The following is a 57,671-nucleotide window of genomic DNA, read 5'->3' as shown; positions in this document are numbered from 1 at the left end:
AATTCTGAATAGTGATCCCATAAATTTCTTATTCCCTCCTTTTGAAAATTTCTCGAAAAATATATCATTATTATAATTTAGAAAAAGTGAATTCCCTTTTTTAAAAAATTTAACTTTCTATACATAGCTTTTGAGAAGCGCTTTTCATTACATACTTCATAAAAAAAATAACCTCATAGTATTGAAAAACATCACCTCACTAACGTTGCGTAAGAACCATTCCTATTCTACGTTATACAAATGAGCTGGTAGAATCGTTCTGGGGAGCATTAAAGTTTGAGAGTTATTATCTGCATAAATTCGAGGACTTCAAAACCTCTGTCATACGATTCAGCAGTACATTCGATTCTACAACAAAGAGCATTACCAAGAACGACTAAACGGCTTGAGCCCATTAAAATTAAGGGTTCAAGCCGTTTAAAAGTTTTTTATTATTTTATCTGTCTACTTGATAGGAAGCAATTCACATTCTGGGCTTCGTTTCCCTATATACCGTACTATTACCAAGAAGTTTTTTCAACTTTCGTTCCGCAATATTTAAACAAGACACTTAATGGACAAGGATGTCGTTAGCCATTGACGTCAATGGTATCTTGCACGATGTAATAGAGAAAATCTGAGAACGATTTGAAAGCATCTTGATCATCGTAGTCTTCTTCCGGTACGTTCACTTCTCTATATACTACTTTAGGCTCACCGTTCCTGACATTTTTGAAATCAAGACACGCATAAAATTCCTCAAGGTCGTCAAAATAAAAAGCTACTAGATGTTTTGAAAGGGCATGCTCATATTCTGTTGGATGATACAATTCGAGATTCGTTTTTACTAATTCATCATTGAACATCGTAAAAAACTGGTTGTCTCCAAATATACCCCCTCCAAATTCTTTCAAGAAAGTCACGTAACTTTTAGGTAATGTTACTTTCAATTCTTTTTCAATTACCTCGACTTCAGCATCCGATATGCCTTCTCCAAACTCAGATAATTCCGGATGCGCATGGATCAACGCTTTTGCTTCAGAATAAACATCCTTGCGCTCCGTCTTGATCTCACTTACTTTTTCAATAGAAGGGGATGGAACGTTCTCTTTATCATCTAAATAAGATGACACGGCACTATCACATACCTCAAATAATACTTGTGTGAAGGAATCTGCATAATAAGGTTCATCACTCGGGTAAAAACACACTTTTGCATCTTGATCATTGTAAGTCATGGCATGTAAGTCTAGGCATACGAGCGACGAATTAAAGTCCTCTACTTGTATTCCGATTAAATGTGAAGGAATTTCACTTTGAGATGAGCTTCTTAACTCCTCGTTATATTTTTTATTTCTAAATACAATATCCAACTGATTATTGGATGGATTGATTCCCCAGATTTCCTCATCATGCGTGGCTAAATAACTAAATTTTCTTAGAAACTCTTTGTACATTGTAGGAAGTGTGATCCGAAGACGATTTTCGATTTCAAGAATTTCATTTTCAGTTGACCCTTTTCCAACTATGAAAGCTTGTGGATATTTTTCGATTAGTTTTAAGCACCGATTGAACTTGGCGTTAATATTCACCATATCTTATCTTCTCCCATATAAATTATTATATCGATTTTTCCAATAAGCTTTACGATACGTGTTAAATTTACTTCTATTAATACCAGATTTGGTTCTATTGTTGTTGATATGAATAACTCTTGAATTTTTAGAGTGGAAAGAAGAAGTCACTTCAGCTAATGAACTTCTATTTCGTTGAGTCATATGGTGAAGATTTATTCTTTTTCCATCATAACCATAAGGCGCTCTACCCCTCTTCATGAGTTTCATATTTCCTGAGTTAACTGGAAAAATATCATTACGTTGGTATACTCTATGACCTTTAAAATTTGTCACTCTAGTCCAGTACTTATTCCTTTTTGCAATTGGTGCTACTAAGCGATACGTTTTTCTACCTTTTCGAATTACCTTTGTCGACTTATATGCTTTATACATTCGACCTGCCCAGATCACACCACCAACAATAACAGGAACAGGCACATCACCATCCGGATCAATTTTTAAAATCGGAGCGTTTCCTACATAACTATATCCATTAGTTAACTCAATAGTTTCATCGGAGTCGAGTTCAGGATCAATTGAAAGGAACACTCCGTGTTTTGGATGATAGTAACGCGCCATCAAGTAATATAAAGATGTCTCTTTATCCCAATAGTATCCAGCGTAAAGAATTGGTTGATTGGCTACATCTGCATTATAAATATTCTCCGCAACTGGATTCCCCCAAGAATCATAATCATAAGTCGCAGCAGTGCTTCCATTCACATCTGTGAGCGCAACTACATCACCGCGATAGTTTTTATGATAGAAGAACCAATTTCCTTTCGTTTTGACAGCAAGAAGAAGACCATCATTAGTATATACATATTGACGGATTGGTGCACCTGTCGCATCTGTTTCAGCAAGTAATTGATTTGTATCGCCATCGTATTGGAAACGAATCGTTTCAGATCCAACTTTCTTTTCAATACGTCGATTGAATTCATCGTACATATAGCTGACCGTTGCACCATTGGATAATGTCACTTTACTGACACGACTTAATTCATCCCACTGGTATGTCAGCTTACCGTCTTTTAATCGGTTACCATTGTCATCGTATGAAATTACTTCGCTACCATAGTTCGTTAACCGATTATCAGAATCGAATGTTGCAGTCGTAGAACCATCTTTAGTTCGGTTTCCTTTAGCATCATATTCATATGACTTCGTTCCAAGTGGTGTTGTCTCAGATACTAATTGGTCTAATTTATCATACGTATACGTTGATTTTCCAAAAGAAGTATTACGTTCTGTAAGATTACCATACTTGTCATAGCTATATTTTTCAAACGCAACTTGACGTGTACCAGCACGTGATACCCAACTGGAAATGGCACCAGTATCTGAGTAATCGATTAGCGATTCTCCCGCCGTTATTCCTGGTAGACGGTTTTGAATCAAACGTCCTAATTCATCATGACGGAACGTCCATTTTAATCCATCAACAGTGACACCATCATTACGTTTTCCTGCATCATAGTTATATGCAGAGGTTAAATTTCCTGCCGTCATTTCAGATACGAGTTCTGTTTGAACTCCATTAGGCGCTGTTACGTATTTAAAGTTTTGCTTTTGTCCAAAATAATCCACGATATCTGTTAGACGACCAGTTCCTGTCTTAGTGGCTGTACCTTCAATTGTTGCACTCGTTCCGGCATCATACGAATAGGATTTCTTAGAACCAAGTCGTGAACTTACTACGGATGCTATATCTCCGTCTGCAGTATATGAATATTCATATTCGTTAATCGATGAAGATGCACCCTTCGCTTGCGTTTTGATTGCAGTTATTTGACCTTCTGCATTATACGCTGTATACATCGATGAACCACTAGGGAACGTAATTTGAGTTACTTTACCTGTCAAATTGTTATACGTGTATTTAGTGATTTTACCACCAGGAGTTGTACTAGAAATGATTCGGTTTTTTGAGTCATATTCGTAAATTGTTGGGCTATTTGTACCGACCTTTTTCGAAATGACATTTCCTTTTTTATCATACTCATAGAAAATTTCTGTTCCGTTAGCAGCAATACTCTTGACCATACGACCTTGGAAATCGTATTCATTCGTCTTAACTTTATCACCTTGGATTTCTTTAAGAACATCACCATACGCATTCACTTCATTCTTAATTCCGGTCTTTGTTAATCCTTGACTAGCGACAACATTATTTCCTTGAGCATCGTAGCTACTAGTCTCAACGGCACGACCTTCAGAAACGCGGACTGCATCTACATATGATACTCCTGCTGTATTCTTAAGACGAACTTTAACATTAGAAACTGATTTATCTGAAACGAATTGAGCAGTTTGACGTTGCCAGATTGCTGTATTCTGATCAACATCTTGGAATGCTACTTCTTGAGTGGAAGTAGTTCCATCTGTAAAGGTAGCAATTGCTTCAAGAGTCGTTTCAGGAGAAGCATTTTTAGCAAGTGCAGAAATGTAGAATGGTACGGCAGATTTTTGGGCAACGACTACAGTCTGCTCTGCTACTCCATTTGCATTGAGTTGAACTCCTGAAGTACTTTCGTAACCATTATCACTCTTAGCTGCATTAGTGAGCGTCCAGCTTGTTAACGAATCAAAACCGCCATTTTCGACAAAGTTAAAACTTGAAGCTGAGACTGCTTTGAACTCTTTTGCAGTATTCAATTGAACGGAGTCAAAGTAGACAGTATCTGCTCCAATGCCTTCTAGCTCAATTTTCGCTTTTGTTGCTGTACTTGGCGAGGTCATTTCTTCTGTTCCACGAACCCAGTCTGAAACGTCCCCTATCTCTTGAATTGTTTGTGTCTTTAATAATTTTCCAGTCGCATCATAAAATACAACTCGTGCTGTTGCTTTAGCAGCACCTGTCGTTTTGAAGTACGCGTTTAAGTTATAAGGATCACCACCAATAACAGAGACTTCTTGAGAAGCAATTGCCCCTTTAAGTGTCAAAGCACGTCCACTTTTGCCTGTAGAAATGTAGGTTCCACCTGTCCAGTTAGCCGTTTTTTCAAATCCACCATTTTGGATTAGGTTAACCGCTGGACCAATTGATGCACCTGTCCGTGTGACATTTCCGATAGAGTTGTACTCAGTGAACCCAATTTGCTGTTCAGGAGCATAGTGATCAACAATTTCTTCTCTATCGTCATTCAATCCGCTCTCCGACATCAATTTGAATTCATCGACTTCTTTGATTATATCATCATCATTTGAGGCATATTCATAAGTCGTAGAACTTGTAGCATCAAATTCCTTTTGTACCTGATCATCTAGTTCATCTTTTGTTGTTCCTGCTAATTTACGTTTTCCATACTCAGTGAGTTCTGTCTCACCATCCGGATAAACCGTCTCAGTAAGACGTTGATCCATCCACCTGTAGATTGTTTTTGAAGCTTTTCCGTCGGAAGTAGTATTTTCTTCTATAAGATTTCCTTCTGAGTTATAAAGGGTTGTACTATCTGCGCTGTTCGGAACCTTATTTCCAGAACCATCTACTAAGTCCTCAACAACTTTATAACTAGTAATTTTACTACCATCTACCTCTTTACCGAGTTTTGCTTGAGTACTGACACCTGTTTCATCGGTCTCTGTATATGCTTCTTCAAACTCAGTTGAATCTTCAAGAATAGTAGAATTAAAAGTCAGCTTGTTGGATACTGTTGCATCATGTCCAGGAAGAATCACTTCATTTATGCGCTGTGTACCAATAGCCGTGTCTGACTCTGCTGGAGTAGCGTATCCATATTTCGTTTCTTCTGACTTTCCACCATCTGATAAATCAGATTCAATGATTGATACTAGCTCTTGCTTATCGTTATATGAGTAAGCATATTTACGCTTTTTAATGCTATCATCTGAACTTGCAGTTAATATTACTTCTTCTACAAGGTTCGTTTCTGGTTTGTAGGAAACTGTTAATCGATTTTGGCGGTTTTCTGCTGCACCTTCACCAGCATCACTTGCACCAAGTAGCATCGTTGGACGCTTTTCACCACTATCTGTAATTGTATAGACAACCACAACTTTATTTTTCTTTCCTTCTTCTTTCGCATCATATTCGATGCGGACAAGGTACCCATCTTCGTCGTAGACTTCCGTTACACCGTCTGTCGATTGAACGTAATACTCTGTCTTATCACCAACAGCAACTGTCGTAATTTCATAATCAATACCAGTTGGCGGTAAAAACGTACCTGAACCGTCGTTGATAAAGTTATGACTTGTTCCGTCTGCTTCACGAAGGTTTATCATTTCAACCTTTCCAGCAATCTTAACTAGCGAGATACGTCGTTCTAGCGAACTGCTCCATCCGCGACCGAATAACCCTATTGTCTGATCAATCGAGTTGAAGGTTCGATCAATCGAAACATCCGGACCACGCCCTGGCAATGATGCATCACTTGCTTCGAATAGTTGGTTTCCATTCGATAAGTTGATTGAAGTATTGCCTACTTCATAGAGTGGGAAGAATTCTTCATTACCTAAGTTTGCTCCATTACCTTTTTGAATGGTTGCGGTTGAAATATCTGTATCCTTTAACTCACTTAATCCAATATAACGTGACGGATCATAAATATTTTCTACTGCACTATTGATAGCACGATAAGGACGAACGCGAACATAATACGCTTGTTTGTCAGGTATGTTTCCACCTGATAAATCATACGTACCACTCGGGTCAAATGGTAGCTCACGTCCTTCTCCATCAGTTCTTAATTTATATCCTTGACTTTCAAGTGGCCAGATTTTTTGATCACGACTTGTCCAAGAAAGTTCATTTGCTGATTTTAGAGCAACGATTTGCTCTTCTTTTCCGTTAGATAAAGAAACTGCGTAACCAAGTGCTTCAGGGTTCGCGTTCCATCTAGAAAATAAAAACCCACTTTCTTGATTTCGATTATCTTCATAACCAGTCGTTTCAGCTTTAATGTTTTTAACAGGGAAATAGATTCGAGTGAAAGCAGAGGCACTACTTTCGCCCTTGCTTGATTTTGCTATAACTTTTGCAAAATAGTTTGTCGAATTATTGTATCCTGTACCGGTTTTACGATATAGAACTCTTGGATCTGTTAAGAAATCGCGGCCATCTCCTGATTTACGAAAAACGTTGGTTTGTCCAACTGTTAAAGTTGCCGCCTGTTCTTCTGTCGGGAAAATTCGCTTCCCCTTACTAGTCCAGCTCGTTTCGTCCCCTACCGAAAAACGCTCATATTTATTTCCGTTGAAAAGTTCAATATCATATGAGGTTGCGCCTTCTACTCCATCCCATTCTAAATTAAAGTAACCTTTACTATCGGTTTCATTGGCATATGCAGAATATGTCGGTGCATTAGGTTTATCAGGAATGATCCCCTCTAAAGTCGGTTTCACAACAGTTGAAGGTGTACTTGTTCCAAGTGGATAATCAGCCACAATTCGGAATTGATATGCTTTTGATGTTGATGTACTTCCAGTACTTGCTGTATACATTGGAGACGGATCCATAGGTAACTCCATTCCATCTCCATTACGGAATGCAACGCCACCAGTCAAAGAATCTTTTGTTTCGTACTGAGTTGATGTTGGCCAAAAACGTTTTCCCTTAGTGCTATAGCTTAAATCTGTACCAGTATAAATTGTTCGCCATCCTTTACCGTTGTACAATTGTAAGCGATAGTTTGAAGCGTTTTTAGCAGCAGGCCACGATAAATCAATATAACCTGTCGTTGCCCCAGCACCTGTTGGGTATACGCTAGTTTTAAGCGAACCCATTTGTGGATAACTGTACGTTACGCTTAAGTTCGTTTTATTTTTATTATTTTCACCTGCAGTCAATTGTTTCCAGTACGTTTGACCGTTACCATTTGTATGGAATTTAAATCCATAATCGGTACGTGATCCGTCAGCAATGGTTTTCATCGCGGATAACACATTGAAAGTTGCCCATTGATCTCGTGAAACTGTTGTAGATGTAATGTTTGTTGAAGAAGGTTTTGTATTCCACGTTACTCCAGTTTCTGACCAGGTACTATTGACACGATCAACCCAAAGACCTGTCTTAGTTCCGGCATAATAGTTCCATTTCACGTATGTTTTCAATGATGCAGCTGAAATTTCTGCACCTTTTAATTCTGAAAGAGAAGGCATCTTTACAAAGGCATAGTTTGTTCCAGTCGCCGTATCATATTTTCCGACACGCAGCACATATTCTCCTAAAGAGGAGTTCCAGTACTTATTGTAAGATGTTGTCGGACTAGCACTCGAAACAAAGGTATCCAAAGAAGCATCTTTTGCAACGGAAGGATCAATATATAGTGGGAAGACACGATCTTCATCGGTAGTCCACTTTAAATCTGGAATCAACTTTAACTCATAACCATTTTCGATCGATTTTAATTCATATTTGATGTCATAACTTTCAGCAGAAAGTCCTGATTTCGAATCTTTATTGCTGTCACTCATCATTGGGACAGGCATAGTATAAACTACTTCGTCTTTGGTATTTTTAAACTCAATATGACCTTTTTTATCCAGTACAGCTTGAAGCGGTGTATTGATTTCATATATGAAAGCCTTTAGTCCAGGTACATTTTGCTTCAAGATGATGTCTTCTTTTACTTCTTTGTTTAAAACAATGTGACGAAGGTCTACACCATTTAAAATATTTGGATGTAGAATACTGTTTTCATCGACAGACGCTTGCGAAGACTGTATGGGTTGAATACCTTGATCAGTCTCTATTCCTTTGAGAACGTAAGCAATGCTCTCAGTTTTTTTTTCGCCTACTTTTAAAAGTGGAGTTTTATTGTCAATCTTCGAGTCAAACTTTACCTCTAAATCTGTAGCTATTGGTGTATAGTCAGCCTCAGAATTTTGTTTTAATTCCGTGTTTACTTTGACCCATTTCTTTTGATCATTTTTCACTTGAATTTCATCATCAAAAGTTGTGAGATTGTATGTACCCGGTTTAGGTCCTTGTTGAACTAATGTTTCCTCACTACTAAGTTCAGCTGGTGGTAACAATGCATCTGATAATGTGTTAGGAGCTGTAAATTCTACTGTTTTCGCATGTATAGATTTTTTGCCCTCTGCCTTTACTTCGATATCGCCCATTGGAAAACTTGAAATAACCAATGCCGATACGAGCGTTGCGTTAATACTTTTCTTGATTTTTTTGTGCAAGCGTCCTCATCCTTTCATATACTTACTTATACTTATCTTATTTTTGAATATCCTTTTACATTTATATTACAAAAGATAAAATAAATAAAGTCATTTTACACATTTTTTTACTTTTTACCACAAAAAAAAACAAAAATTCACACATATAAATAATATGTGGAAATTTTGTTTTTTTTTGATTATTTAACATTTAATTATTAGTATTATAGTCATTAAATGTAGCAATCATATCCTGTTGGGTTCCATCGCTACGATTAGTATTGAAAAACATGGTTCCGTTATCAAAATCTACGCCCTCAATCTCAAACAAACTATAGGCACTGCTGGTAACTCGGAAAGACAGATTGTCATTCGTATACAAAACTTTTGAGAATGGATCTGCTGTCGTATTTTTCTGCTCGCTAATTGTTTCAGCAATGTTTAATGGATAAGTCGTTACAACACTCGCATTTGAAGCATTACCATTTACATCCGGTTTCGCCATAGGAACGTATAAATTACCTTCATAATAAGAGATTCCTTGCTGAATGTAATCTGTTGTATCCAGTGTACTACCGTTTACAACGGCTCTTGTATGGTTCAATTTAAACGTTGCTTCGTAATCAAACTTTCCAGTATCTTCGTTGAAATTTCCAATGAAAAAGCGTTTTCCAGACTTCACAATGAATTTATCATATCCGACTGAATATGTGATGCCACCAATCGATAAATTCTCACCGCCATAACTCAATACATAACTCTTCGCGACACTATACGTTCCCGTCGATGTATTCACCGCAAGTTTAATGATTTTGTTTGCATATTTTACACCATCTTCCATTGGTGCTACATACACATCAGCTATTGTATCACCAGCTTCAGCTACAACCGCCAAATCATTTGCATGACCTAAGTCAGAACTTGTAGAGCCCGTTGTAGAATTCTTAAGTAACTTTGTTGTTCTGTTACTTTCTGTACTACTTAACTTAGTTAAAAAGAGCTGTGTTGTTCCGTTTGTCGCATTGAGCTTAGCTGTAAAAATATTATTATTGTATCGATCTACTGTTATTCCCTGCATTGAAGTATTATAACTCGAACTATTCATTGGTTCGTACACCGTATACGTATTAAAATAACCAGACTGTGCAAACACAGGAATTGCACTTAAAGAAAGAGTTGCTACCAATGCAGCAGAAAGAATTTTTTTATTTTTTAACATTTTAATCCACCTTTTGTTATATTTTAATATGTAGTGCTAGTTTACTTTACAAAATTAAAGAGTTAATTTCAATAGATTTTAACAAAAAGTAGACTTTTTATTAACTAGGAGGTTCAAAGTGGATCAACATAACGACAAAAAAAATCAAAAAAAATTAGTTTATTCAAAAATTGAAGTGATTCAATTACTTCAGTGGTTACACAAAAGACGTAAACACCCAATGAGCTCTTTACAATATCATAAGTTAACATTATTACTTCCATATCCGTCATTAAAGATAGTAGAATCATTATTCGGATCTTGGACGAATGCTCTAATGGAAGCAGAATTATTGTACACACCACCCACTCGTCGTAAATAAAAAATAGATAAAAAACGCAGAAAGAGGTAAGAACCATTGGCTCACTTCTTTCTACGTTACTCTTAAATCAGGTGTTGCTCAAAAATAGGTTTTAAGAATTCTTCTAATGTTGTTCCACCAAGAACAATCTGTTCTTCCATACTAATTAGCTGAATATTCTTTTCATTTATAAGAATAAGATTTCGCATTATTTCTTCACGACTATCACCTAAAATTTTTAGAGAAGCAATAACAAGCTCTTCATTATCGGCAATGGAACTGACAATAGTTGAAATTGATAGTACATTGTCTTTTCCTTCTGAATATGACTGATCAGACTTTAAAATCATCAAGCTGTATTTACGATTAATGGCGTTTTGTTGTTTCTTGCAGTCTAAATCATCACTTAAAGAACGTACAAAACCTATCATTTTTTGCCTCCTCTTCAACAAACAATATGTTACTGTAAATCATAAATGTCATTATTTATAATAATGGTCAATGATTCTTTCAGTGGCGTGGCCTGCTGACTCTTCGTACCATATCCGTTTAAATGTCTGCAGTACTTCACGATTCTCTTCTAATATCTGCTCAGAAGTCAACCAAGAGATTAACACGTCTATTTGGTCAGTTGCTGGAACAGGTAAAGGACTTGGATAAATTTCTAAAGCTCCTTGTTCTTTATCATACTTGTCGTAATCAGGAGTATATAAAAACGTGGGTATGTCTAGCAAGCAAGCTTCAAATGGAATTGAAGAATAGTCTGTCACTAAGGCATCCGTCACTAATAGATAATCATTTATTGAATACCGCTTATCTACAAAAATTAGTTTTTCTGAGTAACACTGATTGTTAGGGATTGTTACAGTCGGATGTAATTTTATCAGTACAGTCCATCCGATATGTGTAAGTGGTTGCAAAGCTTCTAGTGTTTGATCGATGTCCCACTGATACTCACGGTATGTAGGAGCATACAATAACACTTTATCGTGTTTTATATCTAACTCTTCTATCAGTTTCTGGCGAGTATGATCTGGTTTCGCAAACCAATAATCAGTACGCGGCATTCCAAAATATAAGAATCGATCCTCATCCAAATCCATAGCCCTTGCAAACAATTCTGCACATCCATTACCTGGAACAATAAAATCCCCATAATTTCGATACGTTTTCCGAAACCGCTCTTGTATATATAGAGGAAGTTTTCTTGATTTAGCAGCAGTGAGTGCAAATTCTTTCAATGTTCCAGCAGCATGCCAAACTTGTGCTCGTCTAGCTTCTTTTCGCACATCTGCTGCACTGAACTCTGGTTCGTAATTATCGATAAAAACCATTTTAGACGTAGCCAATAAATAGGCTATTCGCAAAGCATACCGCTTTTTATTAGGGAGCGCGGAGGCAACATTCCAGCTCTCTACATCATCCACATACCTCATATCATAGATAAGTACTCTTTTCTCCATAGCATGTTGAACTTGTAATCTATCATTGATCGGTTTCGCATTGTCCCCATACGTTACCCAAAACAATGTTTTATTCTGTACTGGGAGAAGACAAAATATTTGATAGAAACACTTAAATAGAATGAGGTATGTGCCGATCAATAATTCGCGCATCTGGCTCTTTCACTCCCTAATTAAACTTTCTTCTCATGTTTCGCTTAATTCATTCTTAATTTGACTTGTTGAAATTCCTTCTGTTCTTTCTAAATAAACAACTTCGCAGTATTCTTTTAAAAAGTCGAATTCACCTTTCCAGTCATCGCCCATGACAAATAAGTCTACACCGTACTTTTGAACGTCTTTTACTTTTTGTTCCCAATCATTTTCAGGAATAACTTCATCTACATATCTTACCGCTTCAAGAATCATCTTTCGATTTTCATAACTATGATATGCTTCTTTATGTTTAATTCGATTAAATTCATCGGTCGATATCGCCACGATTAAGTAATCTCCCATTTCTTTCGCTCTTCTGAGAATGTTAATGTGGCCCCAGTGTAATAAATCAAATGTTCCGTACGTAATAACTTTTTTCATGGCTTGTATTCTCCTTTGTTTTCTCTCTAGTAATTTATAGTGTTCTATACAGGAACAATTATACCGCACAATCATTCGATAAAAATAAAACAAAAAATTTACAAAAAGCGGATGGTTTTTTTATAACAACTATAAGTTACCCTGAATTAGTTAGATTGATACATATTTCATCAAAATTAGATCAAAATACGCCCACTTTCAACCGGTAAGGGAAAAGCTAGAGTCAAAGCAAGCAAGAAATTCCTTTTCCAGATATATCCCTTATTAGAAAGACTAAAATTTAGATTTAGTATTAAAAAAGCGTCCTTGAAAAGTAGACAATTTTGTTATTTCAATTCGTGTTTGCAATGTGGGTTTGTCCATAATCTACATGTAAAAGTTATTATGCTTTATGGTTCTTTTGCAGTAGTCATTTCAATTTATTTCGCTAATCGAATCTGTTGCAGGAATTAAACAAATATCTTTCATGTTGTGTGTCTCATCGATTCGTAAAGCTGAACGGAAGAAAGAAGATATTCAAATGCTTCTTCATCAAGTCCTTGTCTCTTAAAAATATTAGCCTTCATGGAGAGACCTTTCGCCATCAATGTACGATCACCCAGCTTCTCTGCCGACTCCATCGCCTTCTCGACGAATCGTAAGGCCGTGGTATTTTCTTGTCGATCGAGTTCAATCTGTCCGAGAAGGAACAGCATCTTTACTTTTAGCGTACTGTGGTCATCAAGCCGTCCCATGTACTGTTCACACAGTTCCTTCGCTTCTCTTCCTTGGTTCAACACGTAATAGGTGGTCGCGAGCTCGAAGGAGCTATTCCCGATACTCGATTCCTGATCCTGTCTCAGGGCGAGACGGAGACTTTCTTGCAGATAATGGCGGGATTCATCAAGCTCACCTGACTCACGTGTCAGAATACCCAGGTTTGTCAAACAACCGATGACCTGGCCTGCTTGTTCCTCCTCGTCCAGAAGAGAGAGGGCACGTCTCGTGCTTTCGATTCCCTTCGCATAATCTTTCAGGTAGAGGGATGCCAGGCCGCTCAACATACAGTACATCCCCTCGTTGTAATGACAACTCGTCTGCTTCATGATTCGCATGGCCTCATCGATGATGTGGATCCCTTTTTCGAACTCCTTCACCCGACAATGCCCATACGCCTGGATGTACATCAGTTTGAGCCTCAGCAGCGTATTCGTGTTCGTATGGCTCGTGTTCAACAACAGGATTCCTTGTAACGAGAGTTCGATTCCCTTCCTAAAATCGAAGACGTTCGTGTAGCAGTGCGCCAACTGATAATAGATGCCAGCATACTCGTCCATATCCTGAGTATCCATGTAGATGATGCCTTGCTCGAATGCTTCGATTGCCTCGAGATCTTCTTTTCGGGCGATTGCCAACTCACCCTTCAATTTATAGAACATCCCCTTCAACGAGGAGTGGATACGGTCATGGCTGACTTCATCCAAGATTTTTTGAGCTTCGATGAGTCTGTCCGATCTGATCAGTCCCTCTAATCTCTTAAGAGCGACGTTCCCGCTCTCCTCCGAGTCCTCTTCTGATTCTTTCTTATTCAGAAGATAGTCCACGCTTACACCAAGTGTTTTCGCTAGATGTTCGAGCGTCTTGAGCGAGGGGTTCGTCATGTCCCGTTCAATCAGACTGACCATCCCACTACTCAGGTCTGCTCCTGCCAAATCACTTTGTGTCAATCCGATTGTTTTTCGTCGTTCTTTGATTCGCGAGCCTAGCGTACTCATCCTTTTCCTCCTGACCTTATATCCATTCACGGAACTCTATCTTTTAGTATCATCCATTCTCTTCATCCATCATACATTTTCTTTATTTTATTCTCAAACGTACCATTTCTTTAAAATATTATGAGTCGGCTTTTTTCTCTGATTTACGTCCCAATGCAGAAAGGAGACCCTGACACGGACGTCTTCCACGTCATGTCATGGTCTCCTCATACCTCTCTTACATTCTGGACTTTTAAATTCATTTTTTTATGACCTAGGCTACAACCTCTTCTTTCTCATCATGAGAAATCCATGTCGTTTCATACCGATAGATGATACCGAGCGAACACGTCAGAAGAACTCCTATCATCGCAAGTAATATCCCGGCATTATCGATACCCATCCATGAAAGTGGATAGACGAGGATCAGGGGGGTGAATGACTTCGTGAACTGGAACGCAGTGGTCGTCCGTCCTGACCAGATCACCGTCTCTTCCTTCGTATCCAGGAACTTGAACATGAGGATACGCTGATAGATCCGGAATCGATTGAACACGAGACCCAGACTGAATCCGAGGACGATCGCAAGTGACCAATTTTCTATCGTACCGAGAAGTGCATCGATAAACAAAATCAGTCCGAACGAGGCATACGGGACGAACCTCCCGAACCGGCCAAGAACCGTAGCGATGAACGCACCCAGTCCCATCGCGGCCCCGACGACACCATATTGAACGGATGACCACCCGTAGACATCGTGGAAGATGACTGGTAGCAAAAAATTGATCGATGCGAGTTGGACCGTCAATAACGTCACACCGGCTACCGTAAGTCGCAATAACTGACCCTTGTCGACACCCGATTTAAGCTTGACGGATTCAAGTGGATCCCGTGCGACGGACGTTTTCACACATGTCGCCGTATTGAGCGGTCGATCAGAGAGTAGCGGAAGCATCAGCGGAATTCCGACGCCAATCAATAGCGTCAGGCTCAGGATAAAGCCAACTATCTCCATTCCACCGAGCACTAACAAGACCCCTGTCAGAGAATTCCCTGCGAACGCACCAATCTGTATTGCTGCCTGTAGTTGATTGGACGCCAGGCTGGAATCTACCTTCCCTTCGAGTACCTTTTGGGACATGTAGGCCTCGAGGCTCTGCATAGACAAGAAGAAAATGCACGCGAACACGCCACCGATAAGATAGTATGTATAGATGTTTTCCTTATCTAGGACGAAGAAAAAGAGGGCAAGCATGATGATTCCGATCACACGGACCGTCGCGAAGACCAACAAAGGGCTCGATGATAAGACTGCTTTCAGTGGTTCGACATATTTCTGTAGAAGATAAGGGAAGAGACTCATGATGCAAATCGTGACCCCTAGGTGTACTACCGACCCTTGTCGTTCAAGGATTGTCCAGATCAACATGAGATTCAGCATGCTATCCCCACACAAGGTGATGGATAGGAACACTATGGAGAATATTTTTTTCATCATACAGCCCCTCCTTTCATCGTCGACCTTACTATGTTCATATCCCGACTCCCTCCTCGACGATAATACGGAAGCGCCCTGATGCCTCCATCAACCTACGACGGACTTCCTCGAAAGAGGTTCCTTCGACGACGATAAAGCCCGAGCGTGACATCGTATCCTTGCCCCCCCTTAGTACATTCCCTTCTTTTATTTGAATGGTGACAGATACGATGCCTTCGATATCGATGAAGTCTTGCTCCGATGAGATATTCATGATTTTACCTATGGCTGACGGGAATGATAGCATGCCTGTATATTTTTGTGTTTGTTTCGAGAGATCCACAGTATAGTCTCCAAGTTCGACATCAATTGCTGCTTGAAAGAGGTCGACCCCGTGTATGTTTAAGACGATTGGAGGAATGACCGCGATTCCTCCAATGCGTGCCGCGATCTCCCCGAAATAGATTGTGCCATCTGCCGTAACGAACATCTCTGCGTGGCATACTGAATTCGTAATCCCTAACGCACGGATGATTCTTCGATTGAAGTCTTCAAGCCGTTTCAGTAGAGCATCATTTGATGTGCTAGGGTACGTGATACTGCCGAGTGATTTTTGGTTGTCGATGACGTCAAGGCAATTGAACAGATACTCCGACACGGACGTGAAGACGACTTCCGCATTTGAAACAATCGAGTCGACATGGAATTCCTTACCTGTGATGAATTCTTCGACGAGCATTGGTTGAGGTGCATTGTTCCATTCGATTAAGAAAGAATCTAATTGCGATTGATCCTCGATTCGATAGGTCTTGATCGTCGCCCATCCGGCAATCGGCTTGATGATACACGGAAATCCGATCGTCGTCGAACACGCTCTAAGTTCACGCTCTGTCGATGCAATCTTTGATCTTGGTGATGGGATACCATGCTGGCGTGCCATTTCTTTCATGATCCACTTGTTGCGTACGGCAGTCGCTTGGTTGTGCTGCATCCCTTGAATTCCAAAGCGAGTCCGCAGACGCCCTGCGACTTCTATGATATTCTCCGTGGTCGCGATGATGGCCTTGATATCGTTCTCATCCAACAATCTGTTAATGACAGACTCCAGTTCAGAGTAGTTAGAAATATCACCAACTACGTACACCTCATCAAAATATCCGGAAGGTACGCCTCCCATCTCTTCGAACCCTTCTTCAATAATCAGGATTTTCTTCATGGCATGTCGACTAAGATGATTCAAAAATTTCAGCTTGGATTGAATTCGCTTATCTACTAGAAATAGAATCGTTTCCACTATAAATCACTACTTTCCATTAAATTTTTTAATTAATATATTAATAAATTCAATATAGTATAAAAAAAGAGTGGGTTCAATGTTTATTTTAAATTTATTAAAAAAATTAATATAATATTCTAAAAAGGCGTGTTTTCGAGTTTTTCAGGTTCATAGATGGACTTATTCAAAAATCAAAAAAGCCTCGATAAGCTTAGCTCAGTATGGGATAACCTAAATTTGTGAGATAATATAAAACACCTTCGGAGTGGTACATTTTTAAAAAGTACTAACATTGGAGGTATTTTCATGTGGGCAAAAATGTATATTTAAGCGGAGTGAAATGAAAATTTATGAACAAAAGGAACTAGAGGAATACGGAATCAAAACGAGTCGAAAATTGATACATAGATGAGATCGTGGCGATCGAATGAGCTTTACCCGTTTAATCAACCGATTTTTAAAAAAATTTACTTACGAACACGTTCATAGTTGTACAAAGTAGGGTGGCAAATGTCGCACTTAAAGATGAAAATCGAATTGGAGTCAAAAAGAAGTAATCCTAAAAATTGTAGAGCTTCTGCGAAATAAGTATACCGTCACTTCATCCTAAATGCCTTGAACGGCATCATAAGCGTTGACCTGTAAAAGGTTTCAGAAACGCTAAGTTCTCTCGTATTGCATGCATCTTGAACTCTCTCTTGTATTGGATAGAACGATCGTTTCCGGCTGTCTGATTTGATTTGGATTGAAGGTGCGTTTGTTGATGAATAGTTCTCCCGTTTAAATTGAATAGGTACAGTATATCGATATCTTTAAACACAAAAAACCCCGAATGGGGTCTTTTATCAAGTGTCCGCTATTCAGTTCAGGGTTCAATTCAGCAATTTCTTCTCAGTGGACGTTTAGAATTATAAATAGTTATTTAATCCACTTTTAAATACTCGTAACCTTATATAGATCATGTAAAAAATATTATTCCTAAATCTATATTTTCACATTACGACTTAAACCAACAACCGTTTGTACGCTTACTGTTACTTTTTATTAATGATCACGCCTGAACTTGTTTAAAGTCAATTCAAGTGATTTGTTTCCTCAAGATTGAATGTGGGGGATTCAATAGTTTCATCTTCAATTTTAATTGATAGTTCTTCAATTGGTTTTTTTTCATTTAGATTTATGCTATTGATTATCTCTATCGGACGATCATCTAGCCACTCTATTTGAATTTGCTTTAAAAAATTAATTAATGTAGATACACTATCTGCATACAAATTAAAGAACGGTTCACACATTTTTAAGATGGCATGTAAAACAAAAGCTGCAAGGAAATAAATCACGAAATAAAGAATCAATTCTTTATTTGTTACTTGAGTCTTATTGGAAAGGAGCGAAATCAAGGTTACTCCGATAACGACAAATGGGAGCGCAACACCTAATTGTTTCTGGTTCCCATCTCGCTCTTCGACTAATGTTTTAATGAGTACATCAAGTTGAGCACTATTGATTATGTTTTTTTTACTTAAAAAATTTATTAAGTCTTCTTTGTATTCTTCATCCTTGTTTACAAAGAATTCTGTCTGTCTTTCTAAATAATTAAAGTAGCGGTATGTTCCTACAGCAAACAAAGCTGGCAATATCCACGAAATAGGAAGTGCAAAGTGTTTGGATAATAGTGGCACAAGAAGAACACTTCCGAAAAAACCTATTAATAAAGAGACACTGAATGCAAACTCCTTCGTTTTGAATCTTGCCTTGGTCTTTGGCTTATACTTATCTTTATGGAATATAATCAATTCTCTCATGTATAACTTCTCCTTAAAAACATATTTTTGAATCCATAGCTTAAGTAGATTGTCGGACGACTAATTGAAGACATAATGTATGTTCCTCAATTCTATGTCGACAATTAATTAAACTATCTATCATTTTTACTGCTTCTATCCCTAATTGATGAATCGGTTGATCAATGGTAGTAATATCCATTGCTTCAGCAATCGATTGGTTGTCGAATCCCGTTACAGCAAGATCTTCTGGAACCCTTAACTTCAACAGTCTCGCCTGATGAATGATTCCTGCTGCCACATAGTCGTTGCCTACCACGATAGCTCTTGGTAGAGATGGCAGTTTATATAGTTCATTCATGACATCCTTCCCGTCCTCAAAACTATATTTTTTTTCAAAGTACCATTCTTTCGAATGTGTAAAACTATTATTACGGATGAACTTATAGAATGCGCTTTTTCGACTTTTCCCGACACCACTATCTGGATTTCCCAAACAAAGCGCTATTCTTTGATATCCTCTTTCCTTGAGATGATTCATAACTAACTCGATCCCATTCGAATGATCAATGTATACCTGAGCATGATCTCCTTCCAACCATTCGCAAGATACTATCGGACCGTACTTACTTATTTCTGACAAATCTGACGCTGAACTCACTGTTGAAGCAATCACAAGTCCATCAATTTGTTTATATCGCAATTGGTCAAACGATATTCTTTCTCTATCAATATCATTATTTGTTTGATTGACGAGTAGTGAGAGATTCAACTCAGAGCAACTCTCACCCATTCCGCTGATCAAATGATTAAAAAACGGATGATTTATCTGAGGAACCATGACACCAATGATGTTTGTTTTTCCTTTGGATAGATTGATTGCATTCCGATTAGGAACATAATCCAGCAAACGAATGGCTTCTAAAACAGCTTCTTTTTTTTGCTGTGTCACATAGGGATGATCATTTAGAACGCGTGATACCGTAGACCGTGATACGTTAGCTAAACGCGCAATTTCTGTTATGTTTGCCATTTACTTTCCTTTCGATATCAGTATTTTGGTATTTTTATCATATCAAAGAAGCGTGATGCCACATTGATCAAAACACCTAAAAGACATACAACAACTAAGGTTCCGATACCAATCGGTCCATTTAATAAAAAGGCAATTAAAAATGCTAGACCTTCTCCGCAAGTCTTAGTCAGCGCAAGGCTCCAACCAGTCCGTTTACTCAATTCAATCATAAATTCATCATTTGGTACGGCAGGTAAAGAAGAGCGAATATAAAATGCGATCCCGCAACTTAATACCAATAGTCCGGTGATAAATAAAAACCATCCTGTAATCTTATTGTTTGAATCCATCCCATCTGCGAATAAGAAGTTTATCCCATCAATTAGTAAACCTATTATGATAATGGGTATGAAGCCTAGAAGATTCGGCATTCCTTGTTTAATAAATCCATTTATTATAATGAGGATACTCCCTACTGCAAATACCCAAAATCCAATACTCATACCCAAATGTTTCTCTAACGCGACGTTAAGAGCATCCCAAGGCGCTATTCCAATTCTGGCTTGAATCATTAGAACAACACCGAATGAAAGTGTCAGTAGACCTCCCAGGTACATAATCCATTTTCTTTTTCGATTCATATATTTACTCGCTTCAGACGTTCAATTAAATTCGAAGGATAATCATTTAGAGCATTCGCCACACCATTGTGATTATGATCTAGTGTTTCATAAGTAGCTATATTTTTTATGGATTCATCAGCATTCTTCATTGCTATGCTACATCCCGCTACTTGGAACATAGATAAATCATTTTGATTGTCACCAATTGCAATCGTATCTCGTAGTTCAATTTCGTAGTCAGATGTCACTTTCTTTAGTGCTTCTCCTTTACTTATACCTGCTGACATAACTTCTAAATTATATGCACCCGAGCTAGAGATCGAACAAGAATTAATCATAGATAGTCTTCGCTCTACTTTTTTTAAAAGACTTTGATTTGGGGATACAATCATAAATTTTATAACTTTTGATAAATCATTTTTAGTAATTAAATCTATAGGATGCACACCATATTGTCCTAATTGTGCTTGAATCGAATGGATAAATGTATCATAGCTAAAAGATCGGTTTAGTACTTTCTCATTTGTCGCCCTCGAAAGTAAAGTATCAGTTGCATCTGACTCCAGAAGAATTTTGTCTTCCAAATAAACTTGTATGTACAACTCTTCCTCATTTAAATAACGAAATATTTTTTCACTTGTCTGCGGATCAATTGATGTACTACTTCTAATTGAATTTTCGTTTACCTTATATTGAAGCTCAGCTCCATTTGAAGCGATTATAGGACAACCATGTACGTGATGCTTCCGTAAAATATTTTGTGCATCAAAAGAAGCTCTTCCTGTAGCAATGAGAATAATATCTCCATCTTTTTGCCTTTTCTTAATTGCTGAAACATTTTCTGCTGAAATCGTATGATCAGATTTTAAGAGAGTACCATCTAAATCAATCGCAAATAACTTCATATTTTTCCTCCACCTAGATTAATTTTCTATCTGATTTCATCTTAATCTCTGAAACGCGTTTCAGAGCAACAACTAAAAAAAACTATTGACCTGAAATGCATTTCATAAATTATGGTAAGTCTAACACTGGTAAGCGTAACGGAGATGGCGTCATTACCAGTGGTTTCCTAAGGGAGGTGAATTTCTTTGTTGAGCACTGAGGAATTAGAGGTTTTTAAATGGTTAAACGAAAAAAAAGCTCCTCTTAAGATTAGGATGGAGGTCCTGAAGGCCTTTGAGCTTAACCAATTGCTAATAGAGTTTGATAAAAGAATTATGAACTATGAAAAGATTTTAAATTCCAAAAAATAATTATTTTTTGGAATTTTTTCTTTTTTTCTATTGACCTGGGACGCGTTTCATATCTTATTCTTCGATAGTACTCATTGAAGAAATTTGATTTGTACAAAAAGAGAATAGATTCACTAGGAGGAGTCACTATGTCAAAGATAAAATTTAATAGTCCATCGCTTCTTGAAGTCGATGCTACCATGCATCTGGCCAAAATACAGTTCGAAAACGGTAACTGGAAACGTTATGAAATTCTTGGAGAAGGACAATATAGGAAATCAGGTTCATATCTCGTCCCCTCATTACCTGTAGAATTCCATTGTCATGGAATCGGTGATTACGATTTTAGTAATCTTGACGAGCTAGATTTGGAAAGAGTCAACGTACTGGCTGAAGAAGAAGGCATTTACTGTGTGCCCTCTATCTTTCTACCGCACCATCAACTTGATTTATTTATTTTGATGATGAATGATTTTGCGGTGAAGAAGTCAAACGGAAAACTTTCAAATATTTTAGGTATTTCATTAGAAGGTCCGCTTCTGGCTAGTTTTGCTGGAACTCCCGCTAAAGGAAACTGGGCTCCAACTAAAGAAGAGTGGTCAATGATTGCTTCATGTGGAAATTTAGGATTAATTTATACAGTCCTCTCTCCAGATGCGATGACCAAAGATTCTTATCTTAAGGAGCAAATTACTGATGACCATCCTTCCATCGAATGGATTGTTAAGACTCTCGTCGAAAACGGCATTAAACCTGCGTTAGGACATTTTCAAAAGAATGATCCTATCCATACTTCTGAATTAATCAAGCAGGTCATTAAAATTGCTAAAGATACAAATAGATTTACGGACTCTACACCAGTCATTACAGACCATCTGTTCAATGACATGCCTTTAAACTTTAAGCATACGTGGAGAACATCGGAAGAGAGAAAAGTCAGATTGCAAGAGTTATACGAATCAGAAATCCAAGGTTGGTCGCTCGATAATATTTGTGAGAAAGTGGGTCAGGTTCCGGGAACACTAATCAAAGCTGCGGCTGCAGGTGACATCACTATTTGTATGAATTTCGACAGTGAACATGTTGATTTAGAAATCGTCCGCAAAGTAGTCGAGTTGATCGGTACTAGCAATATCATCGCGATGACTGATCGCATCGATACAGATGTCATGTGTGGACAGGAACTGAAGAAAAACGGGGAAAACAATCTATGGTATCAAGGAAAAGGATATGTGGCTGCAGGATCCTACACGATTGATCGACTCATGCATAATATTCGATCAATTGGTTTTAACGAATCAGACATTTGGAATTTAACGTCGTTTACACCTCTTCGTGAAGCACACCACTTAAACCAACTAAAGTCTCGAGAAATCGTACCGTTCAGTTTTGTCGATGAGACTAAAACCAGAACTCACCTTACGACTACTAATCCAGAATTAATATTAGTTTAAAGTGACTCAAGAATTATCAAAGGAGGTGAACTATGTTATGGCACAGATTCCTTATGAGTATACAAACAATGTATTAAGGGTAGATGTAGAACTAACTAATGCATCAAATGTATTTTTAGTTGATTCAATAAATTATCAAAACTACATCAATCGACGAAGATTTAATTACCATGGAGGATATTATAATAGATCTCCCTTATCAATTACTGTACAGGGTGCCGGAAATTGGTATCTGATAGTAGAAGATTCAAACTATAGATATAAATTTCACACAAGTTAAGTACGTGCATGACTCTATTAGGTATATTCAAAAAAGATCGTATACATTTCGACGTCGAAATGTATACGATCTTTTTTATTAATATGAACTTATATTTTTCTAATCAACAATGTAAAAAATATAAGCTACTCAGTGAATGACATTCTATACTTACACTTGAATTATTCAGAGGTTCTTCTTATATTTTAAGACGATTTATTCAAAGTACCTCCAAATCGCCCATGCTATAATGACAACATACAATTTAAGTTAAAAGGGGTATAGATATGTCATCCAATGAAATGAAAAATAAATCATTTCGTCTATCTGAAGAAGTCACCGAAAAAATTGGGGAACTCTTAAAGGGACGTCAAATTACAACAAATCAATTATTCGAAGAATTTATTGTATTGGCAGAGCAAAGAGTAATCGATCCAAAGCTGAGTGAAGAAGATGCTGTGTTAGAATCTTCGCTCAAGCAAATTACTCTTCTTTTTCAAGAACGAGCTGCACGTCTTGAAAAGTTTCAACATGAAAATCAGCGGATCCAATCGCGTCATTTAGAAGCGGTAACACATTTAGAAGCAGACGTCGCAAAGACAAAAGAAGCTTTGGAAACAGAGTACATGGAAAAAACGTCTTTCCATCAGCAAGAAATCGATGAATTACAAAATAAACTGGAACAAGTCGAAGTTGCTTTGGCACAATCAAAGGAGCAAAGAGAACGCCTTGAAGTGACGAACAAAGAAGAGATAACATCTCTAAAGCGGAATGTCTTTCACATGGAAAGTACGATTACAAAGTTAGAAGAAGAACGAGATCAATTGTATCGACAAAATAAAACGTTGGCCGATTTGGTGGATGAGTTAAAAACACGAAGTCACAGAGCGGAGCAACTAGAAGAAGAAAATCGTAAATTATTGTTAGATCTAGCAATTGCTCAGCGTGATCAGGAAACATTTGAACGACGGTTGCAAGAACAAGTAGAGTTAGCTGTTTTAAGAGAGCGAACGCAACAACATTCTAAAAACGAGAATGACTAATGTTTATACTACTATCTAATTCCTCAACCGGCCTGTTTACCTTGCTTCTCGGTTTTACAACACATAAAAAGAGATCTTACATTCTCAATAGAATGAATAAGATCCCTTTTTGTATGATTTTACTTCGTTTAATCATTTCTTAAGGTTTAACAGAAGATGCATTAGGACTTAACACGTAAACCAAACGCTTTAAACCGATTACGTTTTTCTTCTAGTTTTACTTTCATGTCTACTGAGAATGCGCTCTCCGTTGTATTATAAGCACGCCGTGCTGCCAAACTCATCATTTTAGCCACGTCTTCTACTTGATCTTCATGCAACTGCAACTGAGCAGTTTTAACATAGTAGTGGGCAGTTTCACGATCATGTAAAGATTCGGGTGCTATAACATGCCGACTTAAATCTAGCTTATAAGCGGTCTGTTGACGATAATTCGAATTTCCTACTTGCAGACGATTCAATTCGTTTAACAGATCTTCTAAATATCGCGTATTTTTTACGTCTAGCATGAGATATTATCCTCTCACTTAGTAATATAATCAAATGTTAATTTAAAAACTAATCTTGTAAAAAATTATTCAGAATATCGTCTACTTCATAAATATTTCTAAATATGTTTTTGTACATCTGTTCAAGTAAATTCTCATCTACAACACTACTTTTAGACTTGTATTTCCAATATTCACGGTCATTTACAGTAAATAAACATTTAGTATCATAGTTGTCGGAAAGTAAAAATGAAATAAAATATTTAGTTTCCATACTATATCTATCCTCATCAAAATAAAATCTTGAAGAGTAAGATCCAACCACTACATATAATTTATCTTTTATCTCAGAATAAAATAGTTCCCCTAAATTTTCAGCTCCCTCGGGAACAATTAAAACTTCAAATAAGAAATTAGGTGGTGATACATCAGTTTTTAATACATTCCATTCATATAGACTTAAATTATTATTCACTTTTTCAATAGACTCAATTTCGTTTTTTCGAATACTCATATCAAGTACTACTCCTTTTTAGATTATTTATTTTTACTTTCGATATCTTGAATAATTGATGCAAGCTTAAGCTCTAAATTTAAAACTTTTTTACCTTTTCCCATTGCGTTTAAGAAACGAACTTGGTCTAACTTTTTAGTTTCTATTTTCAGCTCATTAATCAAGCTTACGATATCTTTAATTTCATATCTTAATGATTTTAAATAAGTATCATCTTCTAGTTCTACAACTTTATTATAAATATTTTTAATAACTATACATGATTCTCTTATTTTATTATCCGATTCTGTACCAATAACATTGCTATTTATTAAAGATTCATATAAACATTTTACTGCACTTAAAAAATCTATTTCACCATCACTTTCTAAATACTTCAATCGATAACTATCTTTCAAGTGATCTGAATAAGAGTATTTGCGATAAAAAACGAAGACTAAGATTAAACTACTTAAAGAGTAAAAATAACTTGAAAAATCTATAAATGACATGAAAAAAGTACTCCAATAATTTTTGTCAGTAAAAAATAATTTTGTTATAGAAAGAGATGCAGAAATTAGAGTTGGAAAGATTAGAAATCCAAAAACCAATGTTTTGGGTTCATTTAAATTTTTTTTTATTTGATTTCTCATTATTATTTTCTCCACATTTTTTTGTTTACAAACTCTTATTGAAATACAATTCCAATGCAATTCGAATGATTTGCTCTGGTTTTACACCTTGATCACGGGCTTGCTTTTTAAGACTCGTGTAGAGTGGATCATCATTGTCTAAAAAATCGACATTAATACGTGCTGGTTTTAGTTGTGTGGAAGCCATGTCAATTAAATTGTTTTCTTTACGTTCATTTAACGTTTTCTTGACTTCCCGCAACTGTTCTCGAGTCATCTCATATACCGTCAGTTCTCCATTTTGTGTCGGATATTTCCGTTCTTCCAGTAAAGCCAACTTTGGATCTTCGGGCCAGTTCAATAATTCCGCTAACTTAGAGGCACTAAAATCAGCGTCGATCACTTTTTGAAGAAGTTTTTCCCCAAAGACATTCCAGAAGGATACGTATCGACTGACTTGAGAACGTGTTTGCCCAATTTTAGTTAAGAAATCTGTCCAGCTACCTTGCTCTGCTTTAAACTGGGCTCTTGTTTCTTCACTATGGAATAAAGCATTTGCATGAGCCAAGATACGGCATTTTTCCACAAAGCTGGTCGCTTGGATGGTATCAATGTGATTATAATACTGAACCAGTCCATCCACATCTTTTGGGAGCCGCTTTGTTAAAATGCGCGATAGGCCAGTTGCTGGAAGGGACTGATAGGGATTTGAAATAGCAGGTGCTGCAAACTTTTTGACAGCCTCTATTTGTTCGTCACGTAAGGATTCGGTTGCACTATCATTAACGGCTGGTTCTGTTACCGTTCCTTGAAAGCTCTTGAACGTGGGCTGCCCCTTTTTACGACTTCGACTCATAAGGCACGTACCTCCTCTGCTAACTGTAAATAGGCATCGGTTGCTGGACTTTTATGATCAATGACTGGACGGGATTCACGTTGGAGAGACTGAATCTTTAAAATGTATGGGATCGTAGTTAAGACCGGAATTCCAACCTCTTGTCCTAATTCATTCAGTTCTTCCACCATCGTCACGTCCCCTTTCGAACGTGCGCTCACCATTGTTGGAATAAAGGCGGCGATATGGATATCTGCTTTGTACCGTTTCATTTCCTCTAATTCCTCAGGAGCGGTATAAACAGCATCCATCGAAAACTTCTGCATTTGAACCGGCATGATGATTCGATCTTGTGCGACAAGTGCGCAACGCGCATATGGATTTAACGCAGAGGTGGATCCTGGACAATCGATCAGACAAATATCAAAGAACTCTTCTAAACGAGCGAGCTCTTCGCTTAAGCGATACTCATACCCTAATTGGCTTGTCAGTCCTGTTGGGGATGCTGAGCGACGTGTAGGTACTAAATGAACCGTCCCGTTCTCATATTCACACGTGACAATGACTTGTTCAATCGGTACATAAAATGGATCATGTTCTTCCATTAAACAATCGAGAAGTACTTTCCCGTCGTAATCATCTGTCAATCCAAGACCATTTGTGGTTGAAGCCTGATCATCGGCATCGATGACGAGGACACGTAGTCCTTGTCGTGCGTACACATGGGCAAGGTTAATCGTCGTCGTCGATTTCCCGACGCCCCCCTTACGATTGTATAATGCGATTTTCTTCACTGTTCTTCCTCCCCTTCTAGCCGATCGGTATTCTGATCATTCTCCACAATGTCACGGCTGATCGTGTCTTCTATTATGTTTGAGAGATACTCACTAATGCTGAGTCCTTTCGCACTCGCCAACATTTGAATACGTTCAGATGTTTCTGTTGGTACTCGCGCTGAGACAACCGTCGATGCCACCTCTTTCTGGCGAAAAGCACGGACTTTTACACCAGACGTACTAGATCGATTGGCACGAATCTCTCGAACGGTTGCTTGCTCAATGGGCTTACGTCCCTCTTCTACAGGAAGACCATGTAGCACAACATCTTCCGGATCCTCGACATACATCAACTCAAAGATCTTTGAAGCCGGTAATGTACCAAGCGACTCTTCAAATGGTTGTAATGTGTCATAGGCCTTAACATAGCGTGAGGCAAGCGAATTGGAGAAGCTGACGACATCTAAAAAGTTTCTCCATTCCTGCTTATCGTGCATTTCCGATCGGGCGATTGAAAGACGCTTTCCAATTTCAAAGACTGAGATGGTTTGGACCTTGGCTAGCTCTTTAATCTCAACCGCAAGATTTTCAAGATCACGTGAGACCGGTAACTTTTGCACAACAGATCCGATATCGGTTAAACCACTCCGGTACGGATGCTGCTCTTGCGGCTTCACTTTATGAATCTGTTTATTCCGTGCCTTCATTTTGATTGCCTCCGGTCATGTGACGTGCAAGTTCTCGAAACGGTAGCGCAAGTTCTAGTCCTTCCTTTGACTTGTATTGAAGAACACTTTTTCCATTGTCTGCTGCTTTCTCAATAAAGGCAGCTCGACGAACGGCCGGAAGAACGGCAAGACTCTCCGCATGTGCTAACTGCTTCATCGCCTCTGCATATTCCCGATCCCCTTTTAGACCTAAATCGATGGCAACTGGCATAATACCTGTTAAGTCGAGAGTAGCATTATAGAACTTTTTCACTTGACGAATGGTACGAATGGTACTACCTAATTGATCAAATACCAGTTTCTTCGGCATAAAGGGTACAACTACATGATCCGCACACGACAGGACCACTTTTGACAGTTCATTGATAGAAGGAACTGAGTCCAAGATAATCCAGTCAAACTCCTTTGCAAGTGGAGCAAGCATATCTTTCAACAAGAAGATCTTGTCTTGTTCCGAGATCAAATTGATAAGTCGTGCATTCCGTTCATTTGAAGGGAGAAGACTAATATTATGTTTTTCATCATCAAATAGGATCTCTTCGATAGCAAGACCTTTCGCATGGACATCATACAGTGTCATGTATTGGATGGTATCTGATTCCTTGAGCATCAATTTGCTTAGAGAACCTTGTGGATCAAGGTCCACTAGTAACGTCCGGTAACCGAGCTCTCCTAGGGCATGTCCCATGTTTAAGGAACATGTGGTTTTGCCTGAACCGCCTTTTGATATGTAAAACGTTAATATATTCATAATTTCTCCCCTTTCCTTTTTCATCATCACATAAGAGATCATGAAAAACAATTATTTTATCGGTAATCTAACAATATTTAAATAAAAATTATGTATACATTGAATTTTTAAAGTATACATTTCGACGTCGAAATGTATACAGATTTTGAATTGTAAAATCTATTCTTCTCATGATCTATCTTCTATAGAATCAACGATTCGTTGGGACCTTGCGGGTCTTATAAAAATAATAGTGATACCTAACAGATTATTAGTATTTAATACATTTTGAGAGATTAAAGGAGTTAAAAAAGAATTAAAAAGAATTGGAAAAAGCAAAGGGTACGAGATCCCTTTGATACCAACGATTTCGAAACAAAATATGTATTTGAAAAGAGACAAAAGAATTAGGAGAAGTTCTTAAATGTTTGCTTTTCAAGTATTAAAAAAATGATTAAATTCAGCACTTTTTGTTTATAAGTAAAATTTATTTGATTTATATTAATTACAATTTGTTTTTTTTCCAAAAAGGTATAGCACATTTAGGATTGAACTTTTAAGCTCTTTAAAAAGACATTTTTATCTTTTTCACACGGCAAATTAGTAGGTTGTATCGATAAACTGCTTGTTTTCACACGATATTTCAAAAAAGAGCACGACAAATAGACCATCATGCGATGGCCGATTTTTTAGAACGCTGCTGAAGACGTTCATTGAGATATAAAATTGGAGATTCAAAGAAAAGACGGTACACATCTGTATCTTGAAGACCTTCTCCATAGCGATGGAAGTCGTTTCGAATCGTTCGTAAGACTTCACCACAGGCCGAGAAGCCATAGGTATCGCTAAGGGATTGGAGAGAAGACACAGGTACTTCAAGTGCATCAAAATCAACGAAGTCACGCGCAATCTCTCGAAGATCAAACCATCCGATCAATGTATCGGCACGTTCAGCTTCTTTGATGCGCTTGCTATTCACTTGATCTTCAAGTTTCACGTGAAACATAAGAGGGCGAGAAACAGTATGTATGCGTTTCTGTAAAGAGAGATTTTCTTTCACAGCACTGAGGAAATCCTTCGTATTTTCAACTAGCTGCACACTGAAGAGACGTGAAAGTTGATCGAGCATGCCTTTGACGGCAAGACGATGGCCACAATAGCGTGGCAGGAACCCTTTCACTTCATCATAAGTAAGTGTGGCTTGTTTCTGAGATTGAACATGGATATCCCGTTCTACCTGAACCAATGCACGTAGCGCAACACGTAAAATATTGACGTGTTCGATTTCCATCAGGTGACGAACCATTTCACACCAGACAGACGTATAGCCGGTTTTTGACTGATATGTGCCAGCTTCCTCAAAGAGGTCACGATAGTTTGCAAGGTAGTCAATCAGCTCGATCGAGATGACGCCAGAGAAGTGGACAGAATACCGAAGCAGACCTACCTCTTCAAAGAGGCGTAGGTTATCATGGAGTGAACGAACAGAAGTATGAGCATATTCCGCTAATACTTCGCTCTCAATAAGTGAGAGCATCCCTTTATCGTCACAGTGAGTCAAAAGTGTGATGAGATGACGGATCCGCGATTTTGTCCATTTCAAAGCTAAGAACGGTCCTGGGATATTATAATGATGCTTTTCATACATAAAACCCTCTTGTCGTTTTGTCCATCGCGTGAGACCGCTCATCGCAATGAGTACTTTATTGGCAATTAATACGTGACGATTCTCATGGTTGAATGACATACCTACACCTCCTCTACTCTGAACTATTACACCTAGTATCCTGTTCAAAAGAACAACTGTCAAAATGTAACTACGGTACGGTAAGGAGCGACCAAAACGTTAAAAACGTTGGTGTGAAGCCGTTTTCAGAGCAAAAAAACATGTCGTTTCGGTACGGTCAAAAACGACCAAAATCTAAAGAATCGCATAGTAGCGCCGTAGAAGTGCTTTTTAGCCCTACAATTTTTAAAGACAATGAAGCAAAAGTGTCATTTCAGTACGGGATTTGACGACCAAGTTGTGAAAAGTGTCATTTCAGTACGGGATCTAACGACCAGTATAGTGAAAAGTGCTGTTTCAGTACGGTATCTGGCGACCAACACACACAAAAAGTGCCTCAAAATTTTTTATTAAAAAAGTACTTTTTTTGATAAATGTTGCTTCAGTACGGGATTTGGCGACCAATTCATTTAAAATGCTGTTTCGGTACGGGACTTAGCGACCAATACAATCAGAGTGTCGTTTCAGTACGGTCTAAAACGACAAAAAAGAAGTTAAAATGTTGAAAAAAGTGCAAGTTTAGTACGGAAAGGGCTAACTAAAAATCAAAATTGGTCGTTTTACGACATGATTCGACATTTTTGAACAGTCTTTAATTTTCAGCTAGACAAATATTTATGTGCAATGTGTTAGAGATATAGTAGGATTCAATAAAATTTATAAGAACATATGTTCTTTTTTGGTGCGATTATTTTACAAAGGATTCATTTGTGTTCTGTTTATCATCATTATTAGGTATGTATGGGTATTAAACTACATGAGGCTAATCAATATGGCTTTTGAAAAGTACTACGGTAATTTGTTCTTTCACAGCGAATCGTCTAATAATTACTTTCACATAAGTGCTCAAAAGATTAGGATAGTGAAATTTTACTACTGTATTGAAGAATGATTACATTTAAAATAGACTGACAAAAGATTGCAGCACATTTAAATCGGCATTAAGGAATAAGCAACAAGAAGAGCGTACGAGACAAAAGTCTCATACGCTCTTCTTGTTTGTTCGTATATTTGTTTAGCGATACACTCACTCTTAAATTTAATTAACTCATGCTTAAAGTAGAAGTGCGTTACTCCGATCATGGTGTTCCCAACGTTCTAATGGATGGAAGTACAAGAAGTAGTAATCTCCAGATCGATGCCAGTCACGGATGATGAAATCAAGTTCTTTAATGCGATCCAAGTTTAGTTCAAGCTCTTTCAAGTTCTCCGCCTTTCGACTTTTATTAAATCGGATAGAATGGGTGAACTGACGCCAGTGGCGTCTTGCTGGCATTTCTTCGTTCATTTGATAAGAATTTAACCGTTCTTTTTGAAGAACAAAAGATAAATGATAAGCAAAGGTTCCCTTTAATTGCTCAATTTGTTCCCCGTAGATACTAATGATCTGTTGTTTCAATAGATCATCATAGACTTCTTCAGAAACAGTGACAGTGATTTGAGTATCCCGTTTAACAGAAGAAGCTCCGCTAATTTTGACAGAAGAGAAGAGACCAAAGATTGAAAGATCGCCTTCTTCACTTCTAACTGCAACACGATAATAGCCGAGCTTTACCAGACGCTGTGTTGTAAGGGTGTAGCTTTTACCACTATCGTTTCCATAAATCTTTTTGACGAGTTTCGAGATCGGAAAAACAATTTTCCGACTGGTCTGGAAGGTTACATCTCGATAAGACAGAATCTCATTAAGTGCCTCAAAATCGCGTGCGTCAAGATCTGGTACATTTCCCTCGAGCTCGGCGATGAATTCGTTACTTACAAGAACAGATAAATTATTCGGTACACCTTGTTTGTATTTAGGTACAACAGCGGAATAGTCATGTAGATCGAGGGATAAATCACTCAACATGCTTTCACCCTGACTGAATTTTTCTGTCATATTCTTCATACGATCAGCAATTCCGAAAAACGGTACAGTAATTGAAGTAGAAGTAGCAACATGCGCTTTTGGTTGCGCTCGTTGTAATTCCTTCGCAACTTCTCCAATGACCATTAAAATATCTGTTCGCATCGTCGTCGTTTGTTGATTTTTTGTTTTTTGTCCCCAATGCGGGTAGGTATGAATCAGTAAATTATTATTCTCGGCCCATTCTTCAAGCTCTTGTATATGTTCCTGCATTAATTTCTCAACACTATCAGCAGAGAACTTTCGCTGGAATCCCTCTTTCCCGGCAATGTCCCAGTACTCAAGATACATCTTATGAAGCCCACGTAATTCTTTCATCGGCCCTTTATTCTCAAGATAGTTTTTAACAGCTGCACGAACCCAACGCCGTTTCAGTTTCTTAAATGAGTAATAACGAAGTTTTGTATAGACATCTTCTTCGTTCTGAAACTCATAGTACTCTTCATAGAGTTGATTTACATATGCTTCGACATCAATGATATCGATGGAGATTAGTTGTTCTGTAACATCATTCTCGAGCAATGTCTTCGCTGCTTGAGATACAACAAGTTGTCTATGTTGGACGGATGAGGTAGAGTCCATAATGCATCGCCCCCTTAATTCAATACAACAAGCATAGCATGTATTGTTAAATGTGAGGAGATTTGATAAAAAGTGTGCGCCGGCGCACACTTTTTGAAAAATACATCGGTCTATATGTATCTTGCATCGTTTAAACTTCAGAGCGTTTGACCGTTATCAATCACGAAGACTTGCCCCGTTATGAGCGATTGTGTCAACTGGAATAGGATAGCATCCGCGATATCCTCCGGTGTAGAGATTCTCTCCAATGGAAGGTTACCCGCCAAACCATTCATCTGTTCCTCATTCCCAGCCCACCAACGCGTGGCGACCGCTCACGGGGAGATACATTAACGCGAACGTTAGGTGCGAGTGAGATGGCAAGTGAGCGTGCCATCGTATGGATGACCGATTTCGTGGCTGCATATGGGATTGAAGAACCGATACCGCTCACTCCGGCTACGCTCCCATGGTTGACGATTGCACCTGCGGATTGTTTTTTCATGTATGGAAAGACCATTTTCACACAATGGAACATGCCTTTCACGTTAACTGCAAATAGAGAATCCCATACCTCTTCCGTCACTTCATTCAGTTCACTTATAGGAATCTGAGATATGATACTTGCATTTTTTTCCAAAAAAATCAATTCTCCCAAACATGGAGATGGGATGGGTGATCATATCTAAAACCTCCCATTCTTTTGAGACATCTGCTCGATAAGGGAATGCTACACAACCATTGATAAAAATCTTTTCTATGACCCCAAGTGCCCCTTATTCAGACTGACTATAATTGAAGATAACATTTGCTCCTTCAGCGGCTAATCGGAGCGCTGTCGCGCGGCCGATGCCGGACCCAGGACCAATCACGTTGATTACTTTATCCTTTAAAATCATCGGGAAATTTCCCCTCTTTTTTATGTGATTGATTCCTTTATCTTTCTATTCGAGACGGGATTACAATTCTTGATAATTACGGAGGTATCATTGCGAGCGATGTCTGAAAAGGAGGATAACATTGCAGATCCAGGATTTATTGATTTTCAAGCATGTAGCAGATTTACATTCGATACGAAGTACAGTTGAGAAATTGGGTTATGTTCAATCGAACGTTAGTCAGCAGATGAAGATTCTTGAGGGCGAGTTAGGCGTTCGTCTATTGATCCGTAGTAATCGTGGAGTAATATTGACGGAAGAGGGACCAACGCTGTACGAATATGCTGAGGACATCCTAAAGCTAATGCACGATGCGAAATCCGCGATCAGCAAAAAGAAATGCAGAGAAGACTTTGCCATTGATGCAACACAGACCGTATCGGCGGCGATGCTACCAAAAATCTTTTTGCTCTTCATGAAATAAAACAATGATATCTGCATGTCGATGAAAACACAAAACAAGCAGAGGTTGCAAGAGATGCTTGTCTATGGTGAAATTGATGGAGTGTTCGTCAACCGATTGTTCGACGAAGAACGCTTCGAATCTGTATATAGTTTTTTTGAAAATGTAGTCCTCTTGTCACACCTGGATGTCAAGTCAAGTTAGGAAAAAATAGATGCCCGACACTCATCGATAATAGTGACACTATGTGTACGTACCGGACCAAAACGATTGAAGTTTCAAAGGAAATGGGATATTCAGATCCTAGAATAATGGAGTTCGATACAATCGAGTCTATCCTAAATGCGTAGAGTCAGGGATGGGGATGAGTGTTGTACCAAAGCGGATTCTAGACAATCGAAAAGCGGTACAGGGAATCAATTGAACTGATTTACTTTCACCCGTTTGGATAGAATTCATAGTTAGTTTAAAAAGGAAACTTAGCAAGAGTCTTTCTAAGTTTATCCGCTTTTTGAAGTTATTATCCCTGAATGTATGAGTCCAAGATGTGACTATGTAAATTGGAAGAGAACTCAGATTTGAATTTCGAAACTAAACATATAAGAGGACGGGTATCGTAAAAGTAAAAGGAAAATAACAAAAAGTATGCGCCGGCGCATACTTTTTGTTATTTCACGTACCATATTTAATGTAAAAAAATAAATTTATCACGAGGGATTTTTAAAGTTTATATCTACGCAAAAAAAGTAAGCCATCAATCATCAACATGTTATTTTTTGTTTTCATGAATCGACTGAAATAGATAGATTAGAGATCATCGTCACGACGCCCATAAAATATGACGAGAGGATTTTGAGGCTCGATAAGTATGAATTAAGAAAACACAAAATAGAAGATGAGGTTTCGCGTGAAACATGAAATTATGCACTGTGAGAAACACCTTGTAACGAGATGATTTGATTGTTTGAAGACAGAGTTGGTTGATGGAAGATGTGTAGAATGATCCTCCGATTGGTCACGAGGAACTTGGTTCATGTACTTTCAAAATTTACCATGGGTCTTATAAGAAAAAAAGTGTGCGCCGGCGCACACTTTTTTAGAATGAGTAAGATGAAACACTTAATAGAGATCGACTGGTCGAGATTTGATCCCAGACATCTTCAATGGAGACCGTATGATTGGTATCATCTACGGCTTTATTCAGCGTGTATTACTATCAAATCATTTTTGAAGTGTTTACATAAAATAAAGTTGAATCAGAAAAAAGATGCAAGTATGAAGTTCAAGACACTTGAGAGAGATATGACAAAGACGTCAGTTCCAATCACAAGCATTTCCATCGTTATCACGGTCTAAGTCATGGGGGTCATATGAAGGACCTCCGGCAGCTATATAAAAGTCTTGAGCGGCTTGGGGCGCTGGAAAAATCACCACAATCGCGATCTGCGCCAAATGGATCGTATTCAAGATCAGTTGCTACTTCTGTTTCTTCTTCGTCTATGTATCCCTCATCAGGTATATTCTCATATTCATCTATCATCTCGATACTTGCTAAAGACGATTCGAGTTCATCGACCTTCTCTTCCGCAGCAATTCTTTTCGGTTCTTCTTCTTTGAGTTCACTCTCTAAAGCAGCACGTTTGTCTGCTTCTTCCTGGTAACTTTCAACCGTTTGTAGACGTAACTCTTTTTCTCGTGCTAACTCATCTTTCAATTTTTTCGTTTCTTGTTGTTGCTCTTTTAGTTTAAGGTGTGTGTCTTTCAATGACGTCTCTAATCGCCTTCGACTCTTTCTTTAATGATTCCAACATCTCGGTTTCTTTTGAAGAAGTTCTTGCTTCAATTTTTTGAGGTTCATTTGTTCCATCCACCATATAGATAGAAGTCGCAAAAGCAATAAACACGCCTAACCAAACGACAAAGACTGGATACTTCACTGGATTTCGAAGTCTTGGTTTGAAATAAAAATACAGACCAAGGGCGGAAACGAATAAGCCAATGAGACTCCAAAAGGTGAGAGTAAAGAGTAACAGATAAACGATAGCAATCACGACGAGTAAGAACACTTTTCGGATGTTCATGAATTCAGCTCCTTAAAAAATTATTATGCATCTTGTATTTTTATTGTACATATTTACAAAAAAAATAGATTAGAAATTTATACTTCTCATCTGAAAAATAGCTTGCAGTGCCCTAGTGCTAGTATGAATAAAACACAAGTATTCAATGATCAAAAATAGTTGATAGCTTTAATCAGGGCAATGGACTTAAGCTGTACGGAATCGAAGTAAATACTGCCAAGGAGCGTAGGTCAAAATCAAAAGCATTATACATGATTGGCTAGTGAGTAAAGAACGGTAAACATCGTTAAAGGAAAAACGATGTTTGCCAATGCTCTTTATGTACCAACTGCATTAGAAGATTTAGTTACAAAGTTAAATAGAGATATCACATCAAAGTCTATTACGGCTAATAACATAAGTGAAAAGTTAGCTTATTATTATGGTGAACTTAATATGATCCATCCGTTCCGAGAGAGGAACGGACGTACACAGAAAATATTTATTGAAAAAGTAGCAGATAAGCTAGGCTATTCTCTCCAGTTAGAAAAGATAGACTCTAAAAAATTACTCGAGGTAACGATTGAGTCAGTAAATGGAACTGGAAGGCCTTTAAAGAAAGTATTTGAAGAGGTTCTTGTAACTAAGCACTTTAAAGATAAATCTGATCAGTCTCATATAAATAATAAAAGTGTCACTTCAACAAATATAACTAAAAGCAACTATGATTTAGAGAGATAATAAAGAAAGGGTGAACATGTATGAAGAATTAAAAAAAGCAATCTAAGAAAGGGAATGAAACTAAAAAATAGAGATAAAGTTAAAGGACTGAGTCAAAACTTCTTTCGAAGTGGATGACTTAGTCCTATTTTTATTAAAAAATCAAAGAATCGTTTTTAGTTAGATAAAAACGTTAATTAAGAACTTAAAAATATTTAAGGGATATGTACAAAAAAATAGACGAATATAAAAAAAGAGTAGATTTAGTTTCAAGTAGAGGTAAGAAAAGATCAATTTTGTTTGGTTCAATTACGAAGCTTATTTCTGAGTTTATCTAGTCATCTTTTCGTTCTTTTAGTATATTTAGGAAAAATGAATTTAATACTTATTAAAGATAAGAGGTAGTTTTAAATGAACAAACCACAAAATGAAGTATTATTCGATTTACTGTATCCTTTAGTAGTAGACGGAATAGAAAAAGTAAAAATAGTTGTTGGCAAAAATAAGCTAAAGGTCTACAGTTCTACACCGTACTATTTCAATTATCCAACAGTAAAGTATTGGCGTAATGGTATGCCTAATTTTTCTACAACTTTTTTGAGTGAGGGTTCTTCTCCAGTTAGGTATGAAGAATTTTTAAAAAGCCAAAATGAAAAAAACCCTTCTATAGTCTTAGAAGAATTAATTAATTATAAAGAAGTTTTCTCTAATCTATATGAGAATGAAAATTATCGAATGGTTTATAGTTATCCTGATGAGGAAAACGAAGAGAAATCTGATTTAGATTTATTGGAGATCGCTGTAAATAATCACATAAAAGGACTTATATCTAGATCTTTACATCATTGGGGAGAAGAAGTTGAACTTACTAAAGAGAATTTTTTAGAAATTTATTTGCCTTTTGAAAATAGTATTTATTTAGAGAAACTCCCAGTCTCTTTTTATGTTCCTATCTTATTTTTGAATTTTGATTTTGATCTTTTCAGAATTGATAAGAATCTCTCTATAGTAAAATTAGACGAAAAAATGCAGTTGTCGAGAAACGGAATAAATTCATTTATTGAAAATATTAATGAGGTTTTATTGAGCTGTGCTACCCACGCTTTAGTTATCGATGGTTACAATCTTAAAAATGGAAATAGATTTGAAAATTCAAGAATTTTAAATGAGCCTAATGCTTATCCCCTAGAAACAATTAATAACTTTTTTAATGCACTAAGAATGGTAATAGATCACCCGACAGGATACGCTCAAGTTATTACTAAACCAATCGATTGGACTTACAGTTATAGAGCCGACCTCATAAATCTCAGCGGATTTTCTATAAGTGCTTTTCCACATGAATTTAAGGATTATTATTGGCTAAAGCCTTCAATACCTAGTATTTCTACGGAAGAATTGAGGAGTATAGATGCTATATATAATGGTTTAGAAGAAAAAGAAAACAAAAAAATTCAATTGGCGTGTAAAAGATTAGAAAGCTGTTATCTGAGGAAAGATGAACGAGACATCATTATAGATGCAGTTATTGGTCTAGAATCTTTGTTGAGTGATTCAGAAAAAGGAGAAATTACACACAAACTTTCTATGAGAATAGCTTTTCTGTTGCAGTTGTCTTCATTAAATCAAAGTAAGCTTGAGATTTTTAGTAATATGAAGCATATATATTCATTCAGGTCATTAATAGTTCACGGTGATCTTAAGTGGGAAAAGAAACGTAAAATAGAACTTGAAAGCTTAGGTTCCATACTAACTGCTGATTTAGCTGTAATGTATCTTAAGGAATGCATAGTAGTTATTTTACAAAATAAAGAATATACCGACGCGAAGATGATTGATATGAAAATGATTTTATCAAATTGATATCTTTGAACATTATTAAATGACTCACGATTCATCTTCTGGAAGATTGAACTGTGAGTCATTTTTGATAGATTTTATTGCTAAAAAAAAACAATAAGTCTAGTGAAAGGAAATTTAGTCCTATGTGTTTAATCGAATAACTTTTTGTAAAAACTTCGAGACGGAAGTGTGATTATTTCTTTTGATAAAGGTAGTTTAATTAAATCGTCTACTTTCACTAAATATATCTGAGTCCCTGGACTGTTTAGATTAGCATTAGGATCGTAAGAACAGATACATGTTTCGTGGTCTAACATCTTAATTATATAAAGTTCGCCTAAGTTTTCTAAGCGCACTTTGTATACCGATTTTTCTTTTATAATAAAATTACTGATTGGTTTTGCATAACAAATAGAAAAAACGAAGCTAAGTAGGAAGGTGCTTACGGCGATGATGATTACAGTTGACCAGTTGATAGATTCATAACTTAAATCTCTAATAAAGTAGCTCACCAATACATAGAAAAAAGATAGTAAGAAGCCTAAGTATAAGGCAGCGACAAATACTATAAAAAAATGTCTCTTCAGGATTTGTTCTGTAGTCAGAAATGTACTTTCAAATTTTGTTTTAGACACTAAAGAGATTCCAGGGATTATTCCTGCAGATAAGGATATTATTAGTGCAATGATTGATGGTATTTTCATAGACAGTTCCTCATTTCAATTTTTATAAAATAATCTACGAAAGTAGAAATACAAAGTTTCTATAAAAAAATTGAGTCCTCGAAGTTTTTTTTATATAAAACGGTCGTTTGAATATTTAAAAAGTGAAATATCTCAAAAGCTTATCTATGAATATGGTGGAACAGGTTATCATGTTGACCGAAAAAGAAAAAATATCGTTAAATTTCTTAGGTAATGATTTCTTGTTTCATGTCACAGATTTTATTCTTGAACCAAACAATAAAGTGAACGTTATTGATGAAATTTTCAACTGGGAGCTAGAAAGAGTAAAGACACATCAATATGAATCAGTAGCAATTGACAATGTACAAGCATTGCTGATTCGTATTTGGACAATTGAGAAGAAAGGGAACATTGATTTACTAGCTTAATAGCTAGTAAATCAATGTCAGGGTGAAATGAAGTGGATTTGATAGAAGTAAGTTATTTATGGGAAAACGAAGAAGTAATTGAATTACAAACTGAAGAAGATTTTCTTCAGTTTGTAACTCAACACTGCTTGAAATAAGTGAGGGTATTGTATTTGTTCATTCAGAAACATGGAATGAAGATTTTATTTCTGATGATGGTGTTCTTGAGTGGCTAGGAAAAGGGATTGATATAGAAAATGATTCTGACACTATTTTTTATGAAAAACTTAAGAAAGAAATTCAAATGGAATCTAAAGTGATTACAAGTCATCAATGACTTGTAATCACTTTAGTCAATTAATTTCCCTAAAAAGAAGTGGCCATTAGGATTGAGTGCATATCCTGTTGGTGTATATCCATTAGTTGATACATATTCATGTACAAGATTAAAACGAAGTAGTAAGGGTACAACATCACTTACAACTAGTTCTATTAAATCGTCATTTTTATACGATGAAAGTTCTAATACGCCTGAAAATGCTTTGGTCACAAAAGGATTTACAAAGAGTTCAAGAGCAGTAACATGTGTATCCATGATGCCAGTATTAACTTTAATGTCATAAGGAAGAGAGTACATTTCAATGTGTACATTTTTCATGGCATCGACAATTTCGTTTATTGTAAAACCACCGATATTATCTATAGTTGGAGCAGGAGCTAAACCAGCATCAACTCTTGAAAAAGAATTGGTATTTACAGTTTTTAAAGAGTTTATCTCATCAGTTAATTCAGTAATTTTTTTTCTTAATGTTGTGTTTTCAGCAATCAATTCACTATCTGTTGCCTTTACCCATCCACTTAAATTTTTGGACCTTATCATATCGTATAGTGATGTTAAAGTGTACATTTTTAACTGATCTACATTATCAGGAAATTTTACAGTTCTATTAGGACCTGCAACTAAGCTTTTGAACTCAATGTACTTTTTTTTATTTTTTTGCTCATACACGTCTTTATCATTCAAAGAAATATTGGATGAAGGAAGAGTTTTATGTTTTAACATGTTGTCTGATAAAACAAGAGCAAAAATAGGTTTGCCACTTTTCAACGCATAATCAAATTCTAAATGAGTGTAACTTAACTTTGTTTTAGGCTCAAGTGATCCATATCTCCCACCTAAAATAAGCATGTAAATATCGGAATCATCAATCCATTTTTTTATAACCGTTAACTGATCCTCATCACCTGCTTTAAAAAGTTCCATTCCAGCTGGGATATGGTTAGCATCTAAAACAGCTTGTACAGCATGTTGACGTTCCTCGATTAAGTCTGTGTATGTTGATGAAATAAAAACTTGCATCTTTCTCTCCAAAATGAATTATCCCCCTTGTTTGCGATAACTACATAATATCATTAATAGCTTTAGGGCTCATAGAAGGTCCTGTAACGCATCTATATGCTGACAGGACCTAACTACCGCTGTCATCCTACTCTGGGCCGATAACGATGTGTCCTAAGCGCCAATAGGCGCTAGGATCCGTACGTTCCTGTCCTTCGTTTGACGGCTGCCACGGAGCGTACACTTCACTGACCAGGGCTGATGTTGGAGGACCCGAGCCTCGGCTTCGCCTCTCGGGATCCTCCAGCACCTAGACCTGGACTCCTCATCAAGGGACGGAAACTTTGTATCATTCTCTGAAGATCGGAGAATAAAAGTTTCCTCAAGAGATCCCTTGACACGTCGTAGGCAGCGAGTGTCCGCATTCGGTGTCAAATCGGCAAAAATAAGCCTTATTGAGGCTTTTAGCGCCCCGAGGAGACAACGGAAAAACCAAATTCGAAAACATCAAAAACGAAAAGAGGAATAAATTAACTATTTATGATGAAGTAACTTGTCAAATGAAATAATATAAAGGGTACGTAAATCAAATAGATTATTCCAATCAATGTATTAAGCTGATTGATTCACAAAATAGTCTACATGCTTTCCCTTTTGAAAAAATCATGAATGTAGATACAATATCTAGCTACTAAATATTTTTTATTAGAGCATCTAAAAAGATAAGTGGACATTCTTACGAAAGAATGTCCACTTATCTTTTTTATATGGCATATAGATACTTCTGTTTTAGTAACATTTTAACCATTCCGATTAAAGTTACATGGTGTTTAAATCAATTCTTCCTGGAGCAATCCCTATAATCTGATCAGTAAACAATACCAAAAAATTGAGCTTAAGAATATGCTTTGGGTAAGTCAGGATTTGAACATCTTCTAAGATAATGGATTTATTATCTTTCTCAATGTTATCTTCTGAATCCTTAACTAAATTTTTAAACATACCATCGGCTACATCAAATACTGTAACAGGAATGTTTTCCTTAAACCGACGTGCTAATTCTTCTTCTGACTTACCATCATCCGTCATTTCTAAACTATTTACCTTACTTACTTTTCCTACAATAATTCCGTTAGAAGTAAAATATGTCATGTAACCAACTTCTTGAAGATCCTCGTTTACCCTCAATACAGCATTTTTGGAATCTATTAAACAATCAATATACATAGTTTTACCAGGCATTTAAGTTACCTCCCATATTTTTAAGATATTTCATATTAAATTATACTACATATAAACTTTATTTTTCTAAAATTTTGATTCGATACTTTTATATTAAACGGTCGTTTAATATAAAAAACAATACGTTAATAAATTTAGTATAATGAGCAGGAAAGTCTTATATTTTCTCGTATATTAATCAATATCTATTTATTGATTGTATTTGACGTTTTATATAAAAAACCTCGCTACGAGATCGTTGTTTGCTCGAGCAAACAAAAAAACAGGAGGTGTCTAGATGGCGAACATTGGATATGTCAGAGTGTCGACCATTGAACAAAATTTAGAGTTGCAGCTTGATGCAGTTAAGGCGGTCGGGTGTGAAAAGATTTTTGAAGAAAAGAAGAGTTCAGTAAAAGAACGGCCGGCGTTTGAATCTTGTTTAAATTATTTACGCCCTGGAGATACATTAGTCGTTTGGAAATTGGATCGTTTAGGTCGTCAAACCAAAAAATTACTCGAGTTATCAGAGTGGTTAGAAGAGAACGGTGTAGGACTGAAAATACTTACTTTAGGTGTTGATACCAATACACCAGCTGGTAAGCTGTATTTTACGATTATGGCAGGTCTTGCAGAAATGGAAAGGGAATTAACAATTGAGCGAACTAAAGCAGGATTAGCTGCAGCAAGAAGTAGAGGGAGAGTCGGTGGTAGAAAGCCGATTGAGCAATCAGTCATTGATAAAGCTAACATGATGTTCGAAGCTGGAATGACTGTAAAGGATATTTGTAATGTCTTACCACTGAAACCACCTACGTTCTATAAATACCGCCAAAAAAGCTGAGGAAGTATGAGTTGTAATGATGCCTGGAGAAGTAATTGCAGTCATAAGTAACAAGGGCGGGGTATTAAAAACCTCCATGACAATAAACCTTGCTGGTCAACTCTCATTAATTGATAAGAAAGTCTTAATCGTTGATATGGAAATACAATCAGATGTGGGCGTAACTTTTGGCTAAAACCCGGATCTGTTAGAAGAAGATGTAGAGTTTTCTTTATACGATGCACTTATTAAAGGTGCAGATCCTAAAAAGGCGTTAGTTAGTGTTGATAAGAATATCGATCTTCTAGTTACGAATGATGATATGCTCTCATTTAAGTTCGATGTATTGTTAGATGCAAGACAATTTCCTACACAAAAGCGATCTTCATTACTTAAAGAAGTAATTGAAAAAATTAAGATGGATTACGATTATGTATTGATCGATACGCCAACAAGTTTGGGGTTAATACCAGGAAACATTTTAGTGGCGTGCCAGGATATGATTATTCCATTTCAACCTGAAAAATATGCTATGCGATCATTATAGAAAACCTTGAAGATAGTGAATGATTTTAAGAGTCAAATGAATCCTGAGTTACGTCTGCGAGCGATCGTCCCTACACTAGTGAGTCAAAGAACACTTTTACATAGAGGGATTATGGAACTTTTACAAGATTACGCAATGAACTCGAAAATAAAGATCACTAAAACGTTTATACCGACAACAATCGAGTTTGCATACAGTGTTGGTTTTGATCAGAGACCTTTGTCGCTAGCAGCTCCTACTTCTAAAGGGGCAAAAATATACAGTGAATTATTAAAAGAATTGAAGCTTGGATAAGGAGACTACGAAATGAGTAATAAAGAAAGAAGACTAAAGGGATTTAATGAAGTTGCTAATGATCCATTTGATAACGCTAGCAATAACATTAGTGAAAATGTAAATAATAGCGTTCTTAAAGAAATTTTGAATACTAAGAGAAGTAATACGGTATATACAGGATTTTATATAGAAGAAGACTTAGCAAAAATTTTAAATGGTTTTCAGCAAAAGGGGCAACGAGGAGTAAAGTCTGCTACTGTAAATCTTGCGCTAAGAGAATTATTTAAAAGAGAGGGTCATCTATGAGTAATGAAGGCTACTTGGGAAGAGAATTGTATTCTGAAAGAATGTTTCCTACTAAGTATGATGTATTAGCATATGAGGTTATTAGTCGGAAGACACGTGTTCAAATTTTTCAACAAGTAAGTTCAATGTTGCGTACTTTTACATTTCGTAGTAAGCACGATGATATAGGATCTTTTTATTATGGACTTATGAGTAATCTTAAACGAAGAAAAGGAGTAACAGATTTCGCTGATTTATTATCTAAAGCATCAATTCAAGAAATGAATCGGAGAAGTACAAAAGACTATGGTGTTTTTTCGAGAGATAAAGATGAGGGAGAATTTTTTAAGTTGCTCATTTATGCAGACGAAAAAGATTATTTGTTGATTTTAGATATGATAGATCTGCTTTCATACTCAGTTTTAGAACGATTTAAAAAGGGGTCCTCAGAAAAAATTGATGAATTAATTAACGAAGTATTTCGACATAATGGAATAGGTTATGAATTGGTTAAAGGGCACGTGATTCATAAAGGAAATGAAATCACTCATTTAGAAATGATCCGTCCAGCTCTCTTATATTTATCAGATCCTCTTTATTCAACAGCTAATAAGGAAATGTTAGATGCTTTTTCAAAATTTAGAGAAAATAAATTTAAGGACGCTATTCATCAAGCAAATAAAGCATTTGAAAGTACAATGAAGATTATTATTCATAAAAATAATTGGTCAATTGTTAATCGGAATCCCAAAAAGAAGTCACCAAGTGTACAAGCAGCTAGCGCTAACTTGTTGATCGATACAATTTTAGAACATGCTCAATTAAATTTGCTAATAGATACAACTTTAGAACATGGAGATTTAGAAAAATTCCATAAGACTGCATTAGAAGGAATGCGAAATAGCTTACAAACATTAGCTTCATTAAGAAATGCACATGGAGGTCATGGGGAAGGAAACGAAATAATTGAAACTCACAAAAGACATTGCGAATTTGCTCTTCATATGACAGCATCAAATATTATTTATTTGATTAAGACATATGGATAGAGCAGCTTCGCTCTTTTTTATGCTAGTGATATCAGTAGTACTAATAGTAAAGAAAATTACTCTTTGTTGTTTATATGATGTAATTAAACATAGTAAGAGAGGTTGTTGAATGAAACGCTATAATTTTTAGGTGTCAAAATCCGTTAATTGTGCTTTTTAAGCAAAAAAGTTTGGAGGACAAGGAAGTAAACAACTACGAGAGGTTCTAGATAAAGGGTTAGACAAGTCGCAATTGATTAGATGCATTCGGCGTACTAAAATGAGTGATAAAAGCGATGTTGAGAAATTGGTGATCTTTGTGACAGTTTGAAACAAATGGGATTAAACTCTAATAAATCTAAAATAATTAAAATCTTCTTACTATTCTAGAACCAAAGTGGCAAAAAGAATCAAAAAACGTATGTATTACGTATCGAAAGATATCTTAGAGTTGACGATTGAGGCGTGCTTAGATCTTACAGTTGTACAAATCTAATCCTAGATTTATCTCTATTTTAGATTTTTCATATATGGTAATGTGAGCGTTACACATAATTAATTCTATATTGAAATTTGTATGATAACTCTATTCTATACAAGGTAGTCATAGGTTTATTTGCGTTTTTTATTAAGTATTTCACTTAGTATTAAAATTCTTTAACTGGAATTAAATATTAAAAAAATTTAATTTTTAAATGAATAATCGAATATTTAATAACAAAATTTTTGTTTGATTATTAAAAATAAGGTATAATAATTAAAGAAATGAGGAGATAATTTGAAGTACGTAGAAAATCTGGTTGTGAAACTTAAACAAATAAAAATAAATAATATTAAAAATGTTAAATCTGGAGAAATTAATTTAAAAGATAACAGAGTTTTAGGAATCTATGGTCAAAATGGCTCTGGTAAGACTGCATTAGTTGACTCATTAATTATTCTAAAAACATTAATTTCTGGTGAAAGAATGAAAAGTAATATTTTAGATTTAATTGACGACGAAAATAAGTTAAAAGTTTCTATTGTTTTAGAAGTTTTAGATGAACGAGATATCTTTTATAGCTTTTCTTTAAGAAAAGTAATGAATAGTGAAAAAATAAAGGTATCAGATATAACACACAATGAAGATGAAAAATTAACTTTAATAGATTCATCAAATGAAAGTGAATCTATCAAGCTGGAAGTTTTTGAAGAAACCTTAGAAACTTTAAGTATTGAAAAAATTAGGAAAAAAACTTTAATGAGTTTTTCTGCAGATAATGAAATTTATCCACTAGCAACAAAAAATATTTTTCCAGATAATAAATTAAATACGGTAAAATTAGATTACGTAAAGACAATGGCTAAAGAAAATCAAGAATCATTTATTTTCGGAAAAGGAATGCAAAAGTTTATTGCTGAACAATCTGATAAAGAAATAGTAAATGAACTAAGAAGATGTATGTATATACTGAACCAAGTACTAGCAGTAAACTTGTCTATACATTCTAATAGCCAATTTGGAATCATTTATTCAAATACAGCTATACCTATAAGTTACTTTATAAAAGTAGACTCTAAATTAAGTGCTCATGGGATACTTAATTTAAGTTCTGAAAAAGCAGCAATTTTAAAGGCCGTGGAATTCCACTATGCTACTGTAGTTTTTGATCAAATTAATGGAGTATTACCCCACATAATTCCTGGATTAAAAGTAGAATTAAATACCTTAGAAACAACAAAAACAGAAGAAGGAATGATTGAAGAATACGTAGTTGAATTAATCTCAAATCGAGATGGTAAAAAATTGCCGTTTAGAAGTGAATCAGATGGAATTAAAAAAATCGTTTCCGTCTTGAGTAATATTATAAGTGCTTATAATAATCCCAATAATATTGCAATAATAGATGAGTTAGACAGTGGAATATATGAATTTTTATTAGGTGAAATATTAGAAATTTTTTCTGAAAGTGCAGAAGGAACATTAATATTTACTTCCCATAATTTAAGAGCTTTAGAAGTTTTGAAACCTAGTGAAATAGTATTTACAACTACAAATCCGATGAATAGATATATTAATATACCAGATGTAAAAATAACAAATAACCTTAGATCTAAATATATAAGAGCGATTCAATTAGGTGGATATTCTGAAGAATTATATGAACCAACAAATAAATTTGAGATAAAAAATAGTATGAAGAGTACTCATCGAAAAATCTTGAGAAGGTTTGAGAAAATAAAAAATGGAAGAGCGTAAAATTGTAATTATCATTTTAGAAGGTGATCAAGATTCTACTGTATTTGCTAGTTCATTAATAACATTATTTGCAAGATACAATCTTCAGGTTAAAGTAACTAACGGCGATATATTCACGAAAGATGAAAATAGAGAGCGTACGGGTGTTGATCTAATAAATGAAATTGTATCTTCAGTTATAAATCCTTCATACATACAAAGAGAAGATATAGCTGAAATTATTCAATTTGTAGATATAGATGGATCATACGTGAACCGTGAAAATTATGAAGTAGATAGAAATGCTAATTACTACAATGGTAAAACGTATGAATATCATGAGCGCAGGGGAAAAATCAAGGTTAAAAACCATAATATGTTAAATAGATTGTATAACACTTGGCAAATCAAAAGAAAATTTCAAGATGAGTTATGGAATATAAAAACAGTTGATGAAATACCATTTTCCATGTACTATTATTCAATAAATCTAGAACATTTTTTATCAGATAATTTATTTTTGGATGAGGGAGATAAATGGGATGCAGTTGACTTATTCGTTTCTAGATATTCTGACGTTGAGGAAGTATACTCTTTTCTTAACTCTAATGAAAAAAAAATATCTGACGAATATGAAACATCGTGGAATTATTTAACACAAACACCCAATTTATTTGAAAGAGCAGTTTCAAATATAAATATTCTTTTTGATAAACATATGATTAGATAATTGACGAAGTAATGGTTTTTCTCTTTATCGAAAATAACTCCTTTTTATTTCACTTTTCTAGGTGTAAAATATCGTAGATACTCTAAAAAAGAGAAATTTTTATAAGGAAAAAAAGTTCATTATCATACGATTTGGTATGCTCTGATATGCTCCCCAAAAAGTAGACAGTTGAAATAACAAAAACTGTCTACTTTTGAACGGAACCAAAAAAGTTAGACAATAAATAATTCGTCAGGCGACCTTGAGGACCTGAGTCCGGTATTCCACCGGGCTCAGGTTTTTTAGTCGTCTCTTAATACGGCGTTGGTTATAGTACTCGATATAACGCTTGAGCTCACATTTGAAGTGGTCCATGTCATCGAACTCCTTGAGATATAGGAGCTCTGACTTGAGCACGGCGAAGAAGCTTTCGATGGCTGCCTTTACCTCCGCATACTTGTCTTCGCCCGTCAGGCGCGTCCGCCAATAGTAGTAGACGCTTCGGGCCATACCGAGCACGCGGAGGAGTCCCGGGACGAAATGATCGCCTGCAACTCGTCGATCACTTGCGCCTTGATCCGGTTCGTCGCGCGTTCTCTTCTTGAACCAAGGCTCTCAATTTTTTTTAACGCAGCGTTCTCCATCTCGAGGTACTCGATTCGCTCCTTGAGCTTCTCAACCTCCGTCATCTCTTCAGGATTCTTCTTGCGTCTCGCCATCGGGGCACGTCCTTTCGGTCTGGCGACCAGACCCTCGACGCCTTCCCGTTCATACGTTGATCGCCAGTTCGAGATCATCCCTGGGGAGGAGATTTGGTATTTCATAGCCGCCTCCATGCGAGACAGCCCATTGGTCGCCATGTCATTTAATACCTCCAGTTTAAATGTCGGCGAGTGGGTTGTATAGGAAGGATCGAAGATCGTCTCCCCCCAACGTTCATAGAGACGTGACCACTCACGGATCAGTTCACGCGCTATCCCGAATTCTTTCGCCACACCTTGGTATTCGTCTCGTCCCGTCAGATAACGCTCAGCGACCTGGACTTTAAACGCCTTCGTATATTTGACCGTAAAAAACACCCCATAAAAGTTGGATTTTCATGTCCAACTTTTATGGGGCAGTTCACTTTTTTGAAGGGAGCTTTTTCTATGTCTAAATCTAGACTTTCGATGGATCAAAAACTACATATCATTAGGATGTGTGATGACAGAACAGACTCGATAAAAGCGATTGCTTCGGTCTTCGAGCTATCAGTCACCACCTTAAATAAATGGAGGGTAAAATATCGTAAGGGCGGCTCTTTGGCACTTCGTAATCCAACAGAATGGACACGTTATCCAGAAGAACTAAAGATGGAGGCTGTGCGCGCAGTGCTCACTCAAGAGGAATCACTCACTAGCGCTACAGTACGGTTCAATATTTCGAATACGAGCGTACTTGTACAATGGATTGAGAAGTATACTAGTCATAGTACTCAAGGGAAAACATTGAAGGAGCGATCCATTATGACTAAAGGTAGAACCACTACATTCGAAGAGCGTGTCCAGGCAGTTATGGACTGTATACAAAACGGAAAAGACTATCAAAGCATCATGAAGACCCATCGGGTCTCGTATCAACAAATCTACAGCTGGGTAAGAAAGTTCGAGAAGGACGGAATTGATGCATTGATGGATCGTCGTGGACGTCAGAAGCCGGTAGAAGAATTGACGGAAACACAGCGCTTTGCGTTGGAGCTGAAAAGACTCGAGAAGGAAAATGAACGTCTACGCATGGAGAACGATTTCTTAAAAAAGTTAGAGGAGATCGAGAGGAGGTCGCGTTAAGTCAAATTCGTCATCAGGACAAATATGAAGCCATTCAATCATAGCTCTATGTCATCTGGCAGGTATCTCGCGCGCTGCCTATTACAAGTGGTTGTTTCGGATGGCTATACCGAATGTACGTGAGACTGAGGTCATGAAAATCATTGAAGAGATGAATGAAATTGAACCTGAAAAGTCGTTTCGGAAGAAACGTTAACGCAAAGCACGTCCGTCGCCTGATGCATATCGCCGGTATTCATTGTGTCATCCGCCGAAAACGTGCTAAGTACATTCGCAACCGTCCTCAACAGACAGCGGAGAACATTCTGAATCGTGATTTCCATGCGGCAGTACCCAATTAAAAATGGGTAACAGATGTCACAGAACTGAAGTACGGTGCCTCTTTGAGGCTTATTTAAGTGCCATTCTGGATCTATATGATGGATCCATCCGTGCATTCGTTATAGGACATTCTAATAACAATCAGCTCGTGTTTGATACGCTCGAACGCGCCCTTCAGGGCGCACCTGAAAGTCGTCCCTAGCTTCATAGTGATCGAGGGTTTCAATATACTTCGCATGCATTTCGTCAAATGACACGCATGGCAGGTATTACACAAAGCATGTCTCGTGTTGGTAAATACATTGATAACGGTCCGATTGAGTCCTTTTGGGGAGCACTGAAATGCGAGAGTTACTATCTACATAAGTTTGAGGAGTTCGACAAACTCCGGCTTGCGATCCAAAGGTATATCCACTCCTACAATGAAGAGCGATATCAACAACGATTAAACGGCTTGGCTCCATTAGAATACAGAGCTCAAGCCGTTTAAGAGATTTTTATTATTTGTCCTGTCTACTTGACGGGGAGCATTTCAGATTAAAAGTAAATCTATCATTTTCTTCTTAAGATATAATAAAATTTTGAATTATTTTGTATTTTTGTTTATGGTTTGATTTACAAAATCTATATTGTCAATCATGTTGAATATTTTGATCATATTATTAGGTGAAATACTAATATTATCATTCTCATATATAGTTTTATAAATAATTAATTCTTGTAATAAATCTGTTATATCTTGTAACTCTTCTTCAACAGGTAAATAATATCTTGTGTAATAATCTTTATAAAAACTATATATTGCTAAATTCCCTAAAATAATCATTGTAATTAGTGTCAAAAATAATATATTTGAATCGGGACTTACGGGTTTTAAAATAGCAATGGATATAGCTATTACTATAGATAATATAGGATAATTGAAAGTCACATTTTTTTTCTCTTTAGTAAGTTTTTTTTCAAATTGTTTCTGTAACTCTTTATATTCTTTTGAATCACTAACTTTAATATTCAAAATAACATCAGTTAACTCATCTTTTTTACTTAATATTATTTCTTTAGAGAAATGATCGATCAAAGCATTTTGAATTATTTTTTTTTGTTTTTTTTTCTTATAATTAAATTTTTTCCTTACATGATACATTCTAATAAAAAATAAAATAGTAATGATGATATGAACACAAAAAATAAAAATAAATCCAAATAAGTAAAAAAATCTCGGTGAATAACTTGTATTAATATAATCATATGAAAAACCAAGAATTATTATTAAAGGTAATGAAACATAAGATAAATATCTAAACAAATAAACTATAATTTTTTCTTTATGCTCTAAAGGGAAAGTAATATCTTTCGATTCTTTAATACGATTAAATTCATTTCTATAGTAATTTAAAAATAAATCCGACATAAAAACCACCTCCAAGTTCAATAGAAATATAGTAACATCATTTTTTTTGATTTACCTAGACTAAAAATATTAGTTTACATATTCATTGAACTAACTTTAAGGTCTTATGATGGGAAATCAATGTGTATTACAAATTATTTTCATTTTTAAAAATAACGATAAGGTTTAATAAAGAGTTTAAATTAATAATATAATAGTTAATAATAGAAAATTCGACATTTATCAAATTATATGAGCAATACGAAACGAGAAAATAATTACTGAAATTAATTTTGAATTTTTATCTTTTTTAAGAAAATGGAAGTATACATTGTTTTTAAGATTTCGATAGCAAGTCTAGTCCACACAATACTTCTCTTTCGTTTACAAAAAAACGCTTTTAATTTTTTCTTGATGATTATGGTGAAAATAACGATTCGAATTTTGTTGCCTAAGATTCTTTATTTCCTCTATCACGTGCCGTTTCAATAATTTAAAAACTGATTATTGACAGTCGTAGTAATCGTCCTCATAGAAATCTTTAGAAAGATACCTTGAACCCTCTTGATCTCACAAGTGTATAGTGTATAGGGAAAGACAGTCACAATAATGACAAGGGCAAATCTTTTTGATTTTATCAATTTTTTCTTTGAAATTTATCTGAGCGCGTCTTACGAATGTCTTCTTATACTTCTTTTTTTGTTTTTTTAATTATGCTCCTAGAATAATGAATAAAATTAAACAAAAAAGAACAGTTGTTTAAGTTAAAGTTTTTTTGGTTTATCTTCAATCTGAAGAAGGTAGTTGATCGCTATCTCCTTTTTTCCAAAAACTGACTAAGTTTAATAACATGTTAAAGAAAAACACATTAACGATTCCTTTAATTTCGTTATAAATTTTTACATTTATAATATTAAACTGCATTATGTAGAACATATTTCTATAGTATTACGAAAAGTTATTCGTACGGCAGCACATTTAAATCAATTTTTCTTAATTGTTGAAGATACGAATTAGTAGTATTGATTGATTCGTGACCTGAAAGATTCATGACTTCGTATAGTGATATACCATTCGCTAATAATTTTGTAATAAAAGAGCGTCTGAACCAGTGAGGTGAATGTTTTTGGGACGTCAATTGGATAGAGGCAGTTTGAGCGATTAGTCTCAATGCTTCGTAAGAAATAGATTTACCCTCTAACCGTCCATTAAAACAAATATGAGGGTTGATTATACCTTCGATTTTCATTAATTTTTTAAGTCGATGTATGAGATGGGTTGACTTTTGAGATAACGGAATGCGCCTCCATTTTTCGCGCTTTCCTTTAAATTCGATATAGTTTACAGAAGTTGTTTCATGAACATGATTGAACTGAAGTGACAGTAATTCTGCAGCGCGCATTCCTGTCGTCAACAACAGATAGCCCATCGTCTCGTTTCTTAGTTGCAATAGCTCTCGGTTCTTTTTTTGCTTTACTGTGTTGCGGAAGGCGAGAGCAATCGCCTCTATCTCATCGAAGTCGATCTCGCGACGAAGGGGATCTGGCTTCATCTGGTCCTTCACCTGCAGAGATAGGTTGCGTGTGTGGTAGTCATTGACGTGCAGGAAGCGCAAGAAGCGTCGCAACATGGCATTGCGGCGTTTGACGGTCCGTGGCGCGTATTGGTCATGAACGTCCTTTAAGTACTCATGTAGATTGAGGATCGTCAGCTGCTTGACGCCCTGCGTCTTCGTCACAAAGAAACGTAAGATATAATCGAGATCTTGTTTGTAAGCCCGCTTTGTATGCGGGCTTTTTTGGCTGTAAATCGGAAACAACTCGGTCGCCCAGAACAGTTCGAAAATTTCGAGGTCGCTCAGTGCCTCCATGTTCAAGTGATCATTCTCGAGCACGGCCAATAATTTCTCCCGGCTATCAGCAAATGCTAGGGCTGCTTCTTCTTTGATCACGATTTCGTGTACGACTTCCTCTTTCATGGCCCATCCTCCCGTGTATGTACTGCTCAACGCTTCCTCTTTTGATGATTTATTTTTACGTTTACTAATAATTCAACAATATATTTGTGTATTATATAAAATTACGATTGATATACATATATATTATAAGTCATTTTTAAAAATAGACTATGTATTACATAAAATCTCTATATTTAGTATAACAAACAACTACTTGTGATAACAGCTAATTATCACAAGTAAATTTAAAGAGATGAATTAGTTTACATAACATTATTTCGAAATGAATGAAAAGAAATACGGTGGAACACTATGTATACGGAAGAAGCATTCTTCTTCATCGATATAAAGCCAGCGAGATTCAAAAAGGTGCATATAGCGTACGTATCCCTTACCGTCATATACAACTTCCAGATCATGCTTTTTCTTTATAATGTAAAAACTCGTCTTTTTTATAGTATGCTACTCTATGATTTTCGTTCCTAGTGTAGACATGCCATCTGTCTTTTTATATGTTTTATAAGCCTTTGCAAATACACTGATTACTTGCTTTTCAGTAATATCTGTTCTTTTCTTAAGACTTAGAGGAAGCATGATTTCATCAACTGTTTTGGTTTTTCGGTATGTTCCGTAATGCCATTTGTCTTTTAACACACCACTTGTATAAACCCTCCCATAATAAGAAAGTTTACCATTCTGTCCTTTGACTTTAGAATACGTATCATATATTTTATAAGGTGCGTTTAAAAAGCTACCCTGTTGATTTAATGTATTTTTTTGACTCGTTAGCCATTGGATGTTCGTCAGTCGAGGATCTTTCTTTACAGTAACCAACAAAGTCGCTATAAAGTCTTCAAAAGTAGCTTTAATTGTGGCCTTCTCAGGTGATTTAGCGATTAATTTACCTTTTGAAAAATAGACTACTTGAGAGTTGTCCGTACGCCACGTGATAGGTGATATGATAGTGGAACTCGTTCCATTTTTTGAAGGCGAAATGATAGACGGTGTTATTTCTGTTCGCTCCACCAGTGAACTTAGCTTAGAATTGACTCTTACCTTAACAGTTCGCTTATTCAAGTTTTTTGCATCCTATACTTTTACGAGATCCCCTACTGCAAGAATTCGCGAAGTGCTCTGATTAAAGCCAATCGAACCCCCTGTTATATTCGTAAAAATTCTTTTGGAGGTTTCCATATCATAGAGTGCCCCACCACTTGTTCCTAAAAATAAGACACTCTCATCTAAATCAATTGAAGCAGTAGTTTTTAGTGAAGACATCGATACCTTATTGAGGTCTTTCGTATACCGATACACCCGGCCGCTTACCGTGTTATAAATTAGATCATTGGATAGTGTTAAATCATACGACACGATTGGTTCCGAAGGTAGAATCTCTGTCACTGTTTGCCCATTATGATCAATGACGCGTATAGAAGAATTATCACCGATCATAATGTATTGATTAGAGACAGTTAAAGTTCCGCGTGTGTTAATTCCACGGATAAGAGAGACGTTATCTGTTTTAACATCGTAAAATATGAGATTATCATTTGTAGCAATAATAAGCATTGAGGAATTTGGTAAGAATTTTGCTTGGATGTCATATCCTAAATCATATTGAATACCATTGTAGTTTAGTCAATACAAATCAGAGACCTGTTCACCAAAACGATTATGTATAGAAATTGTATCTTCATAAGACTCTTTTTGTACTGTCCATGCTTCGTCTGAACTAACATCCAACAATTGATCGTAGGTGTCATCTACTCGAGGTGGTGTTCCAGTATTTAGATCGTAAAGCTTAGTCCCCTCGTAATCTGAGTAATAAAACGTATTGCCACGAACTACATAGTTATCATAAATCTCATCATTAATTTGGCTGATAGTTGGTAAGCTTACGCTTGCATCAGCAGGCGAACTAATAGATGCGAACAAAACTACTAATCCTGCTATGAGTTTCTTCATTGACTTTACATCACCTTTCATTTTTAAGTAAAAAATTAATCTTCATGTTTAATTTTTTACTTAAAAATGGGGAAAATATTTATTTTTTGAATTAAGTGAATAAGATTTTTAGAAACCATTATAATGACATGCTATTCATAAATAAATAAGTAAAATACGTAACTTAATTGATAGAATGTATGACATTTTTTTAAGTATATGCGCAAGTATCGTTAGCATTTTTGAATGATTACATAAGGCTCATTGTCAATGCTGAACCGATTCACATGGTGTGTATAATTATGACCATTTTAAAACTCCGAGTTCAATTCATCTCAGTTCAATTCATCTCAGTTCATTTCTCCATACCGATCCTATTAAAGATACTTAAGTTGTATCGTATTTTATATTCATAGTTCATTTGCAACTGAAAAGGTAATAACATTCTTAATTTATTACCATGTACGTATAGACTTCCCTAAAAGAATTTTAACGAAATCTTATCAACTATCATCTAATGACAATAGAGTGATCTCTATTTAAGTTTTTTTAAAGATAATTGTAGATACGATTTTTATTAGATAAGTAATAAAGATTACAAAAAAAATGAACATTTAAACGCCTACTAAATCCCTTAATTCACCTTAACAATAATATCTATATGTTAGATGATATTTAAAAAGCGGCAATGATTTTCATAGAATATAATGGGCTATTTTTCTAAAAAAATAAAAAAATTACTATTATTTAAATGAATTGCTCGGAGTGAATTAGTTTTATAATAAAATGTGTCTAAATTATTAATAAGATCAAAAAAAAAGAAAGAGATTTTATAGGAAATATAACAATTTATAGAATTATTATATTTTATTTGTAATTATAATGTTACTATTTCAAGTGGTGTCGTTTACACTACATTTTTTTACAAAATAGGAGATGAGAAATAGGTGGATATTAAAAAGCTTTTTAGCGGACTAATTGCTTCTACTTTATTAATTAGTTCGGTTCCTTCAAGCTTAGTGTTTGCAAATTCAGATCAAGATGACCCTAAAGAAAAAGAGGTTTCATCGAATCTTGCTATCACTACTGACGGAATGGATGAAATTGAAGGAGCACGCACAGCATTTACTAAAACATTCAAGGACAATCAGGGACAACTGTATAAAGAAATTTACGCAGAACCAGTACATGCTAAAACTAAGGGAACGTACGAAGAAATCGATAACACCGTATCGAGCGATCCTTCCGATAAAGACATTCTTGCAACGGAAAATACATCGCTAGTAGCTGAATTCCCTAAGAACTTACAACAAGATACCGGATTTACGTTTAAAAAAGGACCTCATCAAGTCGAATTCGAATTGACGGGTGCTTCCAAACTAGGACAAAAAATTAATCCTAATTTATTGAGTAAAACTTCATTAGAAAATAATAAGGTTCAATATAACGATGTATATCCTGATGTCGATCTTCGTCATATTACATTTAATGAAGAGGTCAAAGAAGACTGGATCATTAAAAAATATACAGGAATTAATCAATTTTCTTATACTTTACGTACGAAGCT

General features: G+C 36.1%; 47 protein-coding genes and 4 pseudogenes (2 of these 51 cut by a window edge). 16 read left to right on the top strand and 35 right to left on the bottom strand.

Annotation, left to right across the window (positions count from 1 at the left end):
- The 4 genes from KNP87_RS13620 to KNP87_RS13605 form a co-directional block, all read right to left on the bottom strand.
- Nucleotides 1-21, bottom strand: the 5' end (the start) of a protein-coding gene (locus tag KNP87_RS13620) for an SH3 domain-containing protein (protein ID WP_214722037.1). The gene continues 1,233 nt to the left of window position 1, outside the view; only the first 21 of its 1,254 coding nucleotides appear in the window; its start codon is at nucleotides 19-21; the stop codon falls past the left edge of the window.
- Between the two features lie 548 nt (nucleotides 22-569).
- Complete coding sequence (locus tag KNP87_RS13615; RefSeq protein ID WP_214722036.1) at nucleotides 570-1,574, bottom strand: SMI1/KNR4 family protein; 1,005 nt, start codon at nucleotides 1,572-1,574, stop codon at nucleotides 570-572.
- A 3-nt stretch (nucleotides 1,575-1,577) separates the two neighbouring features.
- Nucleotides 1,578-8,753, bottom strand: coding sequence for a DNRLRE domain-containing protein (locus tag KNP87_RS13610; RefSeq protein ID WP_214722035.1), 7,176 nt, complete (start codon nucleotides 8,751-8,753; stop codon nucleotides 1,578-1,580).
- Between the two features lie 190 nt (nucleotides 8,754-8,943).
- Nucleotides 8,944-9,951 carry a hypothetical protein gene (locus KNP87_RS13605; RefSeq protein WP_214722034.1) on the bottom strand — a complete coding sequence of 336 codons (1,008 nt, stop codon included), beginning with the start codon at nucleotides 9,949-9,951 and terminating at the stop codon, nucleotides 8,944-8,946.
- 118 nt (nucleotides 9,952-10,069) lie between these two features.
- On the opposite strand from KNP87_RS13605, the gene KNP87_RS13600 reads away from it, so the two are divergent.
- Nucleotides 10,070-10,312 (top strand): hypothetical protein, encoded by a 243-nt coding sequence (locus KNP87_RS13600; protein WP_214722033.1) that lies wholly within the window; start codon nucleotides 10,070-10,072, stop codon nucleotides 10,310-10,312.
- 62 nt (nucleotides 10,313-10,374) lie between these two features.
- Here KNP87_RS13600 and KNP87_RS13595 read toward each other — a convergent pair whose 3' ends face one another.
- From KNP87_RS13595 to KNP87_RS13550, 10 genes are all read right to left on the bottom strand, one after another.
- On the bottom strand, nucleotides 10,375-10,722 hold the full coding sequence (locus KNP87_RS13595) for a hypothetical protein (RefSeq protein ID WP_214722032.1): 348 nt from the start codon (nucleotides 10,720-10,722) through the stop codon (nucleotides 10,375-10,377).
- Nucleotides 10,723-10,773: 51 nt separating this feature from the next.
- Nucleotides 10,774-11,907 carry a CDP-glycerol glycerophosphotransferase family protein gene (locus tag KNP87_RS13590; protein ID WP_214722031.1) on the bottom strand — a complete coding sequence of 378 codons (1,134 nt, stop codon included), beginning with the start codon at nucleotides 11,905-11,907 and terminating at the stop codon, nucleotides 10,774-10,776.
- Between the two features lie 33 nt (nucleotides 11,908-11,940).
- Nucleotides 11,941-12,330, bottom strand: coding sequence for a glycerol-3-phosphate cytidylyltransferase (gene tagD / locus KNP87_RS13585; protein ID WP_131504389.1), 390 nt, complete (start codon nucleotides 12,328-12,330; stop codon nucleotides 11,941-11,943).
- A 464-nt stretch (nucleotides 12,331-12,794) separates the two neighbouring features.
- On the bottom strand, nucleotides 12,795-14,084 hold the full coding sequence (locus KNP87_RS13580) for a helix-turn-helix domain-containing protein (protein ID WP_214722030.1): 1,290 nt from the start codon (nucleotides 14,082-14,084) through the stop codon (nucleotides 12,795-12,797).
- Between the two features lie 253 nt (nucleotides 14,085-14,337).
- A complete protein-coding gene (locus KNP87_RS13575) occupies nucleotides 14,338-15,504 on the bottom strand; it encodes an MFS transporter (protein WP_214722029.1) in 1,167 nt (388 codons plus the stop codon).
- 91 nt (nucleotides 15,505-15,595) lie between these two features.
- A complete protein-coding gene (locus KNP87_RS13570; protein ID WP_214722028.1) occupies nucleotides 15,596-16,756 on the bottom strand; it encodes an ATP-grasp domain-containing protein in 1,161 nt (386 codons plus the stop codon).
- A gap of 1,133 nt (nucleotides 16,757-17,889) precedes the next feature.
- Complete coding sequence (locus KNP87_RS13565; RefSeq protein WP_214722027.1) at nucleotides 17,890-18,621, bottom strand: hypothetical protein; 732 nt, start codon at nucleotides 18,619-18,621, stop codon at nucleotides 17,890-17,892.
- A gap of 40 nt (nucleotides 18,622-18,661) precedes the next feature.
- Complete coding sequence (locus tag KNP87_RS13560) at nucleotides 18,662-19,633, bottom strand: LacI family DNA-binding transcriptional regulator (RefSeq protein ID WP_214722026.1); 972 nt, start codon at nucleotides 19,631-19,633, stop codon at nucleotides 18,662-18,664.
- Nucleotides 19,634-19,650: 17 nt separating this feature from the next.
- Nucleotides 19,651-20,232, bottom strand: a complete 582-nt coding sequence (locus KNP87_RS13555) for a YczE/YyaS/YitT family protein (protein ID WP_483299341.1) — start codon at nucleotides 20,230-20,232, stop codon at nucleotides 19,651-19,653.
- Nucleotides 20,233-20,252: 20 nt separating this feature from the next.
- Entirely contained in the window at nucleotides 20,253-21,143 is an 891-nt protein-coding gene (locus KNP87_RS13550) for a Cof-type HAD-IIB family hydrolase (protein ID WP_214722024.1), read from the bottom strand.
- A gap of 479 nt (nucleotides 21,144-21,622) precedes the next feature.
- Between KNP87_RS13550 and KNP87_RS13545 the strand changes: the two genes are divergently transcribed.
- The 3 genes from KNP87_RS13545 (at nucleotide 21,623) to KNP87_RS13535 (ending at nucleotide 24,229) form a co-directional block, all read left to right on the top strand.
- Nucleotides 21,623-22,927 carry an amidohydrolase family protein gene (locus tag KNP87_RS13545; RefSeq protein WP_214722023.1) on the top strand — a complete coding sequence of 435 codons (1,305 nt, stop codon included), beginning with the start codon at nucleotides 21,623-21,625 and terminating at the stop codon, nucleotides 22,925-22,927.
- 37 nt (nucleotides 22,928-22,964) lie between these two features.
- Nucleotides 22,965-23,207 carry a DUF1883 domain-containing protein gene (locus KNP87_RS13540; RefSeq protein ID WP_214722022.1) on the top strand — a complete coding sequence of 81 codons (243 nt, stop codon included), beginning with the start codon at nucleotides 22,965-22,967 and terminating at the stop codon, nucleotides 23,205-23,207.
- Between the two features lie 266 nt (nucleotides 23,208-23,473).
- Nucleotides 23,474-24,229 carry a coiled-coil domain-containing protein gene (locus KNP87_RS13535; RefSeq protein WP_214722021.1) on the top strand — a complete coding sequence of 252 codons (756 nt, stop codon included), beginning with the start codon at nucleotides 23,474-23,476 and terminating at the stop codon, nucleotides 24,227-24,229.
- A 161-nt stretch (nucleotides 24,230-24,390) separates the two neighbouring features.
- On the opposite strand, the gene KNP87_RS13530 is transcribed toward KNP87_RS13535, so the two are convergent.
- The 10 genes and pseudogenes from KNP87_RS13530 to KNP87_RS13485 form a co-directional block, all read right to left on the bottom strand.
- Nucleotides 24,391-24,738, bottom strand: coding sequence for a hypothetical protein (locus KNP87_RS13530; RefSeq protein ID WP_214722020.1), 348 nt, complete (start codon nucleotides 24,736-24,738; stop codon nucleotides 24,391-24,393).
- A 49-nt stretch (nucleotides 24,739-24,787) separates the two neighbouring features.
- Nucleotides 24,788-25,231 (bottom strand): hypothetical protein, encoded by a 444-nt coding sequence (locus KNP87_RS13525; RefSeq protein WP_214722019.1) that lies wholly within the window; start codon nucleotides 25,229-25,231, stop codon nucleotides 24,788-24,790.
- A 23-nt stretch (nucleotides 25,232-25,254) separates the two neighbouring features.
- Nucleotides 25,255-25,863: a hypothetical protein gene (locus tag KNP87_RS13520; protein WP_214722018.1), complete on the bottom strand. Its 609-nt coding sequence runs from the start codon at nucleotides 25,861-25,863 to the stop codon at nucleotides 25,255-25,257.
- A gap of 25 nt (nucleotides 25,864-25,888) precedes the next feature.
- Nucleotides 25,889-26,698, bottom strand: a complete 810-nt coding sequence (locus KNP87_RS13515) for a hypothetical protein (protein WP_214722017.1) — start codon at nucleotides 26,696-26,698, stop codon at nucleotides 25,889-25,891.
- Nucleotides 26,695-27,471, bottom strand: coding sequence for a ParA family protein (locus KNP87_RS13510; protein WP_214722016.1), 777 nt, complete (start codon nucleotides 27,469-27,471; stop codon nucleotides 26,695-26,697). The genes KNP87_RS13515 and KNP87_RS13510 overlap by 4 nt, the downstream gene beginning before the upstream one ends.
- Nucleotides 27,468-28,160, bottom strand: coding sequence for a DUF3102 domain-containing protein (locus KNP87_RS13505; RefSeq protein WP_214722015.1), 693 nt, complete (start codon nucleotides 28,158-28,160; stop codon nucleotides 27,468-27,470). The genes KNP87_RS13510 and KNP87_RS13505 overlap by 4 nt, the downstream gene beginning before the upstream one ends.
- Nucleotides 28,144-28,959 (bottom strand): ParA family protein, encoded by an 816-nt coding sequence (locus KNP87_RS13500; RefSeq protein ID WP_214722014.1) that lies wholly within the window; start codon nucleotides 28,957-28,959, stop codon nucleotides 28,144-28,146. Before KNP87_RS13500 ends, KNP87_RS13505 begins: the two co-directional genes overlap by 17 nt.
- A 622-nt stretch (nucleotides 28,960-29,581) precedes the next feature.
- The gene (locus KNP87_RS13495; RefSeq protein ID WP_214722013.1) at nucleotides 29,582-30,658 is read right to left on the bottom strand and encodes a hypothetical protein; all 1,077 of its coding nucleotides are present in this window, start codon (nucleotides 30,656-30,658) and stop codon (nucleotides 29,582-29,584) included.
- A gap of 1,093 nt (nucleotides 30,659-31,751) precedes the next feature.
- Nucleotides 31,752-33,185 carry a hypothetical protein gene (locus KNP87_RS13490; RefSeq protein ID WP_214722012.1) on the bottom strand — a complete coding sequence of 478 codons (1,434 nt, stop codon included), beginning with the start codon at nucleotides 33,183-33,185 and terminating at the stop codon, nucleotides 31,752-31,754.
- Nucleotides 33,186-33,322: 137 nt separating this feature from the next.
- Nucleotides 33,323-34,063 (bottom strand): annotated as a pseudogene (locus KNP87_RS13485) (SDR family NAD(P)-dependent oxidoreductase).
- Nucleotides 34,064-34,184: 121 nt separating this feature from the next.
- On the opposite strand from KNP87_RS13485, the gene KNP87_RS13480 reads away from it, so the two are divergent.
- Nucleotides 34,185-34,526: a LysR family transcriptional regulator gene (locus tag KNP87_RS13480; protein WP_214722011.1), complete on the top strand. Its 342-nt coding sequence runs from the start codon at nucleotides 34,185-34,187 to the stop codon at nucleotides 34,524-34,526.
- 1,345 nt (nucleotides 34,527-35,871) lie between these two features.
- Here the strand turns inward: KNP87_RS13480 and KNP87_RS13475 are convergent.
- On the bottom strand, nucleotides 35,872-36,270 hold the full coding sequence (locus KNP87_RS13475) for a hypothetical protein (RefSeq protein WP_214722010.1): 399 nt from the start codon (nucleotides 36,268-36,270) through the stop codon (nucleotides 35,872-35,874).
- Complete coding sequence (locus tag KNP87_RS13470; RefSeq protein WP_214722009.1) at nucleotides 36,251-36,586, bottom strand: hypothetical protein; 336 nt, start codon at nucleotides 36,584-36,586, stop codon at nucleotides 36,251-36,253. The genes KNP87_RS13475 and KNP87_RS13470 overlap by 20 nt, the downstream gene beginning before the upstream one ends.
- A 282-nt stretch (nucleotides 36,587-36,868) precedes the next feature.
- Here KNP87_RS13470 and KNP87_RS13465 point away from each other — a divergent pair, with 282 nt between their 5' ends.
- Both KNP87_RS13465 and KNP87_RS13460 read left to right on the top strand, forming a co-directional pair.
- On the top strand, nucleotides 36,869-37,306 hold the full coding sequence (locus KNP87_RS13465; protein WP_353049372.1) for a Fic family protein: 438 nt from the start codon (nucleotides 36,869-36,871) through the stop codon (nucleotides 37,304-37,306).
- Between the two features lie 390 nt (nucleotides 37,307-37,696).
- Nucleotides 37,697-39,148 carry a HEPN domain-containing protein gene (locus tag KNP87_RS13460; protein WP_214722007.1) on the top strand — a complete coding sequence of 484 codons (1,452 nt, stop codon included), beginning with the start codon at nucleotides 37,697-37,699 and terminating at the stop codon, nucleotides 39,146-39,148.
- A 128-nt stretch (nucleotides 39,149-39,276) separates the two neighbouring features.
- On the opposite strand, the gene KNP87_RS13455 is transcribed toward KNP87_RS13460, so the two are convergent.
- A complete protein-coding gene (locus KNP87_RS13455; protein WP_214722006.1) occupies nucleotides 39,277-39,831 on the bottom strand; it encodes a hypothetical protein in 555 nt (184 codons plus the stop codon).
- Between the two features lie 146 nt (nucleotides 39,832-39,977).
- On the opposite strand from KNP87_RS13455, the gene KNP87_RS13450 reads away from it, so the two are divergent.
- Nucleotides 39,978-40,241 carry a hypothetical protein gene (locus KNP87_RS13450; RefSeq protein WP_214722005.1) on the top strand — a complete coding sequence of 88 codons (264 nt, stop codon included), beginning with the start codon at nucleotides 39,978-39,980 and terminating at the stop codon, nucleotides 40,239-40,241.
- Between the two features lie 328 nt (nucleotides 40,242-40,569).
- Here KNP87_RS13450 and KNP87_RS13445 read toward each other — a convergent pair whose 3' ends face one another.
- The gene (locus KNP87_RS13445) at nucleotides 40,570-41,592 is read right to left on the bottom strand and encodes a DUF4062 domain-containing protein (protein ID WP_051523845.1); all 1,023 of its coding nucleotides are present in this window, start codon (nucleotides 41,590-41,592) and stop codon (nucleotides 40,570-40,572) included.
- A gap of 786 nt (nucleotides 41,593-42,378) precedes the next feature.
- The gene (locus KNP87_RS13440; RefSeq protein WP_214722004.1) at nucleotides 42,379-42,801 is read right to left on the bottom strand and encodes a hypothetical protein; all 423 of its coding nucleotides are present in this window, start codon (nucleotides 42,799-42,801) and stop codon (nucleotides 42,379-42,381) included.
- A gap of 277 nt (nucleotides 42,802-43,078) precedes the next feature.
- Between KNP87_RS13440 and KNP87_RS13435 the strand changes: the two genes are divergently transcribed.
- The 6 genes and pseudogenes from KNP87_RS13435 (at nucleotide 43,079) to KNP87_RS13405 (ending at nucleotide 48,687) form a co-directional block, all read left to right on the top strand.
- Complete coding sequence (locus KNP87_RS13435) at nucleotides 43,079-43,624, top strand: recombinase family protein (protein ID WP_214722003.1); 546 nt, start codon at nucleotides 43,079-43,081, stop codon at nucleotides 43,622-43,624.
- Between the two features lie 16 nt (nucleotides 43,625-43,640).
- Nucleotides 43,641-44,150: pseudogene (locus tag KNP87_RS13425) on the top strand (ParA family protein).
- Between the two features lie 306 nt (nucleotides 44,151-44,456).
- On the top strand, nucleotides 44,457-44,732 hold the full coding sequence (locus KNP87_RS13420) for a hypothetical protein (RefSeq protein WP_214722001.1): 276 nt from the start codon (nucleotides 44,457-44,459) through the stop codon (nucleotides 44,730-44,732).
- Nucleotides 44,729-45,760, top strand: coding sequence for a DUF7014 domain-containing protein (locus KNP87_RS13415; RefSeq protein ID WP_214722000.1), 1,032 nt, complete (start codon nucleotides 44,729-44,731; stop codon nucleotides 45,758-45,760). The genes KNP87_RS13420 and KNP87_RS13415 overlap by 4 nt, the downstream gene beginning before the upstream one ends.
- Nucleotides 45,761-46,517: 757 nt before the next feature.
- A complete protein-coding gene (locus KNP87_RS13410) occupies nucleotides 46,518-47,978 on the top strand; it encodes an AAA family ATPase (RefSeq protein ID WP_214721999.1) in 1,461 nt (486 codons plus the stop codon).
- Nucleotides 47,965-48,687, top strand: coding sequence for a hypothetical protein (locus tag KNP87_RS13405; protein WP_214721998.1), 723 nt, complete (start codon nucleotides 47,965-47,967; stop codon nucleotides 48,685-48,687). Before KNP87_RS13410 ends, KNP87_RS13405 begins: the two co-directional genes overlap by 14 nt.
- Before the next feature lie 231 nt (nucleotides 48,688-48,918).
- Here the strand turns inward: KNP87_RS13405 and KNP87_RS13400 are convergent.
- Together KNP87_RS13400 and KNP87_RS17285 are read right to left on the bottom strand one after the other, a co-directional pair.
- A pseudogene (locus KNP87_RS13400) lies at nucleotides 48,919-49,107 on the bottom strand (IS3 family transposase); the annotation flags it as partial.
- A gap of 29 nt (nucleotides 49,108-49,136) precedes the next feature.
- Nucleotides 49,137-49,745 (bottom strand): helix-turn-helix domain-containing protein, encoded by a 609-nt coding sequence (locus tag KNP87_RS17285; protein ID WP_214721996.1) that lies wholly within the window; start codon nucleotides 49,743-49,745, stop codon nucleotides 49,137-49,139.
- Nucleotides 49,746-49,814: 69 nt separating this feature from the next.
- On the opposite strand from KNP87_RS17285, the pseudogene KNP87_RS13390 reads away from it, so the two are divergent.
- Nucleotides 49,815-51,303: pseudogene (locus KNP87_RS13390) on the top strand (IS3 family transposase).
- 96 nt (nucleotides 51,304-51,399) lie between these two features.
- Here KNP87_RS13390 and KNP87_RS13385 read toward each other — a convergent pair.
- The 4 genes from KNP87_RS13385 to KNP87_RS13370 form a co-directional block, all read right to left on the bottom strand.
- A complete protein-coding gene (locus tag KNP87_RS13385) occupies nucleotides 51,400-52,224 on the bottom strand; it encodes a hypothetical protein (RefSeq protein WP_214721995.1) in 825 nt (274 codons plus the stop codon).
- Between the two features lie 937 nt (nucleotides 52,225-53,161).
- Nucleotides 53,162-54,181 carry a tyrosine-type recombinase/integrase gene (locus KNP87_RS13380; protein WP_214721994.1) on the bottom strand — a complete coding sequence of 340 codons (1,020 nt, stop codon included), beginning with the start codon at nucleotides 54,179-54,181 and terminating at the stop codon, nucleotides 53,162-53,164.
- Between the two features lie 441 nt (nucleotides 54,182-54,622).
- The gene (locus KNP87_RS13375) at nucleotides 54,623-55,237 is read right to left on the bottom strand and encodes a hypothetical protein (RefSeq protein WP_214721993.1); all 615 of its coding nucleotides are present in this window, start codon (nucleotides 55,235-55,237) and stop codon (nucleotides 54,623-54,625) included.
- 561 nt (nucleotides 55,238-55,798) lie between these two features.
- Entirely contained in the window at nucleotides 55,799-56,146 is a 348-nt protein-coding gene (locus KNP87_RS13370) for a hypothetical protein (protein ID WP_214721992.1), read from the bottom strand.
- 905 nt (nucleotides 56,147-57,051) lie between these two features.
- Between KNP87_RS13370 and KNP87_RS13365 the strand changes: the two genes are divergently transcribed.
- A protein-coding gene (locus KNP87_RS13365; RefSeq protein WP_214721991.1) for a DNRLRE domain-containing protein crosses the window boundary here: on the top strand, nucleotides 57,052-57,671 show its 5' end (the start). 5,290 nt of this gene lie beyond the right edge of the window; only the first 620 of its 5,910 coding nucleotides appear in the window; it begins with the start codon at nucleotides 57,052-57,054; its stop codon lies beyond the right edge, outside the window.

This window comes from Exiguobacterium sp. s192, from assembly GCF_018618795.1.
Lineage (GTDB): Bacteria > Bacillota > Bacilli > Exiguobacteriales > Exiguobacteriaceae > Exiguobacterium_A > Exiguobacterium_A undae.
Note: the sequence above shows the minus strand (reverse complement) of the source record. Positions and strands in the feature narration are given on the sequence as shown.

Excerpts from the sequence above, each read along its gene's own strand:
- KNP87_RS13615 (WP_214722036.1), bottom strand. The coding sequence starts at position 1,574 with ATGGTGAATATTAACGCCAAGTTCAATCGGTGCTTAAAACTAATCGAA.
- KNP87_RS13605 (WP_214722034.1), bottom strand. The coding sequence starts at position 9,951 with ATGTTAAAAAATAAAAAAATTCTTTCTGCTGCATTGGTAGCAACTCTT.
- KNP87_RS13595 (WP_214722032.1), bottom strand. The coding sequence starts at position 10,722 with ATGATAGGTTTTGTACGTTCTTTAAGTGATGATTTAGACTGCAAGAAA.
- KNP87_RS13590 (WP_214722031.1), bottom strand. The coding sequence starts at position 11,907 with ATGCGCGAATTATTGATCGGCACATACCTCATTCTATTTAAGTGTTTC.
- tagD (WP_131504389.1), bottom strand. The coding sequence starts at position 12,330 with ATGAAAAAAGTTATTACGTACGGAACATTTGATTTATTACACTGGGGC.
- KNP87_RS13580 (WP_214722030.1), bottom strand. The coding sequence starts at position 14,084 with ATGAGTACGCTAGGCTCGCGAATCAAAGAACGACGAAAAACAATCGGA.
- KNP87_RS13575 (WP_214722029.1), bottom strand. The coding sequence starts at position 15,504 with ATGCTGAATCTCATGTTGATCTGGACAATCCTTGAACGACAAGGGTCG.
- KNP87_RS13570 (WP_214722028.1), bottom strand. The coding sequence starts at position 16,756 with ATGAAGAAAATCCTGATTATTGAAGAAGGGTTCGAAGAGATGGGAGGC.
- KNP87_RS13565 (WP_214722027.1), bottom strand. The coding sequence starts at position 18,621 with ATGAGAGAATTGATTATATTCCATAAAGATAAGTATAAGCCAAAGACC.
- KNP87_RS13560 (WP_214722026.1), bottom strand. The coding sequence starts at position 19,633 with ATGGCAAACATAACAGAAATTGCGCGTTTAGCTAACGTATCACGGTCT.
- KNP87_RS13555 (WP_483299341.1), bottom strand. The coding sequence starts at position 20,232 with ATGTACCTGGGAGGTCTACTGACACTTTCATTCGGTGTTGTTCTAATG.
- KNP87_RS13550 (WP_214722024.1), bottom strand. The coding sequence starts at position 21,143 with ATGAAGTTATTTGCGATTGATTTAGATGGTACTCTCTTAAAATCTGAT.
- KNP87_RS13545 (WP_214722023.1), top strand. The coding sequence starts at position 21,623 with ATGTCAAAGATAAAATTTAATAGTCCATCGCTTCTTGAAGTCGATGCT.
- KNP87_RS13540 (WP_214722022.1), top strand. The coding sequence starts at position 22,965 with ATGGCACAGATTCCTTATGAGTATACAAACAATGTATTAAGGGTAGAT.
- KNP87_RS13535 (WP_214722021.1), top strand. The coding sequence starts at position 23,474 with ATGTCATCCAATGAAATGAAAAATAAATCATTTCGTCTATCTGAAGAA.
- KNP87_RS13530 (WP_214722020.1), bottom strand. The coding sequence starts at position 24,738 with ATGCTAGACGTAAAAAATACGCGATATTTAGAAGATCTGTTAAACGAA.
- KNP87_RS13525 (WP_214722019.1), bottom strand. The coding sequence starts at position 25,231 with ATGAGTATTCGAAAAAACGAAATTGAGTCTATTGAAAAAGTGAATAAT.
- KNP87_RS13520 (WP_214722018.1), bottom strand. The coding sequence starts at position 25,863 with ATGAGAAATCAAATAAAAAAAAATTTAAATGAACCCAAAACATTGGTT.
- KNP87_RS13515 (WP_214722017.1), bottom strand. The coding sequence starts at position 26,698 with ATGAGTCGAAGTCGTAAAAAGGGGCAGCCCACGTTCAAGAGCTTTCAA.
- KNP87_RS13505 (WP_214722015.1), bottom strand. The coding sequence starts at position 28,160 with ATGAAGGCACGGAATAAACAGATTCATAAAGTGAAGCCGCAAGAGCAG.
- KNP87_RS13500 (WP_214722014.1), bottom strand. The coding sequence starts at position 28,959 with ATGATGAAAAAGGAAAGGGGAGAAATTATGAATATATTAACGTTTTAC.
- KNP87_RS13495 (WP_214722013.1), bottom strand. The coding sequence starts at position 30,658 with ATGTCATTCAACCATGAGAATCGTCACGTATTAATTGCCAATAAAGTA.
- KNP87_RS13490 (WP_214722012.1), bottom strand. The coding sequence starts at position 33,185 with ATGGACTCTACCTCATCCGTCCAACATAGACAACTTGTTGTATCTCAA.
- KNP87_RS13470 (WP_214722009.1), bottom strand. The coding sequence starts at position 36,586 with ATGAACATCCGAAAAGTGTTCTTACTCGTCGTGATTGCTATCGTTTAT.
- KNP87_RS13460 (WP_214722007.1), top strand. The coding sequence starts at position 37,697 with ATGAACAAACCACAAAATGAAGTATTATTCGATTTACTGTATCCTTTA.
- KNP87_RS13455 (WP_214722006.1), bottom strand. The coding sequence starts at position 39,831 with ATGAAAATACCATCAATCATTGCACTAATAATATCCTTATCTGCAGGA.
- KNP87_RS13450 (WP_214722005.1), top strand. The coding sequence starts at position 39,978 with ATGAATATGGTGGAACAGGTTATCATGTTGACCGAAAAAGAAAAAATA.
- KNP87_RS13440 (WP_214722004.1), bottom strand. The coding sequence starts at position 42,801 with ATGCCTGGTAAAACTATGTATATTGATTGTTTAATAGATTCCAAAAAT.
- KNP87_RS13435 (WP_214722003.1), top strand. The coding sequence starts at position 43,079 with ATGGCGAACATTGGATATGTCAGAGTGTCGACCATTGAACAAAATTTA.
- KNP87_RS13420 (WP_214722001.1), top strand. The coding sequence starts at position 44,457 with ATGAGTAATAAAGAAAGAAGACTAAAGGGATTTAATGAAGTTGCTAAT.
- KNP87_RS13415 (WP_214722000.1), top strand. The coding sequence starts at position 44,729 with ATGAGTAATGAAGGCTACTTGGGAAGAGAATTGTATTCTGAAAGAATG.
- KNP87_RS13405 (WP_214721998.1), top strand. The coding sequence starts at position 47,965 with ATGGAAGAGCGTAAAATTGTAATTATCATTTTAGAAGGTGATCAAGAT.
- KNP87_RS13385 (WP_214721995.1), bottom strand. The coding sequence starts at position 52,224 with ATGTCGGATTTATTTTTAAATTACTATAGAAATGAATTTAATCGTATT.
- KNP87_RS13380 (WP_214721994.1), bottom strand. The coding sequence starts at position 54,181 with ATGAAAGAGGAAGTCGTACACGAAATCGTGATCAAAGAAGAAGCAGCC.
- KNP87_RS13370 (WP_214721992.1), bottom strand. The coding sequence starts at position 56,146 with ATGAAAGGTGATGTAAAGTCAATGAAGAAACTCATAGCAGGATTAGTA.